This window comes from Rhodococcus sp. 06-418-5, from assembly GCF_002258285.1.
Lineage (GTDB): Bacteria > Actinomycetota > Actinomycetes > Mycobacteriales > Mycobacteriaceae > Rhodococcoides.
Genome location: NZ_NOYE01000024.1, coordinates 1 through 57,671, shown reverse-complemented (window position 1 = coordinate 57,671; position 57,671 = coordinate 1). Strand labels below are relative to the sequence as shown.

Annotated in this window: 48 protein-coding genes, 1 tRNA gene, 1 rRNA gene and 1 pseudogene (1 of these 51 running past the window's edge); 30 read left to right on the top strand and 21 right to left on the bottom strand. The window is 64.9% G+C overall.

The window, feature by feature from the left end:
* The 3 genes from CH274_RS18445 to CH274_RS18435 form a co-directional block, all read right to left on the bottom strand.
* Positions 1-307: the start of an AAA family ATPase gene (locus CH274_RS18445; RefSeq protein ID WP_094658423.1), read on the bottom strand. 425 nt of this gene lie to the left of the window's left edge; only the first 307 of its 732 coding nucleotides appear in the window; it begins with the start codon at positions 305-307; its stop codon lies beyond the left edge, outside the window.
* A gap of 3 nt (positions 308-310) precedes the next feature.
* A complete protein-coding gene (locus CH274_RS29325) occupies positions 311-487 on the bottom strand; it encodes a hypothetical protein (protein ID WP_176460594.1) in 177 nt (58 codons plus the stop codon).
* A 64-nt stretch (positions 488-551) separates the two neighbouring features.
* Positions 552-628: transfer RNA gene (locus CH274_RS18435), tRNA-Leu, on the bottom strand.
* Positions 629-748: 120 nt separating this feature from the next.
* On the opposite strand from CH274_RS18435, the gene CH274_RS18430 reads away from it, so the two are divergent.
* Complete coding sequence (locus CH274_RS18430; protein WP_032394317.1) at positions 749-1,381, top strand: ANTAR domain-containing response regulator; 633 nt, start codon at positions 749-751, stop codon at positions 1,379-1,381.
* Positions 1,382-1,554: 173 nt separating this feature from the next.
* Complete coding sequence (locus tag CH274_RS18425) at positions 1,555-2,889, top strand: ABC transporter substrate-binding protein (protein ID WP_032394316.1); 1,335 nt, start codon at positions 1,555-1,557, stop codon at positions 2,887-2,889.
* A gap of 144 nt (positions 2,890-3,033) precedes the next feature.
* Here the strand turns inward: CH274_RS18425 and CH274_RS18420 are convergent, their stop codons facing one another.
* From CH274_RS18420 to CH274_RS18405, 4 genes are read right to left on the bottom strand one after another with little or no spacing between them, the layout of a single operon-like run.
* A complete protein-coding gene (locus tag CH274_RS18420; protein WP_032394315.1) occupies positions 3,034-3,834 on the bottom strand; it encodes an ABC transporter ATP-binding protein in 801 nt (266 codons plus the stop codon).
* Positions 3,831-4,928: an ABC transporter ATP-binding protein gene (locus CH274_RS18415; RefSeq protein WP_094629258.1), complete on the bottom strand. Its 1,098-nt coding sequence runs from the start codon at positions 4,926-4,928 to the stop codon at positions 3,831-3,833. The genes CH274_RS18420 and CH274_RS18415 overlap by 4 nt, the downstream gene beginning before the upstream one ends.
* Positions 4,921-5,910, bottom strand: coding sequence for a branched-chain amino acid ABC transporter permease (locus CH274_RS18410; RefSeq protein WP_032394313.1), 990 nt, complete (start codon positions 5,908-5,910; stop codon positions 4,921-4,923). The genes CH274_RS18415 and CH274_RS18410 overlap by 8 nt, the downstream gene beginning before the upstream one ends.
* A 7-nt stretch (positions 5,911-5,917) precedes the next feature.
* Entirely contained in the window at positions 5,918-7,258 is a 1,341-nt protein-coding gene (locus tag CH274_RS18405; RefSeq protein WP_052049316.1) for a branched-chain amino acid ABC transporter permease, read from the bottom strand.
* A 261-nt stretch (positions 7,259-7,519) separates the two neighbouring features.
* Between CH274_RS18405 and polA the strand changes: the two genes are divergently transcribed.
* Positions 7,520-10,261: a DNA polymerase I gene (gene polA, locus CH274_RS18400; protein WP_094658422.1), complete on the top strand. Its 2,742-nt coding sequence runs from the start codon at positions 7,520-7,522 to the stop codon at positions 10,259-10,261.
* 77 nt (positions 10,262-10,338) lie between these two features.
* Here the strand turns inward: polA and trxA are convergent, their stop codons facing one another.
* The 3 genes from trxA to CH274_RS18385 form a co-directional block, all read right to left on the bottom strand.
* Positions 10,339-10,710 (bottom strand): thioredoxin, encoded by a 372-nt coding sequence (gene trxA / locus CH274_RS18395; RefSeq protein ID WP_032394311.1) that lies wholly within the window; start codon positions 10,708-10,710, stop codon positions 10,339-10,341.
* Between the two features lie 87 nt (positions 10,711-10,797).
* Complete coding sequence (locus CH274_RS18390) at positions 10,798-11,796, bottom strand: helix-turn-helix domain-containing protein (protein WP_094658421.1); 999 nt, start codon at positions 11,794-11,796, stop codon at positions 10,798-10,800.
* A 209-nt stretch (positions 11,797-12,005) separates the two neighbouring features.
* Positions 12,006-12,512 carry a 2'-5' RNA ligase family protein gene (locus CH274_RS18385; protein ID WP_094658420.1) on the bottom strand — a complete coding sequence of 169 codons (507 nt, stop codon included), beginning with the start codon at positions 12,510-12,512 and terminating at the stop codon, positions 12,006-12,008.
* A gap of 10 nt (positions 12,513-12,522) precedes the next feature.
* Here CH274_RS18385 and CH274_RS18380 point away from each other — a divergent pair, with 10 nt between their 5' ends.
* Complete coding sequence (locus CH274_RS18380) at positions 12,523-13,620, top strand: isocitrate/isopropylmalate dehydrogenase family protein (RefSeq protein ID WP_094647850.1); 1,098 nt, start codon at positions 12,523-12,525, stop codon at positions 13,618-13,620.
* A 12-nt stretch (positions 13,621-13,632) separates the two neighbouring features.
* Here CH274_RS18380 and CH274_RS18375 read toward each other — a convergent pair whose 3' ends face one another.
* The gene (locus tag CH274_RS18375; protein ID WP_094629260.1) at positions 13,633-14,463 is read right to left on the bottom strand and encodes a class I SAM-dependent methyltransferase; all 831 of its coding nucleotides are present in this window, start codon (positions 14,461-14,463) and stop codon (positions 13,633-13,635) included.
* Positions 14,464-14,678: 215 nt separating this feature from the next.
* Here CH274_RS18375 and rpsA point away from each other — a divergent pair, with 215 nt between their 5' ends.
* Entirely contained in the window at positions 14,679-16,157 is a 1,479-nt protein-coding gene (gene rpsA, locus CH274_RS18370; RefSeq protein ID WP_027497255.1) for a 30S ribosomal protein S1, read from the top strand.
* A gap of 156 nt (positions 16,158-16,313) precedes the next feature.
* Here rpsA and CH274_RS18365 read toward each other — a convergent pair whose 3' ends face one another.
* Positions 16,314-16,523, bottom strand: coding sequence for a hypothetical protein (locus CH274_RS18365; RefSeq protein WP_032394307.1), 210 nt, complete (start codon positions 16,521-16,523; stop codon positions 16,314-16,316).
* Between the two features lie 129 nt (positions 16,524-16,652).
* On the opposite strand from CH274_RS18365, the gene coaE reads away from it, so the two are divergent.
* Positions 16,653-17,870, top strand: a complete 1,218-nt coding sequence (coaE, locus tag CH274_RS18360) for a dephospho-CoA kinase (protein WP_094658419.1) — start codon at positions 16,653-16,655, stop codon at positions 17,868-17,870.
* A gap of 31 nt (positions 17,871-17,901) precedes the next feature.
* Here the strand turns inward: coaE and CH274_RS18355 are convergent, their stop codons facing one another.
* Positions 17,902-18,447, bottom strand: coding sequence for a DUF402 domain-containing protein (locus tag CH274_RS18355; RefSeq protein ID WP_032394305.1), 546 nt, complete (start codon positions 18,445-18,447; stop codon positions 17,902-17,904).
* 77 nt (positions 18,448-18,524) lie between these two features.
* Between CH274_RS18355 and uvrB the strand changes: the two genes are divergently transcribed.
* Both uvrB and CH274_RS18345 read left to right on the top strand, forming a co-directional pair.
* Positions 18,525-20,687 carry an excinuclease ABC subunit UvrB gene (gene uvrB / locus CH274_RS18350; protein WP_094629263.1) on the top strand — a complete coding sequence of 721 codons (2,163 nt, stop codon included), beginning with the start codon at positions 18,525-18,527 and terminating at the stop codon, positions 20,685-20,687.
* A 96-nt stretch (positions 20,688-20,783) separates the two neighbouring features.
* Entirely contained in the window at positions 20,784-21,650 is an 867-nt protein-coding gene (locus CH274_RS18345) for an SCO6745 family protein (protein WP_032394303.1), read from the top strand.
* Positions 21,651-21,656: 6 nt separating this feature from the next.
* Here CH274_RS18345 and CH274_RS18340 read toward each other — a convergent pair whose 3' ends face one another.
* Both CH274_RS18340 and CH274_RS18335 read right to left on the bottom strand, forming a co-directional pair.
* The gene (locus CH274_RS18340) at positions 21,657-22,514 is read right to left on the bottom strand and encodes an ABC transporter permease (protein ID WP_094658418.1); all 858 of its coding nucleotides are present in this window, start codon (positions 22,512-22,514) and stop codon (positions 21,657-21,659) included.
* Positions 22,511-25,366: an alpha/beta fold hydrolase gene (locus CH274_RS18335; RefSeq protein ID WP_094658417.1), complete on the bottom strand. Its 2,856-nt coding sequence runs from the start codon at positions 25,364-25,366 to the stop codon at positions 22,511-22,513. Before CH274_RS18335 ends, CH274_RS18340 begins: the two co-directional genes overlap by 4 nt.
* A 182-nt stretch (positions 25,367-25,548) precedes the next feature.
* Here CH274_RS18335 and CH274_RS18330 point away from each other — a divergent pair, with 182 nt between their 5' ends.
* Complete coding sequence (locus tag CH274_RS18330; RefSeq protein WP_032378962.1) at positions 25,549-26,001, top strand: universal stress protein; 453 nt, start codon at positions 25,549-25,551, stop codon at positions 25,999-26,001.
* A 69-nt stretch (positions 26,002-26,070) separates the two neighbouring features.
* Here CH274_RS18330 and CH274_RS18325 read toward each other — a convergent pair whose 3' ends face one another.
* The 3 genes from CH274_RS18325 to CH274_RS18315 all read right to left on the bottom strand — a co-directional run bounded on the left by CH274_RS18325 (position 26,071) and on the right by CH274_RS18315 (position 30,549).
* Positions 26,071-28,392, bottom strand: coding sequence for a HelD family protein (locus CH274_RS18325; protein WP_032394300.1), 2,322 nt, complete (start codon positions 28,390-28,392; stop codon positions 26,071-26,073).
* 140 nt (positions 28,393-28,532) lie between these two features.
* On the bottom strand, positions 28,533-29,723 hold the full coding sequence (locus tag CH274_RS18320) for a DoxX family protein (RefSeq protein WP_094658416.1): 1,191 nt from the start codon (positions 29,721-29,723) through the stop codon (positions 28,533-28,535).
* 136 nt (positions 29,724-29,859) lie between these two features.
* Positions 29,860-30,549 carry an MBL fold metallo-hydrolase gene (locus CH274_RS18315; protein WP_032394298.1) on the bottom strand — a complete coding sequence of 230 codons (690 nt, stop codon included), beginning with the start codon at positions 30,547-30,549 and terminating at the stop codon, positions 29,860-29,862.
* Between the two features lie 258 nt (positions 30,550-30,807).
* Here CH274_RS18315 and uvrA point away from each other — a divergent pair, with 258 nt between their 5' ends.
* Positions 30,808-33,738, top strand: a complete 2,931-nt coding sequence (gene uvrA, locus CH274_RS18310) for an excinuclease ABC subunit UvrA (RefSeq protein WP_045199677.1) — start codon at positions 30,808-30,810, stop codon at positions 33,736-33,738.
* A gap of 114 nt (positions 33,739-33,852) precedes the next feature.
* Here the strand turns inward: uvrA and CH274_RS18305 are convergent, their stop codons facing one another.
* The gene (locus CH274_RS18305; protein WP_256993632.1) at positions 33,853-34,233 is read right to left on the bottom strand and encodes a DUF1844 domain-containing protein; all 381 of its coding nucleotides are present in this window, start codon (positions 34,231-34,233) and stop codon (positions 33,853-33,855) included.
* Between the two features lie 381 nt (positions 34,234-34,614).
* Between CH274_RS18305 and infC the strand changes: the two genes are divergently transcribed.
* The 17 genes from infC to CH274_RS18220 all read left to right on the top strand — a co-directional run bounded on the left by infC (position 34,615) and on the right by CH274_RS18220 (position 53,431).
* Positions 34,615-35,355: a translation initiation factor IF-3 gene (gene infC / locus CH274_RS18300; RefSeq protein WP_045199680.1), complete on the top strand. Its 741-nt coding sequence runs from the start codon at positions 34,615-34,617 to the stop codon at positions 35,353-35,355.
* Positions 35,356-35,472: 117 nt separating this feature from the next.
* Positions 35,473-35,667, top strand: coding sequence for a 50S ribosomal protein L35 (gene rpmI, locus CH274_RS18295; RefSeq protein ID WP_032394297.1), 195 nt, complete (start codon positions 35,473-35,475; stop codon positions 35,665-35,667).
* An 87-nt stretch (positions 35,668-35,754) separates the two neighbouring features.
* Entirely contained in the window at positions 35,755-36,144 is a 390-nt protein-coding gene (gene rplT / locus CH274_RS18290) for a 50S ribosomal protein L20 (RefSeq protein ID WP_032378959.1), read from the top strand.
* A gap of 38 nt (positions 36,145-36,182) precedes the next feature.
* Positions 36,183-36,989, top strand: coding sequence for a TrmH family RNA methyltransferase (locus tag CH274_RS18285; protein WP_094658415.1), 807 nt, complete (start codon positions 36,183-36,185; stop codon positions 36,987-36,989).
* Positions 36,990-37,095: 106 nt separating this feature from the next.
* Positions 37,096-38,163, top strand: a complete 1,068-nt coding sequence (pheS, locus tag CH274_RS18280; protein WP_045199682.1) for a phenylalanine--tRNA ligase subunit alpha — start codon at positions 37,096-37,098, stop codon at positions 38,161-38,163.
* A gap of 56 nt (positions 38,164-38,219) precedes the next feature.
* A complete protein-coding gene (gene pheT, locus CH274_RS18275; RefSeq protein WP_094647842.1) occupies positions 38,220-40,706 on the top strand; it encodes a phenylalanine--tRNA ligase subunit beta in 2,487 nt (828 codons plus the stop codon).
* 137 nt (positions 40,707-40,843) lie between these two features.
* The gene (locus CH274_RS18270) at positions 40,844-41,401 is read left to right on the top strand and encodes a hypothetical protein (protein WP_094658414.1); all 558 of its coding nucleotides are present in this window, start codon (positions 40,844-40,846) and stop codon (positions 41,399-41,401) included.
* A 52-nt stretch (positions 41,402-41,453) separates the two neighbouring features.
* Positions 41,454-42,509 carry an N-acetyl-gamma-glutamyl-phosphate reductase gene (argC, locus tag CH274_RS18265; RefSeq protein ID WP_032394293.1) on the top strand — a complete coding sequence of 352 codons (1,056 nt, stop codon included), beginning with the start codon at positions 41,454-41,456 and terminating at the stop codon, positions 42,507-42,509.
* Positions 42,506-43,744 carry a bifunctional glutamate N-acetyltransferase/amino-acid acetyltransferase ArgJ gene (gene argJ, locus CH274_RS18260; protein WP_045195009.1) on the top strand — a complete coding sequence of 413 codons (1,239 nt, stop codon included), beginning with the start codon at positions 42,506-42,508 and terminating at the stop codon, positions 43,742-43,744. The genes argC and argJ overlap by 4 nt, the downstream gene beginning before the upstream one ends.
* Entirely contained in the window at positions 43,741-44,655 is a 915-nt protein-coding gene (gene argB / locus CH274_RS18255) for an acetylglutamate kinase (protein WP_094658413.1), read from the top strand. The genes argJ and argB overlap by 4 nt, the downstream gene beginning before the upstream one ends.
* Positions 44,652-45,857, top strand: coding sequence for an acetylornithine transaminase (locus CH274_RS18250; RefSeq protein ID WP_094658412.1), 1,206 nt, complete (start codon positions 44,652-44,654; stop codon positions 45,855-45,857). The genes argB and CH274_RS18250 overlap by 4 nt, the downstream gene beginning before the upstream one ends.
* A complete protein-coding gene (gene argF, locus CH274_RS18245) occupies positions 45,854-46,789 on the top strand; it encodes an ornithine carbamoyltransferase (protein ID WP_094632456.1) in 936 nt (311 codons plus the stop codon). The genes CH274_RS18250 and argF overlap by 4 nt, the downstream gene beginning before the upstream one ends.
* Positions 46,786-47,301 carry an arginine repressor gene (locus CH274_RS18240; RefSeq protein ID WP_037192611.1) on the top strand — a complete coding sequence of 172 codons (516 nt, stop codon included), beginning with the start codon at positions 46,786-46,788 and terminating at the stop codon, positions 47,299-47,301. The genes argF and CH274_RS18240 overlap by 4 nt, the downstream gene beginning before the upstream one ends.
* Positions 47,302-47,352: 51 nt before the next feature.
* Positions 47,353-48,552, top strand: a complete 1,200-nt coding sequence (locus CH274_RS18235) for an argininosuccinate synthase (protein ID WP_094658411.1) — start codon at positions 47,353-47,355, stop codon at positions 48,550-48,552.
* Positions 48,549-49,997: an argininosuccinate lyase gene (gene argH / locus CH274_RS18230; protein ID WP_256993631.1), complete on the top strand. Its 1,449-nt coding sequence runs from the start codon at positions 48,549-48,551 to the stop codon at positions 49,995-49,997. The genes CH274_RS18235 and argH overlap by 4 nt, the downstream gene beginning before the upstream one ends.
* 108 nt (positions 49,998-50,105) lie before the next feature.
* Positions 50,106-53,123, top strand: a complete 3,018-nt coding sequence (locus CH274_RS18225; RefSeq protein ID WP_094632470.1) for an AMP-binding protein — start codon at positions 50,106-50,108, stop codon at positions 53,121-53,123.
* Between the two features lie 101 nt (positions 53,124-53,224).
* The gene (locus CH274_RS18220) at positions 53,225-53,431 is read left to right on the top strand and encodes a Trm112 family protein (RefSeq protein ID WP_032394286.1); all 207 of its coding nucleotides are present in this window, start codon (positions 53,225-53,227) and stop codon (positions 53,429-53,431) included.
* A 63-nt stretch (positions 53,432-53,494) separates the two neighbouring features.
* On the opposite strand, the gene CH274_RS18215 is transcribed toward CH274_RS18220, so the two are convergent.
* Both CH274_RS18215 and CH274_RS18210 read right to left on the bottom strand, forming a co-directional pair.
* Positions 53,495-54,250 carry an ABC transporter permease gene (locus CH274_RS18215; protein WP_032394285.1) on the bottom strand — a complete coding sequence of 252 codons (756 nt, stop codon included), beginning with the start codon at positions 54,248-54,250 and terminating at the stop codon, positions 53,495-53,497.
* Positions 54,247-54,978, bottom strand: a pseudogene (locus tag CH274_RS18210) (ABC transporter ATP-binding protein). The gene CH274_RS18215 and the pseudogene CH274_RS18210 overlap by 4 nt, the downstream one beginning before the upstream one ends.
* 79 nt (positions 54,979-55,057) lie before the next feature.
* Between CH274_RS18210 and CH274_RS18205 the strand changes: the two are divergent.
* The 3 genes from CH274_RS18205 to CH274_RS18195 form a co-directional block, all read left to right on the top strand.
* Positions 55,058-55,702 (top strand): DNA-3-methyladenine glycosylase, encoded by a 645-nt coding sequence (locus CH274_RS18205; RefSeq protein WP_032394283.1) that lies wholly within the window; start codon positions 55,058-55,060, stop codon positions 55,700-55,702.
* A gap of 38 nt (positions 55,703-55,740) precedes the next feature.
* Positions 55,741-57,015 (top strand): tyrosine--tRNA ligase, encoded by a 1,275-nt coding sequence (gene tyrS / locus CH274_RS18200; protein ID WP_032394282.1) that lies wholly within the window; start codon positions 55,741-55,743, stop codon positions 57,013-57,015.
* A 584-nt stretch (positions 57,016-57,599) separates the two neighbouring features.
* Positions 57,600-57,671, top strand: a 16S ribosomal RNA gene (locus tag CH274_RS18195); the annotation flags it as partial.

The following is a 57,671-nucleotide window of genomic DNA, read 5'->3' as shown; positions in this document are numbered from 1 at the left end:
GCGGACCACGAAGCATGCGAGAACCCCGTGGTGTGGTCTCGAGCTCGAGTACCTCACCGAGAGCGCTCGTCACCTCGTCGAGTCGACGCGACTGCTGCGCCGCCCGACCGCCGCGGGCATCGATTCCGAAACCCTCGGCGATCGCCTCGACCAGGGTGGATTTACCGGAACCGTTGTCGCCGACCAGAATTGTGACCGGTGCCAGGAATTCGAGTCCGTCACGGGCGAGGTCGGCGACTGCGGGCACGGTGAAGGGCCAATCCGCTCCGACGTCGTCGGTGTGGACGTACGCGCGCTCTACGAACATGGTTCAGGCAGTGACCAGGCGGTCGACGTAACCGGTCTCGTGGGCGGAGTCCGCGCTGCAGGTGTAGAAGACCCACTGCGCCGACAGGTCCGCCGAATCCCCGAACCGATGGTCGACCTTCGCTGCGCACAAACTGCCCGCACTGGTGTCGTGGCAACGAAGACTGCTGGGTATGTACATCACCCCACTGTAGGCGCGATCGACGAAGACGATTACCGACGTCGCGAACGGGGATGTATCCACGTGGTGCCCTCGGTGAGACTCGAACTCACACTGGACGGGTTTTGAATCCGTTTCCTCTGCCAATTGGGATACGAGGGCTGGCGTCTTTCAAGCAACGATTGACGAGTTTAGAAGATGCGCTTTCGGGGGCGCGCACCGGTACCCTTCAGATGCTCGACGGCCCCGATGGGCGATGACTGTCAAAGGAGACCGATACAGATGAACGCTCCTGGTGCGCACGGTACTGGCAAGCCCCCGCTTCGCGTGGTGGTGGCAGAGGACGAATCCCTGATCCGGCTCGACCTCGTGGAGATGCTCCGCGAAGAGGGCTACGACGTCGTCGGTGAAGCGGCCGACGGTCAGCAGGCGGTGGAGTTGGCCGTCGAACTTCGTCCCGATCTGGTCATCATGGACGTGAAGATGCCGCGTCGGGACGGAATCGATGCGGCGTCGGAGATCGCCGAGAAGCGCATCGCGCCCGTCGTCATTCTCACCGCGTTCAGTCAGCGCGAGCTCGTGGAGAAGGCACGCGATGCCGGAGCGATGGCGTATCTGGTCAAGCCGTTCACCAAAGCCGATCTGATGCCTGCGGTGGAGTTGGCCGCCAGTCGTTTCGGTGAGATCTCCGCGCTGGAATCCGAGATCGTGGATCTGCAGGACCGGCTCGAGACGCGCAAGCTCATCGAGAAGGCCAAGGGCATCCTGATGGAATCGCAATCTCTCACAGAACCGCAGGCGTTCAAGTGGATTCAGCGCGCCGCCATGGATCGCAGGACGACGATGAAGGCCGTGGCGGAGGTCGTGATCGACACGCTCGGTACCCCTGCGAACAAGCCTGTGGCAGAGAGCTGATCGGCCCTCGAAAGCTACGGCCACGTAAAACTTCGACTCCCTAGGTCACAGTCAGGTCACGAGCGTCGTTCTAGGCCTTGCGAATCAGCTCCGAGCATTAGCGTCTGACCCACACGTGAGCGACATGTAACTCAGGTGCGCTTCATCGACGAGCAATTTCAAGGAGAACCTAGATGGCAATTCGGACCTATGTCCGCACGGCTGCGGTGCTGAGCGTTACCTCGCTCGCACTGTTCGGCTGTTCGTCGAGCGACGACTCGGGCTCGACCGACTCCACCAGTGCCAGCGGCGGCACTGCAGCCGCGGAAACGACCGTCTCCACCGACTGCACGCCCGAGCAGGCCACTGCCGGGGCAACCCCGGATACGGCACCGCTGGTGGTGGGCACCCTTCTCCCCGAGACCGGAACCCTGGCCTTCCTCGGCCCGCCCGAAGTTGCCGGCGTCCAGTTGGCCGTCAACGACGTCAACGCCGCCGGTGGCGTCCTCGAGCAGCCCGTCACGCTCATCCCCGGTGACTCGGGCGACACGACGACCGATACCGCCAACACCACGGTCGACCGTCTGCTCGCCGGCGGTGCCGACGTCATCGTCGGTGCGGCGTCGTCCTCGGTCTCGCTCAAGGTCATCGACAAGATCGCCAGCGCAGGCGTCGTGCAGTTCTCGCCGGCCAACACGTCCGACCAGTTCGTCTGCTACCCGGACAAGGGTCAGTACTTCCGTACCGCACCCACCGACGTGCTGCAGGCACAGGCCTTGTCCCAGCTGATCGCCCAGGACGGTGCGCAGCGCGTCGCCATCCTCGCGCTCAACGACCCGTACGGTACGGGCCTGGCCGCGAACACCGCGGACAACCTCGAAGAGGCCGGCATCGCGGCGGACCAGATCCAGACCACGATCTACGACCCGAACGCACAGTCGTTCAACGCAGAGGTCGACGGCGTGAAGAACTTCAACCCGGACGCCGTGGCCATCATCGGCTTCGAGGAGTCCGCGAAGATCATCACCCGTATGCACGAGATCGGCATCGGACCGTCCGACGGCACGCTGGTCTACGGAGTCGACGGCAACATGGGTAACGCCCTCGGAGAGTCGGTGGCAGCAGGTCTGCTGGACACGATGCGTGGCACCACCCCGTTGACCGACGTCGGCACCGGATTCCAGGATCGTCTCAAGAGCGTGGATCCGGCCCTGGTGGACTTCAACTACGCAGGAGAGTCCTACGACGCGGTGGTCATCTCGGCACTCGCGGCCGAGCAGGCCAAGTCGACGGCAGGCACCGACATCGCTGCCAACATCAACAGCGTCACCAAGGACGGCACCAAGTGCACCAGCTACGCCGAGTGCCTTCCGCTCGTCAAGGCCGGAACCGACATCGACTACGACGGAATCACCGGCGCGCTGAACTTCAGTGACGCAGGAGAGCCCGCCACCGGTTCCTACGGCAACCTGGTCTTCGGACCGGACAACACCCTGACGACGGACGGTTACATCGTCGTCGGTGAGTGATCTGTAACTGTCACACAGCCTCTGGGCCCGAGTCCTCGATCAGGACTCGGGCCCAGTGGCTTGCGTATGTGCCGCACGTTCGACGGCAGCGAGAAGGCCCCGGTTCGATGTCGATCGAACCGGGGCCTTCGTCGTTGCGAGGAGCTACTTCTTCTCTTTGCTTCCTGCCAGCGTGCCGAGATACAGCTCGATCACCTTCGGGTCGTTCATCAACGCCGGACCGGTGTCGGTGTAGGCGTTACGGCCCTGATCGAGAACGTAGCCGCGGTCGCAGATCTGGAGGCAACGACGGGCGTTCTGCTCGACCATGATGATCGACACGCCCGCTGCATTGATCTTCTTGCAGCGGATGAACACCTCGTCCTGGAACATCGGTGACAGTCCGGCCGACGGTTCGTCGAGCAGCAGTACCGACGGCTCCATCATCAGTGCGCGTCCCATGGCGACCATCTGTCGCTCGCCGCCGGACAGTGCGCCCGCCTTGACCTTCTTGCGCTCACCGAGCAGCGGGAACAGTTCGCTGACGAACTCGAATCGCTCGCCGAACTTCTTGGGACGCAAATAGATTCCCATTTCGAGGTTCTCTTCGATGGTCAACGACGGAAAGACGTTCTGCGTCTGCGGAACGTAGCCGACTCCCTTGGTGACCAGGACGTGCGCTTCGGCGGAGGTGATGTTGTCACCTCGCAGTTTGACGCTGCCCTCACGGACGGCAACCAGCCCGAACAGGGTCTTGAGGAGGGTCGACTTCCCGGCTCCGTTGGGTCCGATGATGCCGACGATCTCCCCGTCGTTGAGGAAGAAGTTGCATTCACTGAGGATGTTGACGCCCGGGATGTACCCGGCCACCAAGCCGTCGGCGCGCAGCAATGCACCTTCGGCGAGGCGGGCGTGCTCCTCGGGTGTCGCGGCGAACTCTGCCGGCGTCAATGTCTGTTCGCTCATCGTTCGTCCTCCTCGGCCCGGTGCGAGCCGCCTTCGGTCACGTCGGTTACCACCGGGCGTACGAACTCCGGCTCCGAGAGGTCGCCTCCCGCTTCGAGTTCCTCGGCCTCGGCCTTCTTCAGTGCCTCTGCGAGCTCCGCAGTGGCACCGACCGGATTGCCGTCGGCATCGAATTCCAGAGCCTGATCGTGATGGCTACCGAGATACGCATCGACGACGGCTCCGTTGTTGGAGAGCTCCTCGGGGGTGGACTCGGCAATGATGCTGCCCTGTGCCATCACCACCACCCAGTCACTGATGTCGCGGATGACGTCCATGTCGTGCTCGACGAACACCACCGTCATACCGTCGTCGCGAAGCGACTTGATGTGCCCCAGAAGCGATTGCGTCAGAGCAGGATTGACCCCGGCCATCGGCTCGTCGAGCATGACCACCGACGGATCGGTCATCAGCGCACGCGCCATCTCGAGCAGCTTGCGTTGGCCGCCGGACAACGAGCCGGCCAGGTCGTCGGCCTTGGCGTCGAGCTTGAAGCGCCCCAATAGCTCGTAGGCGCGTTCGGTGATCTGACGTTCCTGGGCCTTCCACGTCCACGGCATGAACGTGTTGATCATGCGCTCGCCGCGCTGACCGGTTGCGCCCAGCCGAACGTTGTCCAGCACAGTCAGTTTCGACAGCGCCTTGGTCAACTGGAACGTACGGACGACACCTTTGCGTGCCACCTGGTGCGGATGCATCCGACCCAGTTCCTGGCCGTCCATCGACCAGGTACCGGTGTCGGGTCGATCGAATCCCGTGAGCAGATTGAACAGGGTGGTCTTGCCTGCGCCGTTGGGCCCGATGAGTCCGGTGATGCACCCACGCTGGATCTCCAGGTGCGCGACGTCGACGGCTTTCAGGCCGCCGAAGGTGCGCGAGACGCCGTCGACCACCAGGGTGGCGTCGGGCTTGGGGGATCCGGGCTCGTTGGCGACACCGGCGAACAACGCCGACCGCTGATCACTCGACAGTGCTTTGGCAGCACGTGATTCGAGGGTGCTTGCTTTCTTGCTCGGTGCCGCTGTTGCGGCGGCATCCTTGCTCGGGTCAGGCATTGAGTTGAACCTCTCGCTTGTTGCCGAGAATGCCCTGAGGTCTGAACACCATCAAGACGGCGATCAGAATTCCCAGGAGCACGAACCGCGTGGCACCGACCTGCGCGCCGGTGAGGTTGAGCACTGGGTCGTCGCCGGAGATCAGCTGTCGCAGAATGGCATCGGGAATGGACAGCAGGAACCAGAAGAGCATCGCGCCCAGGACGGGGCCGAACACCGTTGCGGCACCACCGAGAATCAGGGCACCGAAGGCGAAGAACGTCTGCGCCGTCGAGTAGAAGTCCGGGTTGATGGACTGGGTTTGCAGTGCGTTGAACACGCCGCCCATGCCGCCGATGACACCACCGAGAACCAGCGCCTGCATCTTGTAGACGAACACGTTCTTACCCAGCGAGCGGGCCGCGTCCTCGTCTTCACGAACGGCCTTGAGCACACGTCCCCAGGGGCTGTGCGTCAGGAGGTAGACCACCCCGCACAGCAGCAGGACCAGCGTCCAGCCGACGAGCATGGCCCACAGGTCGTTACCCAGGAATCGCACGCCAATGAAGCTGTACGTCTTGCCACCCTCGAACGGACTCATGCTGGTGAACGGGCCGGCGAAGCCGGTGATGCCGTTGGTCGACTTGGTCACCGAATCCGTTGCGGTGGAACGAAACACGAGTCGCAGTATTTCCGACGCGGCGATGGTGACGATCGCGAGGTAGTCGGCTCGCAGTCGCAGAGTCGGGATGCCGAGCACCAGGGCGAGCAGTCCTGCCGCGGCGAGACCGACCAGAATGCCGAGCCAGAGCGGCTGTTCGTAGGTGATCGTGGTGATGCCGACGCCGTAGCCGCCGAGCAGTGCGAAGCCGATCTGGCCGAAGTTGAGCAGTCCGGCGTAGCCGAAGTGCAGGTTCAGGCCGATGGCGAGCAGGGCGTAGAAGATGGCGGACGGGCCGACCAGCTGAGCGAGTGAGATCTGAAGTGCGCCGATGATATCCATGTGAAGGTCACCCGATCCTTTGTCGCGAGCCGAGGATGCCCTGTGGACGGACGACGAGGATGAGAATCAAGACGAGCAACCCTCCGATGTATTTGAGATCGGGATTGATGACCAGCGTCGACCACTGCACGAGCAGACCGACGATGACGCAACCGAGGAATGCGCCGTAGGCCGTTCCCAGGCCACCCAGTGTGATGCCGGCGAACATGAGCAACAGAAGTTTGAAGCCCATCTCCCACTGGACGCGACCGCCGAGTTCGGAGAGCCCGAACAACACGCCGCCGAGGGCAGCCAGGCCGCCGCCGAGGCACCAGACGAACGTGACCACGCGCTCGACGTTGATGCCGGAGGACGCGGCCAGATCCCGGTTGTCGGCCACCGCACGCATGGCCTTGCCGATCTTGGTGCGCTGCAGCATCAGCGCGACGCCGACCAGGACGACGATGCTGATGACGATGCAGGCGAGGTTGACGTTGGTGATCGACAACGGACCCCAGTCGTTCTCGGTCTGCGCCTGGTAATCGTCGAAGGGCTCGGAGCGATCCGAGAAGAAGATCAGGATGAGATAACGCAGTGCGATCGCCAGGCCGATGGTGACCACCAGCTGAGCGATGAGGCCTGTTCGCCGTTTGCGCAACGGCCGCCAGATCAGGGCATTGTTGAGCCAGCCGATCGCGACTCCGACGACTATCGCGAGCAGCGTGGCCGGGATCAGTTGTATGCCGACACTGACGTTGAAGAACCACGCCGCGACGGCACCGAGTGTGACGAGTTCTCCGTGTGCGAAGTTCGTCAGACCGGTGGTGCCGAAGATCAGACTCAGCCCGACCGCGGCGAGCGCGATGACGAGGCCGAAACGGAAGCCGTCGACGGTGGTGCGAACGAACTTCTCGTAGAACGGAATGGTGGTGGCGGTTCTGGCCTCACCGAACGAGAAGATGACGGTGTTGGAACGCCCGGCCTGCACATCGCGCTGGACCTCGCCCTGGACGCTGACGCCGTCGGGGAGCGTTTCCTGAACCACCTGGAACGTGTAGGTGCCGGGAGACAGTTCGAGGGTCCACCGGCCCCCGGTTTCACTGGTGGTACGGGCGACTTCGGAGCCGGACGCGTCGAGCGCCGCGACGTCGACGCCGACGAGTCGTTCGCCACCGTTGTTCAGGGATCCGGCGACGCTGACCGCGTCCGCCGGTGGTGCCTGTTCGGCACTGGTCCCCGGCGCTGCCGGGGGAGTGGGGGTAGGTTCCTGGGCCAATGCCGGCGCACTGAACAGCAGCGCGGCAATGGAACTCAGAACGGCGAGTAGGAGTGTTCGCTGAAGGAGCCGAACGGCAGATCTTGCGCGCAACCTCGGCGGTTGCACCTTTCTGGTCCATCGAACATTTGGAGCCACGCACGTCCTCCGGACGGTTGTCGTTGTGCCACGGGTATGTGGGTTTCCTGCAATTGTCGGACTCTATCCGCTGAAACGACGCAAAATCGGCGACTGAGATTTCCGGAAAGTATCGGTTGTGTTTCGCGGTGCGCGGCGTGCGCATCGAGTGCGATCGCGTCGTGGCGCGTGCATCCGGCTACGAGTTGTCGGACCGTCTCCCTAGACTGGTCAACCGTGAGCCCAGTAACGGAGAAAAGTGCAGCGCCCGCAGCCGAGACCGATGCGAAAGCGGGCGGAGAGCGGCCCACGTTGCTGCTCATCGACGGCCACTCGATGGCGTTCCGTGCCTTCTTCGCGTTGCCCGCGGACAACTTCAAGACCACGAGCGGTCAGTCCACCAATGCGGTGTACGGGTTCACCTCGATGTTGATCAGCCTGCTGCGGGACGAGAAACCGACGCACATCGCGGCGGCGTTCGACGTCTCGCGGCAGACCTTTCGCGCCGAGCGGTACCCCGAGTACAAGGCCAACCGCAGCAAGACGCCCGACGAGTTCGCCGGTCAGGTCGACATCACCAAGGACGTACTCGGGGCCATGGGTATCCCGGTGATGGCCGAGGCGGGCTTCGAGGCCGACGACATCATCGCCACTCTGGTGACCCAGGCAGAGGCACTGGGGTACCGCGTTCTGGTGGTCACCGGCGATCGCGATGCGCTGCAGTTGGTGACGGACAACGTCACGGTGTTGTATCCGCGCAAGGGCGTGTCGGATCTGACTCGGTTCACCCCCGCCGAGGTCGCCACCAAGTACGGTTTGACGCCATCGCAGTACCCGGACTTCGCGGCCCTGCGCGGAGACCCGAGCGACAACCTCCCCGGCATTCCCGGGGTCGGCGAGAAGACGGCGACCAAGTGGATCATCGAATACGGTTCCCTCACCGCTCTTGTCGACAACGTGGACAAGGTCAAGGGCAAAGTGGGAGATGCACTGCGGGCCAACCTGTCGAGTGTGGTGCTCAACCGCGAGCTCACCGAGATGGTCCGCGATGTGCCGTTGCCCTACACCCCCGATCAGCTCGAACTGGCTCCGTGGGATCGCGAGAAGATCCACGCCTTGTTCGACGACCTGGAGTTCCGCATTCTGCGGGACCGATTGTTCGAGACGCTCGCGTCGGTCGAACCCGAAGCAGAAGAAGGTTTCGACGTCCGCGGCGGCATTGTCGCGCCCGGCGATCTGGCCGCATGGCTGGGAGAACACGCGGCCGACGGCCGACGGAGCGGGCTGTCCATCCTCGGCCCGCGTCGGCCTTTCGACAGCGACGCGACGTCGGTGGCGATCGCTGCGGCCGACGGGGAAGGCGCGTTCGTCACGACGACCGCTCTGGACGAATCCGACGAGCAGGCACTTGCTGCCTGGCTCGCCGATCCGGCGCAGCCGAAGGCTCTGCACGAGGCCAAGTGGGCTCTGCATGCAGTTCGTGGCCGCGGCTGGACCCTCGGTGGGTTGACCACCGACACAGCCCTTGCGGCGTACCTGGTGCGGCCCGGGCAGCGGTCGTTCAACCTCGACGACCTGTCGTTGCGCTACCTCAAACGCGAACTCCGGGTGGAGGATGCGGGTGAAGGCCAGATGTCGTTGCTCGATGCCGAGGACACCGCCGATGCGGCGTTCGCGGAGGGCGAGATTCTCAAGGCGCGGGCCGTCATCGACCTGGCCGATGCGTTGGACGCCGAGCTCGCCGCCATCGAGTCGACCACCCTGCTCTCCGAGATGGAGCTGCCGCTGCTGACGGTGTTGGCCGATGTCGAGGCAACGGGTATCGCCGTGAACGGTGATCACCTCCGCGCATTGCAGTCCGGATTCGCTGCGCAGGTGGACGAGGCTGCGAACTCCGCCTACGGCGTGATCGACAAGCAGATCAACCTCGGGTCACCGAAGCAGTTGCAGGTGGTGCTGTTCGAGGAACTCGACATGCCCAAGACCAAGAAGACCAAGACCGGCTACACCACCGACGCCGATGCGCTGCAAGGGTTGTTCGAGAAGACCGAGCATCCGTTCCTGAAGTTCCTGCTCGATCATCGGGACGCGACGCGGATGAAGGTGACGGTCGACGGCCTGCTGAAATCCGTCGCCGACGACGGACGCATTCACACCACGTTCAATCAGACGGTCGCGGCAACCGGGCGACTGTCGTCCACCGAGCCGAACCTGCAGAACATTCCGGTGCGCAACGAGGCGGGACGCCACATCCGTGACGGCTTCGTCGTCGGGGCCGGATACGACACGCTTCTCACCGCCGACTACAGCCAGATCGAAATGCGCATCATGGCGCACGTCTCCGGCGACGAAGGGCTGATCGAGGCATTCAACACCGGCGAGGACCTGCACAGTTTCGTCGGTGCCAGGGCCTTCGGAGTGCCGATCGAGGAGGTCACGCCCGAACTGCGTCGCCGCGTCAAGGCCATGTCGTACGGACTGGCCTACGGATTGAGCGCCTTCGGTCTCGCCGCGCAGCTCAAGATCTCCACCGACGAGGCGAAGCAGCAGATGGAGGCGTACTTCGCGCGGTTCGGAGGCGTCCGTGACTACCTGCGCAACGCCGTCGAGGAAGCGCGCAAAGTGGGATACACCTCCACGCTGTACGGCAGGCGTCGCTACTTGCCCGACCTCAACAGCGACAATCGTCAGCGCCGCGAGGTCGCCGAGCGGGCCGCTCTCAATGCGCCCATCCAGGGCACCGCCGCAGACATCATCAAGGTCGCGATGATCGACGTGCACCGATCGCTGGCGGAGTCGACGCTGAAGTCGCGGATGCTCTTGCAGGTGCACGACGAATTGGTACTCGAAGTCGTCGACTCCGAGCGCGAGGAAGTCGAGGCACTGGTACGCGACAAGATGTCCTCGGCCATCGAACTGTCGGTGCCCCTGGAAGTCTCGGTCGGCACCGGTCGCAGCTGGGACGCCGCTGCACACTGATTCGACCCATGGCCAGGCGAAGGGCCGCTCACCGAATTCGGTGAGCGGCCCTTCGCTCGATGTACGGCTGGGACGAACTACTCCGCCGCGGGAGCCTGCTCGGCGATCTGCTGGCGTACGACGTCCATGTCGAGTGCCTTGATCTGACCGACAAGGTCTTCCAGCGCCGGTGCAGGCAGTGCGCCGGGCTGTGCGTAGACGAGAATTCCTTCGCGGAACGCCATGATCGTCGGGATCGACTGGATCTGCGCTGCCGCAGCAAGACCCTGCTCGGCCTCGGTGTCGACCTTGGCGTGCACGACGTCGGGGTGTGCGTCCGACGACTTCTCGAAGGTGGGCGCGAACTGGCGGCACGGTCCGCACCAGGACGCCCAGAAATCGACCAACACCACGTCGTTGCTCGTCACGATCTCGTCGAAATTCTGCTGGGTCAAAGTCTGAGTGGCCACGCGGTCCCTTTCGTTTGATTGCGCTTCTGGTGTGTCTCAACGCAGGTGCTCGCCGGAATCATCCCGACTGTGTAGGAGCGCGGCGGGTCAGGCTGGTTGGGGTGCAGCGCGGAACGTGCGGCGGTAGGAATTCGGCGTGGTGCATCGCAATCGCACGAAGTGTTGCCGCAGAGCCGCGGCATTTCCGAAGCCGACCACCTCGGCGATCGAATCCATCGGAAGATCGGAGTTCTCCAACAGTTGCTGCGCTGCCAGTACTCGCTGGTCGTTGAGCCAGCGTGCCGGCGTCGTTCCGGTTTCGGCCGCGAACCTGCGGGCGAAGGTTCGCGCAGACATGTTCACCCGCGCCGCCAGTCGACCGATGGTGAGCTCGGAGTCGAGATTCTCGGTCATCCAATCCAGCAGCGGAGCCAGTGTCTCGGTGCGAGTGGCGGGCAGCGGACTGGTGACGAATTGAGCCTGCCCGCCGTCGCGATGCGGAGGAACGACCATCCGGCGGGCGATCCCGTTGGCCACGACGCTGCCCTGGTACTTGCGCACGATGTGCAGGCACAGGTCGATGCCGGCTGCCGTGCCGGCGCTGGTGAGCACGTTGCCGGCATCCACGTAGAGGACGTTCGGATCCACCTGTGCCAGGGGATATTTCGCGGCCAGCGAGTCGGAGTGCCGCCAATGCGTCGTGCAGGGTCTGCCGTCGAGGAGACCCGCTTTGCCGAGTACGAAGGCACCGTTGCACAGGCTCGCGACCATCGCGCCTCGTTCCACCGCCGCGCGCAGTTTGGCCAGCAGGGGTTCGATGGACGCGTCGTATTCGGTGCCGCACACGAAGCTGCCGTCGACCGCCGCCTCGGTGCCTCCCGCCGGAATGATGATCAGATCGGCGCTGTCGAGGCTGTCGAGATCGTGTGGCACGTCGATGGTGTAGCCGACGCGGGTGCGGATCGGTTGTGGGACACCTGCGATCAGGGAGAAGTCGTAGGTGGGCAGTCCTTCGTCCGAGCGATCGAATCCGAACACCTCGCAGGCGACGCCAAGCTCGAACTGTTCTGTCAACGGCATCAGCGCGACGACCACTCGTTTCAGCATGTACAGAAGTATGGCAGAAAGTCGTCGATATATGGCGTTACTGCCACTCGTGCACCGTCTCCGCAGGTTGGAAGCTAGCGACATGACAATTGTATTGGTAGTTGTGCTGCTGTTCCTGGCCCTCGACGCCCTCGTGGTCGCAGGCGTCGCTCCCGATACCCACGCGGAGGTGACTCAGTTCGGCGATTACCGGTTCTAGGGTGCCCGTGTCAGCCGATCCGCCATTCGCGCTTGGCCTCGCCGTCCCATCGGCGCAGCGCAACAGCAGCTCCGACCAGATCGTCGACGTCTACCGAGAGCAGGCGCACCGCCGCTCCTGCCTCCTCGGGCGTCAACCGTCGGGCCACCGTGACGTGCGGTGTCCATCGGCCGGGTTCGAGGTGATCGAGCGAACGTTCGCCCACGGCCTCGTACAGCCGGGCGTGCAGATCGAGCAACTCGCTCGACGGAACCACCAGTCTCGCCAGGGTGATCGATCGACCACCGAACACGACGAGCCCGCCGAGACGCACATCGAACGGATCGAAGCGGACCGCATCGCCGTCGTCCACCGCGTCCGGCATCGACGACGCCACCGCGACGGTGACGTGCGGGCGGTTCGACTCACCGCGGTGCCGGTTCTGGCTCGGGAGGCCGGCGTCGGACAGTGCCGCCCACTCGCGGCGAACCGCAGCGTCGAGGCCGGGGTCGAGGAGAAGTTCTGCGGACTGCACCATGGAGGCCATGATGTCGCAGACGAACGGTCGCAATGCAACGGCACTACGGATCGGGGCCATGACCGGCGACGGGATAGGCCACGAGATCGTGCCTGCAACCATCCGGGTGGTCGATGCGGCCCTCGCGGCGGCCCGTGGACCGGCTGCGGACTGGGTGCACCTGCCGCTGGGCCTCGGTGCCATGGACGAGCACGGAACGCCCATGCCCGATTCCACGCTCGCGAAGTTGGGCGAGCTCGAATGCTGGATTCTCGGTCCGCACGACAGCGCCTCCTACCCGCAGCCGTTCCGATCGCAGCTGACCCCGGGCGGACGGATTCGTAAGAACTTCGGTCTGTTCGCCAACATTCGGCCGGCGAAGGCACTGCCCGGCGTACGCGCAGTGTCCCCGCGAATGGATCTGGTGGTCGTGCGGGAGAACACCGAGGGGTTCTACGCCGATCGCAACATGTTCGTCGGCAGCGGAGAGTTCATGCCCACTCCCGATGTGGCTCTCGCGGTCGGAGTGTTCACCCGCGCGGCCTGCGAACGCATTGCACGCGAAGCGTTCTCGTTGGCCGAGCGACGCAATCGACAACTGACGATCGTGCACAAGACCAACGTGCTGTCGATGACGACGGGGTTGTTCCGCGATGCGTGCCGCGCAGTGGGAGAACAGTTTCCGCACGTCGAGGTCACCGAGGAGCACGTCGACGCCCTTGCCGCGCACCTGGTTCGACGGGGCGAGGACTACGACGTCATCGTGGCCGAGAACATGTTCGGCGACATTCTCTCGGATCTGACGGGTGAGCTGTCCGGGTCGCTGGGCACCGCGCCGTCGATCAACTCCTCGGAAACCCAGGCGATGGCGCAGGCCTCGCACGGATCGGCCCCGGACATCGCGGGCAAGAACCGAGCCAATCCGACCGCGCTCTTCCTGTCGGCCGCGATGTTGCTCGAATGGCTTGCCCCGCGGCATCGGGACGAACGGTTGGCCGCAGCCGCCGGCAGGATCCGACACGCCGTCGACGCCACGGTCGAATCCGGGGTCGCGACAGCCGACCTCGGCGGACAGGCGTCGACCAGTGCCTTCACCGAGGCCGTCGAAGCCCGGGTGCATCGGCGTTGAGCAGTGCGGTGTCTATCGGAGTGGTTTGCGGCTGCTGAAGATCGCGGTGCCGGGAAAGAGTTGCCCGCGCAATGGGCTCCACTGACCCCACTCGCGGTCGAGCCACTCCGGCCAGTCGGGTTCGACGATGTCGCGTACCTCGAGGCCTGCGGCGACCAGTTCGCGCACCCGATCGCCGATCGTGCGGTGATGCTCGACGTAGTTGGGGGTTCCGTCCGCGTCGTACTCGACGTACGGGGTTCGGTCGAAGTACGGAATCGTCGCGGTCAGCCCGGCCACGCCGGGATCGTCGGGGAACACCCAACGCATCGGATGATTGACGGCGAACACCCAGATGCCACCCGGTCGAAGAACCCGCGCCACTTCCTTCATCACATTGGCGGAGTCCGCGACGAACGGCACCGCACCGAATGCCGAGCAGACGATGTCGAAGCGCTCGTCGGCGAACGGCAAGGACTCGGCACTGGCCTGCACCAGCGGAACCGTCGAGCCACCCGCGGCCATGGCATCGACGCCGCGCTGCAACATGCCCATCGAGATGTCGAGACCGATCGCGCGCGCACCCTGTGTCCCGAGCCAGCGGGCGCACGGTGCGCTTCCGCAGCCCACCTCGAGCACGTCCTTGCCCACGACGTCGCCCAGCAGATGCACGTCGCCCTCGTGCAGTCCCTCCGGGCACCAGACGAACTCTCCGGATTCGGTCGTCACCCCCAGGAACGCGCCATGGGTACGGTGGTAGGCCTCGGCGTCGGAATCCCACCAGAGGCGACTCGCGCGGTCGCTCGTGACCGAGTCGATTCGGCCGCGGCCGGGAGTGGACGACGGTGGGGAAAGATCGGTCACACGCCGACTCTAACCGGGTTTGTGCTGGTACTGCGGCATCGCGTACCCTGTTCAACGCGAGTGTGTTCATGCTGCGTCCAGGTCGGGTCCGCCCGGCGTCGGCGCATGCGGATCCGGCAACGGTTCCGCCGAATGTGCTCGTGTTGCACACGTTTCACCAAGTCCGACCGAACATCCATCAACCGATACCCAACCCGTCCGGAGCAACTCAACACATGCCCTCAACCACAACCTCACCGCAGGTAGCCGTCAACGATATCGGCTCCGCAGAGGATTTTCTCGCCGCCATCGACGCCACGATCAAGTACTTCAACGATGGTGACATCGTCGAGGGCACCATCGTCAAGGTCGATCGTGACGAGGTTCTACTCGACATCGGTTACAAGACCGAAGGCGTCATCCCCTCCCGCGAGCTCTCCATCAAGCACGACGTCGACCCCAACGAGGTCGTCTCCGTGGGAGATGAGATCGAAGCACTCGTCCTCACCAAGGAGGACAAGGAAGGCCGTCTGATCCTGTCCAAGAAGCGAGCTCAGTACGAGCGCGCTTGGGGCACGATCGAGGAGCTCAAGGAGAAGGACGAGGCCGTCAAGGGCACCGTCATCGAGGTCGTCAAGGGTGGACTCATCCTCGACATCGGTCTTCGTGGCTTCCTCCCCGCTTCGCTCGTCGAGATGCGTCGCGTCCGCGATCTCCAGCCGTACGTCGGCAAGGAGATCGAGGCCAAGATCATCGAGCTCGACAAGAACCGCAACAATGTGGTCCTGTCGCGCCGCGCATGGCTCGAGCAGACCCAGTCCGAGGTCCGCAGCGAATTCCTGCACCAGCTCCAGAAGGGCCAGGTCCGCAAGGGCGTCGTGTCCTCCATCGTCAACTTCGGTGCCTTCGTGGACCTGGGTGGCGTCGACGGACTCGTGCACGTCTCCGAGCTGTCCTGGAAGCACATCGATCACCCGTCCGAGGTTGTCGAGGTCGGCACCGAGGTCACCGTCGAGGTTCTCGACGTCGACCTGGACCGCGAGCGTGTTTCCCTGTCGCTGAAGGCAACTCAGGAAGATCCGTGGCGCCAGTTCGCTCGCACCCACGCGATCGGCCAGATCGTGCCCGGCAAGGTCACCAAGCTGGTTCCCTTCGGTGCATTCGTGCGCGTCGAAGAGGGCATCGAGGGCCTCGTGCACATCTCCGAGCTGGCCGAGCGCCACGTGGAGGTTCCGGACCAGGTCGTGGGTGTCGGCGACGACGCACTCGTCAAGGTCATCGACATCGATCTCGAGCGTCGCCGGATTTCGTTGAGCCTCAAGCAGGCCAACGAGGACTACGCAGAAGAGTTCGATCCGTCCAAGTACGGCATGGCCGACTCGTACGACGAGGGTGGCAACTACATCTTCCCCGAGGGCTTCGACTCCGAGACCAACGAATGGCTCGAAGGTTACGAGAAGCAGCGTGAAGAGTGGGAAGGTCGCTACGCCGAGGCAGAGCGTCGCCACAAGATGCACACCGCTCAGATGGAGAAGACGGCCAAGGACGAAGCTGCCGAAGCCGCCAACACCAACTACTCCTCCGAGTCGGGTCAGGCTCCCGCCGATGCAGAAGGCGACGCTCCCGCAGCGTCGGCTCCGGCCTCGACCGGTGGATCGCTGGCCAGCGATGCGCAGCTCGCTGCACTTCGCGAGAAGCTGTCGGGCAACGCCTGATAGATGTGGTCCACCCGTGAGGGTGTGACGCCGAGCCCCGGTTCTCTCCACGAGAACCGGGGCTTTCTCGTTCGAATCGGGTGATCGAAAACTCTGCGGAAACGACGATGGACCCGGTTCGGATGAACCGGGCCCATGGTGGAGGGGGAGTGCGAACTACGCGGCGGTGGCTGGACTCCACTGGCCGACGCTCTCCGTGCGCTTGCGCATGGTCGCGAAGCTGTGGCGGGCGGGGGTCAGGAGGTTGGTGAACCAGTTGCGCCGATGGTCGGCCAACGCCGAGGCTACTTCCGGGATCAGAATGCAATGAACGCCTGCATCCATGCCAAGGCGGTGCCGACCCGGTTGGATCTGATTGCTTCGCATGGGTGTCCTTTTCAATTGCTGTGGGTCGGCACATCGAGGTCGCGCTCGTCGAAGATAACCGACGGATCTGTGAAACCGGTGCATTTGAGGCTGGTGTGCTTCGGCGTGTTCGAGTGTCAGACTGGGTGCATGCTGAGACTGGGACTGACCGGTGGAATAGGTGCCGGAAAATCGACCGTTGCGAAGGTGCTGACCGAACTCGGGGGAGTGCTCGTCGACTCCGACGTGCTTGCCCGTGAAGTCGTGGAGCCGGGAACACCTGGGCTGCAACAACTGACCGATACCTTCGGAACCGACATTCTCGCACCCGATGGCTCGCTCGACCGTCCGGCATTGGCGGCCAAGGCATTCGGCGACGAGGAATCCCGCAAGAAGCTCAACGCCATCGTTCACCCGTTGGTCGGTGCGCGTACTGCCGAGATCATCGACGGAGCAGCGTCGGATGCCTTAGTGGTGCAGGACATTCCGCTCCTCGTCGAAGGATCGATGGGCCCGTTCTTTCACCTCGTGGTCATCGTGTGGGTCGACGCCGAGGAACGGGTGCGTCGTCTGACGGGACAGCGAGGCATGCCCGAGGCCGACGCCCGGGCGCGGATCGCAGCGCAGGCAACCGATGATGCGCGCCGAGCCGCGGCCGACGTGTGGATCGACAACACCGGTGCGCCGGGAAGCGTCGACGACGACGTCCGAGCCCTGTGGAACGACCGACTGATTCCCTTCGAGCGCAACATCAGGGAGGGGGTCATCGCGCGTGTTCATCCGGAACAGGTGACGGCCGACCCCGCGTGGGAATTGCAGGCCCGACGGATCGTCTCGCGCCTGGCTCTTGCCTGTTCCGACAAGGCGGTCCGTATCGATCACATCGGATCCACCGCAGTGCCCGGCCTCGACGCCAAGGACGTCATAGACATCCAGATCACCGTGCGCGGGCTCGACGACGCCGATTCCGTAGCCGAACAGTTGCGCGTGGCAGGGTTCCCGCGGCGAGAGGACGCCGACTTCGACCATCCCAAGCCCGCGTACGGAATCGGCGGCGAAGCCGATCCGGCCGTGTGGTCCAAGCGTTTTCACGGCAGTGCAGACCCCGGCCGACCGGCGAACGTCCACATCCGGGTGGACGGCTGGCCCAATCAGACGTTCGCCCTGCTGTTCCGGGACTGGTTGCGGGCGGACGACAGCATCAGGACCGAATATTCCGGAATCAAGCGACGCGCCTCCGAGGCCGCTGCCGGAATCACGGACTTCGCATCGGCGATCGAGGCCTACGAGAACGCAAAAGCACCGTGGTTCGATGTGGCATACCGCCGGGCATGGCAGTGGGCCGAGGAGACGAACTGGACTGCGTGAATCGGGTCGGGGTGAATCGGATCGGGCTCGATCAGGACGGTTTGCCGTTCCACTCGGTCGGCATTCCGACGGACGCGAGCCACGCGTTCAGGTCGTAATCGTGTCGCGTCAGACCTTCGATGGCCGTGATCGACCTGGCCAGTGCCAGCTCGGCCGTCGGGGTGTCGACGTGTTGCGCCACCCGAGCGTCGAACAACTCGTCGACGTCGAGCAGGTCGTAATCGCGGCCGGTACGGACACTGAGGTCGAGATAGTGGTCGACGGATGTCCAACGGGTGGTGCCGGCGGTGTACTCGCCGATGTCGACGTAGTAGTCCTGATCGCGGGCGTGCGCAGGCAGGTAGTGGAACACCGAGGCTCGGAGCCCGAGAGCGGGCAGCAACCAGGACTCCAGGTAGTCGAAATGGGCGTGATCCGACGGGCGGGCCATGTACAGCCCCCACGGCTCGACGCGGTATTCGTCGACGACACGAACGAACCCCTTGGGATCCACGTTCGTCTTGGCGACGAGGTCGAACGTCTCGTGCTTGGGGGCATGAACGACGGCGTGCGCACCGGCTGACGTGTGAGCGACCATGCCTGTAGAAGCTACCGGCAACCAGCGTGTGGGTCTGTCCGACGGAACTTGTCGGTGGTCGCGTCTACGCTTGTGAAATGGCGTTTGCATCCGAACATCCCGTTGTCGCGCACTCCGAACACCGTCCGGTGGGCGCAATCGAGCGCACCGGACCGGCGTTCGAGGTCGTCAGCGAACACATACCGGCAGGCGATCAGCCGACCGCCATCGCCGAGCTCGAACGGCGGATCAAGGCGGACGAGAAGGACGTCGTCCTGCTCGGTGCCACCGGTACCGGCAAATCGGCCACCACCGCCTGGCTCATCGAGAAGCTGCAGCGCCCGACCCTGGTGATGGCACCGAACAAGACGCTGGCGGCGCAGTTGGCGAACGAGCTGCGAGACATGTTGCCCAACAACGCAGTCGAGTACTTCGTCTCGTACTACGACTACTACCAGCCCGAGGCGTACATCGCGCAGACCGACACCTACATCGAGAAGGACTCGTCCATCAACGACGATGTCGAACGTCTGCGGCACTCGGCGACGGCATCGCTGCTCTCACGCCGAGACGTGGTCGTGGTGGCGTCGGTGTCGTGCATCTACGGTCTCGGCACCCCGCAGTCGTACGTCGATCGGTCGATCGAGCTGGAGGTCAACGTCGAAGTGCAGCGTGACGCGCTGCTCCGGCTGCTGGTGGACGTGCAGTACACCCGCAACGACATGGCCTTCACCCGCGGATCGTTCCGGGTCCGCGGCGACACCGTCGAGATTATTCCGTCCTACGAGGAACTCGCGATTCGAATCGAGTTCTTCGGTGACGAGATCGAAGCGCTGTACTACCTGCATCCGCTCACCGGCGACATCGTTCGGCAGGTGGATTCGGTGCGCATCTTCCCGGCCACGCACTACGTCGCCGGTCCGGAGCGAATGGAACGAGCCGTCAAGGACATCGAGGCCGAACTCGAAGATCGGCTCGCCGAGCTGGAGAGCAAAGGAAAACTGCTCGAGGCTCAGCGGCTGCGGATGCGGACGCAATACGACCTGGAGATGATCAAGCAGGTCGGGTTCTGCTCTGGTATCGAGAACTACTCGCGGCACATCGACGGCCGTGGTGCAGGCACCGCGCCCGCGACACTGATCGACTACTTTCCCGAGGACTTCCTACTGGTCATCGACGAGTCCCACGTGACGGTGCCGCAGATCGGAGCCATGTACGAGGGCGATATGTCGCGCAAGCGCAATCTCGTCGACTTCGGGTTCCGCTTGCCGTCCGCGACCGACAACCGACCGTTGACGTGGGAGGAGTTCACCCAGCGCATCGGTCAGACGGTCTACCTCTCGGCAACTCCGGGAAAGTACGAGCTGGGCCAGACCGGGGGAGAGTTCGTCGAGCAGGTGATTCGTCCCACCGGACTCGTCGACCCCAAGGTCGTCATCAAACCGACCAAGGGGCAGATCGACGACCTGGTCCATCAGATCCGGGAACGCGCGGAGAAGGACGAGCGTGTGCTGGTGACCACGCTGACCAAGAAGATGTCGGAGGATCTGACCGACTACTTGCTCGAGCTGGGCATTCGTGTCCGCTACCTGCACTCCGACATCGACACGCTGCGCCGCGTCGAACTGCTTCGGCAACTCAGGTTGGGCGAGTACGACGTACTGGTGGGCATCAACCTGCTCCGTGAGGGTCTCGACCTACCCGAAGTCTCGTTGGTGGCAATTCTCGACGCCGACAAGGAAGGCTTCCTTCGCAGCGGCACCAGTCTCATTCAGACCATCGGCCGTGCCGCGCGAAACGTCTCCGGTGAAGTCCATATGTACGCCGACAAGATGACCGATTCGATGACCTACGCCATCGAGGAAACCGAGCGTCGACGCGAGAAGCAGATCGCGTACAACAAGGAGCGAGGCGTCGATCCGCAGCCGCTGCGCAAGAAGATCGCCGACATCCTCGACCAGGTGTATCAGGAGGCCGAGGACACCGAGTCCGTCGTCGAGGTCGGTGGATCCGGTCGCAACGCCAGCCGCGGACGGCGAGCACAGGGCGAGGCGGGCAGGTCGGTCAGCACCGGTGTGTACGAGGGTCAGGACGTGTCGTCGATGCCCCGCGCCGAGCTGGCCGATCTGATCAAGAACATGACCGATCAGATGATGAACGCGGCACGTGAGCTCAAGTTCGAGCTCGCCGGCCGGCTGCGCGACGAGATCCAGGATCTGAAGAAGGAGCTCCGAGGCATGGACGCGGCCGGCCTCAAGTAGGTCGGGCGGGTGGCGCGAGTGGAGCCTGCGGAATGAGCCAGGTGACGCGAGTGGAGCCAGCGGAGTGGTTCGAGATGGTTCGGTTACGGTTCAGTGATGGACGCAACCACCGCCGGCCGCACCTCTCGCGCGCTCGAATTGATCCACTCGATGACCTATTTCCTTCCGGAGACGCAGGATGCTCTGGTCGCAACCGGGTTGGCGCCGCGGGCCTGCTATTTCGCGGGTCGAGCTGCACCACTGGGGCGCGTCGGCGCGGGCGTCGTGACCGCCACTTTCTACAACTTCAATCGGGAGCTGGTGGCACCGCTCATCCCGGCGGCCTGGGACGTCACGTCACCCGACGAGATCATGGCCATCCGTTACGCCACTCTCGATGCCGCCTTCGGTCGACTGCTGGGCCCCGAGGTTCTCGAATCCGCGGACATGGCCGAGGCCGCGGACCTGGCATCGATCGCGGCCCGGGGGATTCCCGGTGACGACGGTCGACCCCTGTACGCGGCGTATGCAGAGCTCGACTGGCCGACAGCTCCGCATCTCGTGCTGTGGCACGCCCTCACTCTGATCCGTGAATACCGCGGTGACGGTCACATCGCGGCGTTGCAGACGGCGGGCCTGAGCGGTCTCGAAGCGCTGATCACCCATACCGCCACCGGATACGGGTTCGAGAAGGAGTTCGCCCGCAAGCGTCGAGGGTGGTCGACCGAGCAGTGGGACGCGGCGGTCGCGTCTCTGGCCGATCGAGAGCTGCTCTCGTCCGACGGTGCACTGACCCAGGACGGCAAGGATCTCCGAACGTTGGTCGAGGACATCACCAATGACCTCGCTGTTGCGCCCTGGGCCGCCCTCGGCGAGGACGGTGCTGCTCGGCTGGTCTCGATCGCGACGCCGTGGCGCGAGTCGATCGTCGGCCAGGGCGTCATTCCCGCCGGCGTCTTCGGGCCTGCACTCACGAAGAAGTGATCCGCCTCAGCTGGTGATGTCCTTGGTGCCGAAACGTCGCCACGCGATCAACCCGAACACTGCCGCGTACGTGATGGCGGAGAACGATCCGACCACCATGTCGTTCCAGTCGATGGTCGTTCCGAATGCGTCGATCCACGAGTTCGCGTAGTGCCCGGGAAGGTAGTTGCGGAGCGATCCCAGCGCTGTGATCTGATCGAGGATCTGCATCAGAATCGACGTCATCACGGCACCACCGACGGCCCCGAGCGGGGCGTCGGTGAGTACCGACAGCAGCATCGCCAGGCCGGCCACCCACAGCAGGTTGATGCCGATGTACGCGACTGCGATCAGCAGCCGCACCAGCGAGGTGCCGTAGGGCAGTCCCTCACCCAGCGGGGTGATGAGTGATTCGGCTCCGTAGAGCACGGTTCCGATCAACAGCGACACCCCGACGAGCACGGCGATCGCCACGCCGGACAGCGTCGCCGACACCAGAGCCTTCTGCGTCAGCAGTCGACTCCTGGGCACGGGAATGGCCAGCAGGTACCGCAGACTCGACCACGACGCTTCGCTTGCCACCGAGTCGCCGAAGAACAGGGCCACCACCACGATCAGCAGAAATCCGACCGACATGAACAGAGCGAAGACCGTGAAGTTCATACCGCCGCGAGTGCCGAGCTCGATGAGCCCGTCGGCATCGGAATCCGCATTCGAGCTGCCGACGGTGAAGGCGATGGCCAGGATCACCGGAAGCAGGGCCAGAAAGCCGATTGCCAGCTGAGTGCGGCGACGTCCCAGTTGCCTGCGCAACTCGGTACGGAACGGCAAGGTGCTGCCGCCGGTGTACCCGACAGCGCGCCCGTCGGCGTGTGTGGTGCTCATGCGCGATCCTTGCTGGTGTCGGACCCCGGGTTGTCTCGGTGGACGAGGTCGAGGAAGACGTCTTCCAGGCGCGTCGATTGCGAGAATCCGCGCACCGAGACCCCCGAGGTGACGAGTTCTCTGATGACTACTGCGGCATCCGCATCGGTCAGGTCGACGGTCACAGTGCCGTCGTCGACGATCACCGCGCCGTCGTGGCCGGAGGCGTCGAGCACCGACTGCGCGCGGGTGGCGTCGTCGACCCTGATCTCCGTCTGTCCGCCGGCCGCGGTCAGTTCGCGGACGGTACCGGAACTGATCACCGATCCGCGATTCATGACGACCACGTGGGTGCAGGTCTGCTCCACCTCGGCGAGCAGATGGCTCGACACCAACACGGTTCGACCGGTTTTCGCGTAGTTGATCAGCACATCGCGCATCGTCCTGATCTGTGGTGGGTCGAGTCCGTTGGTCGGTTCGTCGAGGACCATCAGATCCGGCAGCCCCAACATGGCCTGGGCGATCGCGAGCCGCTGCCGCATACCTTGGCTGTAGGACTTGACCTTGCGTTCGATCGCGGTGCCGAGGTCGGCGATCTCGAGAGCTTCCTCGAGGTGAGCGTCCTCGATCGGGCGACCGGTCGCTTCCCAGTACAGCCGCAGATTCTGTGTTCCGGTCAGGTGCGGCAAGAAGCCGGATCCCTCGACGAAGGAGCCCAACCGGGACAGCACCGGGGCTCCGGGGGTCACCTTGTGGCCGAAGACTCGAATGTCGCCGCCGGTGGGCGTGATCAGGCCCATCAGCATGCGCAGGGTGGTGGTCTTTCCTGCGCCGTTCGGCCCGAGGAGACCCAGAACCTGGCCCTGCTTCACCTCGAAGCTGACGCCGTCGACGGCGCGGAAGCCGTTGGAATACGTTTTGGCCAGATCGGTGATCACCAGGGGAGTGTCGATGAGGTCCTCGTCCACTTCGGCGACTGCGCGACGTCTGGTTCGCACGATTCCGGCGACGATCGCACCGGCGACCGCCAGCAGGACGATTCCGATGCCGACGAGTGGTGCCACCGGAACGGTGCTGTCGGCGCTGGCCTCGGCGGGGACGGTGGGCAACGCGATGGTGTCGTCGGTCATGGCCACACTGAACTGCGCCGGCTCAAGTGGAACGGCGTAGGCCTGATCTGTGGTGGAGATGCTCAGTTCGAGGCGATGACCTTGTTGCACGGTGTAGCTGATGCCAGGAAGCGCAACCGTGACGTCGACGGGATCGATGCCCTCGGTAACGGGCAGTCGGATCGCCGAGACCGCCCCGCCCGGAAGCGTTCTCGTGCCGTTCGGCGCAACGTCGTAGAGCTTCGCGAACAGAACGGCTTGATCGGGTGACGCCAGCGACGCCACGCGCAGGTTCACCCGCGGGGCACCGGTGATCGTCACGGACGACTCGACGGGATCGCTGGTGAACGTTGCCGACTGGCCCGGCAGGTCCGCGGTCAGGGCTGCTCCGGCCCCGGTCGATCCGAGGGTCGAGAGCACCGAGCCCAAACCGGGTACCGACGAGATCGCCGACGGCGATGCTCCGGGTGGACGAATGATCGACTGGTTCTCGGCGGTGGGAGTGAACGTCACCGATCGGGTTTGCGTGGGATCGGACGCGGGGGTCAGTCCCGGGTAAGCAGGAGCCGTCATTCGGCGGTCACGATCGCCGCCGCGCTCGTCGGCTGCCCGCTGAGTGGAGTAGACGAACGGCTCGGCGTCGGTGCCGGTGGGGGCCTCGGTGCCCCGCAATGTCGTGTCGAAGAAGTCGGCGATGGCTCGATCGCTCGTGCCGTCGGTTCCGCCTGCATCGTGGCCACCGTCGAACCATCGCACGGTGACGTTCCCACCGGCTGCGGCGATCTGACGTGCCGTCGCGTCGGCCTGGTCGAGACCGAACAGTGTGTCCTGGGTGCCCTGAACCAGCAGCGTCGGTGCCGTGATGTTCGACGCCACCGCGACCGGCGAGTGAGCCGTCAGCAGATCGAGCAACTGCTGGCTGGGGATTCCGGTCACGGCGGATTCGGTGTAGGCGTCGCAGAATTCGGGTGCGAATCGTCCGCAGGCCGAGGTGCCCTCGGAGGTGCCGGAATCGGTGCTGTCGTCGCCGTTTCCGCCGGGTGGTGCACTCGCTGCGCCCACTCCGAAGAACACTCCGGCCCAGCCGCGCTTGAGGACGCCGGGTCCGCCGTACTCGGCAGCTGCGGGAGTGGCGATGTCGCCGAGGGCTTCTCGGCCTTCGACCGAGGTGACGCCGTAATTGGGAAACAGGGCCTGACCCAGGTCGTTCCAGGTGATCGCTGCGGCTATCGAATCGATCCGGGGGTCGGTGCCGCCTGCGCTCAGTGCCAGTGCGCCGCCGTAGGATCCGCCGGCGACTCCGACGTGCGGGTCACCGGGAGCGTCCAGTTCCACCTCCGGTTGTTCGGCGAGCCAGTCGATGAGTCCGCGTGCGTCGGCGACCTCGCGATCGGGGTCGTTGAGCGAGATCGAACCCGTGCTGTCGCCGAACCCGCGTGCACTGTAGGCGAGCACCGAGTACCCGCGAGCAGCGAGATCACGTGCCTCCCCGTCGACCGAGTCCTTGCTGCCGCCGAAGCCGTGGGCGAGCAGCACCGTCGGCGCGGGAGTGACGGAGGGTATGTAGAGACGAGCGTCGATGTCGACGGTGCCCGTCGACCCGGGGTCGTCCGGTAGCGTGATGCGCGCTTCACGCGTGGATGTGTCGGCGCTCGAATCCTGGGGGAGGAAGACGAATGCGAGGGCGACCAGCGCCAGAACCGCAATCACGGCGGCACCGACAGTCATGGCCCGTCTCGACAGTGGCGGGCGGGGAATCGGCATGGAAACCAATGTATGTGAGTGGCGCGGATCGTGTTGTTCCCCAAGTTCACGTGCCGATCGGCCGGTTCCGGCTAATGTCAGCGAATCAGTCCCCGGACCACGTCTTTCGGTCCTGTGACTTGCACTAATCGAGTTCGACCAGAAGTGTCACATCTGTGTGTGACCGACAAATGGAGGAATGAATGAGCGCCTACCGCACCGTCGTCGTCGGGACCGATGGCTCCGAATCGTCACTGCGGGCAGTGGAGAAGGCCGCGGCTCTCGCGGGAGACGCCGATGCCACCCTGGTGATCGCTTGCGCGTACTACCCTGCCGATCCGAAGGACACGTCCGCTGCCGCCGACGCATTGCGCGAGGACGCCTATCAGATCACCGGATCGGCACCGACGCGTGAGATTCTGCGCACGGCGCGCGAGCACGCCACCAAGGCCGGTGCGAAGAACATCGAGGAGAAGGCGATCGTCGGTGCTCCCGTCGAGTCGCTGCTGGCACTCGTGGACGAGGTGAAGGGCGACCTGCTCGTCGTCGGCAACCGCGGCCTGAACTCGTTGACCGGCCGCCTGCTGGGCTCGGTTCCGTCGGACGCCGCGCGCAAGTCCACCTGCGATGTTCTGATCGTGCACACCGTCCGCTGATCTCACCCCGCACACACCAACGGCCCGCCCGTCGAATCGACGGAGCGGGCCGTTGGTGTGTGCGGTTCTCTACGCTTCCGGCTCGAACGGCTGCAGCGCCGAGAGTTCACCCGGCAGTGCGTTCACGTGCACCACGCCGAGTCGCTGCGTGGCCCGGGTGAGGGCAACGTACAGATCGTTCATGCCTTTGACCGAATCGTTCACTATGGCACCGGGTTCGACGATCAGCACCGAGTCGAACTCGAGTCCCTTGGCATCCTTGACAGTCGACACGGTGACCAGTTCCGAGGCCAGATGGCGGAATCGGTCGACGTGGTCTGCGGGAACCAGCACCGCGCTGAGGCCAGGGCGCGGGTGATCGGCCACTCGCTTCTCCACCGCGGTGACCAGATCTGCCGCTGCCACCCGTTGAGCCCACGGCCGGGTTCCGGTGCTGCGGATGGACCGCGGCTCGGACTGCTCGGGATCGATGGCAGCCAACACATCGTGTGCCACGGCCATGATCTCGGACGGTGTTCGGTAGTTCACCGTCAGTTCGGTCAGCTTCCAGCGCTTGGCGACATACGGTTCGAGAACCGAACCCCACGACGAGGTTCCGGCGGGATCACCGGTCTGCGCCGTATCGCCCACCAGTGTCATCCACCGATTCGGTATGCGCCGCATCACCATTCGCCACGCCATCGCAGACAGTTCCTGCGCCTCGTCGACGATCACGTGCCCGTAGGTCCACGTTCGGTCACCGGCGGCCCGTTCGGCCGTCGTGAGTCGCTGACCCGAATTCTGCCGTCGTGCAAGCTGATCGGCATCGATGAGGTCGTAGGCCATCAGGATCTCCGGATCGAGCTCGTCCTCTAGGTCCTGAGGTGCCGAACCGGTCAGGATGTCCAGGGCACCCTGAGCGTCGGCGATCTGGCCGCGCCATTGTCGTTGCGCCTGTTCACGTTCGGCTGCGTCGTCGACGCCGAGCAGTTCGGCGAGCTCGTCGAGCAGGGGAGCGTCGGCCGACGAGAAGCCGTTGCCCCGACGGACGAGTGCCTCACGCTCCGCCTCATCGAGCGCAGGCGCGGCCGACGCGATCTTCTCGGGAGATGCGTAGAGGTCGCGGAGAACCTGCTGGGGAGACAGATCCGGCCACAGTTCGTCCACGGCGGCCATGACGTCCTGATCCTCGCGCATCTCGTCGCGCATGTCCGCGATGTCGTCGGCGCTGAGCAGGCTGGACCCGTCGACGAGATTCTGCCCGAGTTTCGCTGCCAGCTGGTTGGCCAACTGGTCGATGACCGAGGACACGAACAGCGGCCGAGCCAGGTTGTGCGGTCGCCGGGACGAGCGAGCGCGACCACGAGCCCTGGTGACGATCTTTCGATCGAGCGTGATGTCGTAGGTGTCGAACTTCAGTCGACGGGGCTGCGCGGGGACCTCCTGACGGTCTCGTACCGCCTGGGTCAGCACCTCGACCATCGACAGTCTGCCCTTGACCTCGGTGGCCAGGGCCGAATCTTCCCGTTGCGCACGAACTCCCGGGTAGAGGTCACCGATCGTGGACAGCAGGACGCCCGTCTCGCCGAGCGACGGCAGCACCTGCCCGATGTAATCGAGGAACGTGGCGTTGGGTCCGATGATCAGCACACCGCTCTTACCGAGCTGCTGGCGGTAGGTGTAGAGCAGGTACGCGGCGCGATGCAGCGCGACGGCTGTCTTACCGGTGCCCGGTCCGCCCTGAACCACCAACACGCTGCGATGCTGCGAACGGATGATCGCGTCCTGCTCGCTCTGGATCGTCTCGACGATGTCGTTCATCTGACCAGTACGTGCGGCATCGAGAGCCGAGAGCAGCGCACCTTCGCTCGCGACACCGCCTGCCACGGCGGCATCGCTCGACGATCGGGCAGAGTTCAGGTCGAGAAATTCGTCGGCGATCGACGTCACTCGACGACCACGGGTGCGAATGTGTCTGCGCCGCAACACGTTTTCGGGTGCGGCGGGTGTGGCCAGGTAGAACGGCCGGGCCATCGGTGCTCGCCAGTCCAACAGCAGAGTCTCGTAGTCGTTCTTGTCGTCGAGAATTCCGACGCGGCCGATGTAGCGCTCGGGCCGATCGTCGACCTTGGGGTCGAGGGACTCGGGATCGAGGTCGATGCGCCCGAAGCACAGTCCGTTCTCGGCCGCGTCGTACTTGGCGATGTCCTCGGTGTACATCTGGTTGAACGATTCGCGTTCGCTCCGGGCCTGCGGGGTGCCGCCGGTCTCGAGCAGCACTGCGCGCAATCGGTTCGCGGCGTATTCGCGTAACGCGTCGAGCTGCGTGTAAAGCCGCGTCAGATGCGCTTGCTCGAAGTCTTCTTCGATCGGCACATCGGGGTTCGTCGATGTGTGGCCGTCGTCCGGCAAAGGGTCTCCTCGGGAGTTCGGCCGAGGCGAAGATATCGCCTCGAAATCAGCCAGAGCAGTCTACGTCGCACAACGGCCCTGCCGCAGAACCGCTGGTTCCGGGGCAGGGCCGCATCTGTATTTCGTGCTGTCGCGGGGAACTACTTCGCGTACTGCTGCAGCTTCTTGTCCAAGTTCTTCTGAGCCTTGGCGACTCGCTTCTCGAGCTTGGCGCGAGCCTGCTCGGTCACCTTCTCGAGTTCCTTGCTCTGCTTCTCGGCGCGCTTGCGGGCGCGCTTGCTCAGCGTCTCGACGCGATCGGACGCCAGATCGGCCCACGTGACTCCGCGCTTCTGTGCTTCGTCGGCGAGGACGGAACCCTTCTCGGCGGCCAGATCGGCGAGCTTGGACGCGCGCTTCTGCGCGACATCGGCCAATTCATTGCGACGGTCGGCGGCGACGTCGACGAGCTTGGAGCCGCGCTTCTGCGCGAGCTCCGCCAGGTCGGTTCCGCGGTGCGCTGCCTTGTCGGCGAGCTTGGAGCCGCGCTTCTGCGCCTCGTCGGCCAAGTCGCTGCCGCGATCGGCGGCGAGCTCGGCCAGCTTGGATCCACGCTTCTGTGCTTCCTCGGCGAGCACGGATCCCTTGTCGGCGGCCAGGTGAGCCCAGCGGTTCAGTGCCGGCTGAGCGACGTCGGCCAGCTCCGAGCCCTTGTCGGTGGCGATGTCGGCGAGCTTGGCCAACTTGGGCTGGGCGGCGTCGGCGAACTTGGCCAGCTTCGGCTGTGCTGCCTCGGCGAGATCGGCACTGCGGCTTGCGGCGATCGACGCGATTTCCTTGACACGCTCACCGGTCTCGTGGGTGGAGTGCCCGGGCAGTGCCGAGACGACGCTCTCCTGCGCGCGACGTGCTGCTCGCTTGCTCCGCCATGCCACGGACGGCTTGCCCTCGGTGTCGACGGCTGCGATGAGCAGTCCGCCGAGCAGGCTCAGGTTCTTGAAGAAATGGATACGCTGCGCAGCCTTCGCCTCCGGGTCGGTCTCGTTCCAGAAGGCGTGTCCGGCGAGCGTCGTCGGGACGAGACTTCCGGCGAGGGCGAGAGAGGCGATCCGCGGTGCCTTGCCGGTGGCCAGCAGAATGCCGCCGGCAACCTGGATTCCGCCGTTGATGCGGACCAGCGTCTCCGGGTCGTTCGGCACATTCGCAGTGACGTCGTTGGGGAGGGCGTCCTTGCTCTGCTCGATCAGCGGAGTGGCGACCTGCGCCTTGCCGGTGGGATTACGGAGTGCGTCGACGCCCCCTGCGATGAAGATCGTAGACATCAGCGGACGGGCGATACGGCGGACCAGCATTGACAGCCTCCTGCGTAGTTTCTCGTGTCATCGGCGGTGGAACGTTGGGCGGCACGGCGATCGAAAACCTACCGCTGTGCGTCCTTTTGTCACACTATTCATACCCCGTGGTTCGCGGTCTCAAGCACGCCGATCGTCACCAACCGCGGGCGCGCCATTCGTCCAGGTGAGGGCGCTCGGCCCCGAGCGTCGTGTCCTTTCCGTGGCCCGGGTAGACGACGGTCTCGTCGTCGTAGCGGTCGAACAATTTCGCCGTCACGTCGTCGAGCAAGCGGGTGAAATCCTCGGGGCTGCCGGTCTTGCCCACGCCACCGGGAAAGAGTGAATCTCCGGTGAAGAGGTGGGTTCGAGCGCCGTCGGCATCGGTCAGTGCGAGGGCGATCGAGCCGGGGGTGTGTCCGGTCAGGTGCACCACATCGAACGTGAGCTCGCCCACCGACACGGTGTCCCGATCGGCCAGCAGTCGGTCCGGCGTGACGGGCAGCGGCTCGGCATCGAGTTCGTGGGCTGCCGTCGGGGAGTCGGTACCGCCTGCGATGTCCGCCAGCGCCTGCCAGTGGTCGGCGTGCTGGTGAGTCGTCACGATGAGCGAGAGCGTCGGCGCGTTCTCGTCGATGAGCGACGAGATGCGGTCGGCCTCGTTGGCGGCGTCGATCAGAACCGACTGACCTGTCGCGGAACAGACGACGAGGTAGGTGTTGTTGTCCATGGGGCCGACCGACATCTTGGTGATCGTCGCTCCGGGAATCGTTCGCCGCTGCGGCTGCGAACCCTGCGAGACGACGCCGGTGTAGTTGTCATCGATGACCATGAGGTGCTCGTCCATTTCGAGGACGCTACCGTCGTCGACGGCACGATGGGCGGCGGGGTCGCGGACGTGGAAAAGTCTGTCGGTGCCTGGATCTACCATTGCAACCGGGTGAGGTTCGTCCCTCACCGCAACAGGTTTTCGACGTGGGGTCCACGGTTACACGACGTGTGACCGATGCGTCGGCATCACACGTCATCACGCGACTCGAAGGTCATGCAGTGCTGCGACGCAGCAACTCGGCTGGACGTGCTCGTTCGGAAAGAAGGGAACACAGTGGCGGATCGCCTGATAGTGCGAGGTGCGCGGGAGCACAATCTGCGAGGAGTCGACATAGACCTGCCTCGGGATGCGCTGATCGTGTTCACGGGTCTGTCCGGATCGGGCAAATCCTCTCTCGCCTTCGACACGATCTTCGCCGAAGGGCAGCGTCGCTACGTGGAGTCGCTGTCCGCATACGCGCGGCAGTTCCTCGGACAGATGGACAAGCCGGACGTCGACTTCATCGAGGGCCTGTCGCCTGCGGTCTCCATCGATCAGAAGTCGACCAACCGCAACCCGCGTTCGACGGTGGGCACCATCACCGAGGTCTACGACTACCTCCGTCTGTTGTACGCGCGTGCGGGAACGGCTCACTGCCCCGTGTGTGGCGAACAGATAGCGAAGCAGACTCCCCAGCAGATCGTCGATCAGGTGCTGGACATGGAGGAGGGCCTGAAGTTCCAGGTGCTCGCCCCGGTGGTGCGCACCCGCAAGGGCGAGTTCGTCGACCTGTTCGATTCGCTGAACACTCAGGGCTACTCACGTGTTCGCGTCGACGGCGTCGTGCATCAGCTCACGAGCCCGCCGGTGCTCAAGAAGCAGGAAAAGCACGACATCGAGGTCGTCGTCGACCGCCTGACCGTCAAGTCGAGTTCGAAGCAGCGCCTGACCGACTCGGTGGAAACCGCCCTGCGATTGGCCGACGGCATCGTGGTCCTCGATTTCGTCGACCGTGACGAGAACGCATCGGACCGTGAGCGCCGGTTCTCCGAGAAGCTCGCGTGCCCCAACGGTCACCCGTTGTCCATCGACGATCTCGAACCGCGGTCGTTCTCCTTCAACTCGCCGTACGGTGCGTGCCCGGATTGCGTCGGCCTCGGCGTGCGCAAGGAGGTCGACCCGGAACTGGTCGTTCCCGACGGCGATCTCAGCCTCGCGGACGGTGCCATCGCACCGTGGTCGATGGGCCAGACGTCGGAGTACTTCGGCCGCCTGCTGTCCGGGCTCGCCGACGCCATGGGGTTCGATCTGAACGCGCCGTGGAACAAGTTGCCCGCCAAGGTCAAGCGTGCCGTCCTCGAGGGCAGCGACCACCAGGTGCACGTGAAGTACAAGAACCGCTACGGCCGCACGCGGTCGTACTACGCCGAGTTCGAGGGTGTGATGCCGTTCCTGCACCGTCGGTTGGAGCAGACCGAGTCCGAGCAGATGAAGGAACGCTACGACGGCTACATGCGCGACGTGCCGTGTCCCACCTGCAACGGTGCCAGGCTGCGGCCCGAAATCCTGTCGGTGACGATCTCCGCGGGCGACTTCGGGCCGAAGTCGATCGCCGAGGTGTGCGAGTTGTCGATCGCCGACACCGCAGATTTCCTGAACAGCCTCACCCTGGGTCGCCGCGAGGAGGCAATCGCAGGTCAGGTTCTCAAGGAGGTGCAAGCTCGTCTCGGTTTCCTGCTGGACGTCGGTCTGGAGTATCTGTCACTGGCCAGGACCGCCGGCTCGCTGTCCGGTGGCGAGGCCCAGCGCATTCGACTCGCCACCCAGATCGGATCGGGACTCGTCGGCGTTCTCTACGTCCTCGACGAGCCGTCGATCGGGCTGCATCAGCGTGACAACCGCCGGCTCATCGACACGCTGACCCGGCTGCGTGACCTCGGGAACACGTTGATCGTCGTCGAGCACGACGAGGACACCATCCGCACCTCGGATTGGATAGTCGACATCGGTCCGTTGGCGGGTGAGCACGGCGGACGCGTCGTGCACAGCGGTTCGTACGAGGACCTGCTGACCAACGACGAATCGCTGACCGGTGCGTACCTGTCCGGGCGGATGGAGATTCCGCTGCCCGACACCCGCCGGGTCGTGGACAAGAAGCGTCAGGTCACCGTGGTCGGAGCCCGCGAACACAACCTCCGCGGCATAGACGTCAGCTTTCCGCTCGGCGTACTGACCTCGGTCACAGGGGTGTCGGGTTCGGGCAAGTCCACCCTCGTCAACGACATCCTCGCGACGGTAATGGCGAACAAGCTCAACGGTGCCCGTCAGGTTCCAGGGAGGCACACGCGCATCAACGGCCTCGATCAGCTCGACAAGCTCGTGCGGGTGGATCAGTCGCCGATCGGACGCACGCCACGCTCGAACGCCGCAACGTACACCGGGGTGTTCGACAAGATCCGCACGCTGTTCGCGGCGACCACCGAGGCCAAGGTGCGCGGCTACCAGCCCGGCCGATTCTCGTTCAACGTCAAGGGCGGCCGGTGCGAGGCGTGCTCGGGAGACGGCACACTCAAGATCGAGATGAACTTCCTGCCGGACGTCTACGTTCCGTGCGAGGTCTGTGAGGGTGCGCGGTACAACCGCGAGACACTCGAGGTGCATTACAAGGGCAAGACCATCGCCGAGGTCCTGGACATGCCGATCGAGGAGGCTGCCGACTTCTTCGAGGCGATCACTTCGATTCACCGCTACCTCAAGACGCTCGTCGAGGTCGGTCTCGGGTACGTCCGCCTCGGCCAACCGGCAACGACGCTGTCCGGCGGCGAAGCTCAACGCGTCAAACTGGCCGCGGAACTGCAGAAGCGCTCGACCGGCCGCACGGTCTACATTCTCGACGAACCGACCACCGGCCTGCACTTCGAGGACATCCGCAAGCTGCTCGGCGTCGTGAACGGCCTGGTGGACAAGGGCAACACGGTGATCGTGATCGAGCACAATCTGGACGTCATCAAGGTCTCGGACTGGGTCATCGACATGGGCCCCGAAGGTGGTTCCGGAGGCGGAATGGTTGTGGCGCAAGGTGATCCGGAGGCCGTGGCGGCGGTTTCCGAGAGCTACACCGGCAAATTCCTACAGGAGGCGCTCACCCGCGAGTCGGTGGTCGCTCCTCCGGTGAAGGCGGCTCCGAAGAAGCGCAGGCCTCGCAAGGTCGCCGCCGTCCGATGAGCGGCGAAGCCCGATAGAGGCAGCCGCCGGATTCACACCCCGGCAACGACGAAGCCGCATCCGGTACTCACCGGATGCGGCTTCGTGCTTCTGTCGACTTCGCAGGCGTTCTGCTCAGTGCACCGGGCCGGTGTACTTCTCGCCCGGGCCCTTTCCCGGCTCGTCCGGGTGGGCCGAAGCTTCCCGGAATGCGCGCTGCAGTGCCTGCAATCCGTCGCGAATGGGCCCGGCATGGGGGCCGAGGTATTCCACCGATGCGGTGACCAGGCCGGCCAGTGCGGTGATGACGCGTCGTGCCTCGTCGAGGTCCAGGTAGGGGCTCTCCGCAGGATCCGGCTCGGAGAGTCCCAGCTTCTCGGCCGCAGAACTCATGAGCATCACCGCAGCGCGGCTGATCACCTCCACAGCGGGAACCTCGGCGAGTTCACGGACTTCGGGCTCGGCACCCATTGGATCGGCACCTGCGGCATCGTCGGGATTGAGGGAGCTGGTCATGCCTACGAGAATCCCACGCCTCCCGCTGGGGAGAGCATCGGGTATCCGCAGAGAAGGGGCCGACACCGCTCGATTGTTCGATTCGGGAATCTGCTGGTAGTGTGACTCGACGACCGTCTTCGGCGTGCGCTCCTCGATGGAGTTCACCGCACGGAGGCAGCAAGTGGAGCCCGACTCCCACCGGCACGTAGCCTTCAACAAGTTACTTCCGGTCCGGTCGCACGACGGAGATCCTCACAGGTTTCCTGCGTGCTTCCTCCCAGTGAGGAGACTGTACGACGACAGTTGTCGTGCTGGTCGACCGGTCGACATCGGGCCCTGCTATCGGATCACACCGAGAGCAGGGTTTTTTCGTTGCAGTGGAATGCATCGCTGCAGGGAATGTCGAGGATCGACGGCGACGGGCTGTGCCAGTGGCAGGCGGTCGGGTTACACACCACACCGCACTACCTAGGAGGCCCCATCAGCACTGAGACCCGCATCAACGATCGCATCCGAGTTCCCGAGGTCCGGCTTGTCGGACCGGGCGGTGAACAGGTGGGGATCGTGCGTGTTGAAGATGCACTCCGCTTGGCTCTCGAAGCCGACCTCGATCTTGTAGAAGTAGCTCCCGACGCACGTCCGCCGGTCTGCAAGATCATGGACTACGGGAAGTTCAAGTACGAGGCTGCGCAGAAGGCGCGCGAATCGCGCAAGAACCAGACGCTCACCGTCATCAAGGAGCAGAAGCTCCGTCCCAAGATCGACGCGCACGACTACGAGACGAAGAAGCGCAACGTCGTTCGCTTCCTCGAAGCCGGCTCGAAGGTCAAGGTCACCATCATGTTCCGTGGCCGCGAGCAGTCGCGTCCCGAACTCGGCTTCCGGCTGCTGCAGCGCCTGGGCGCGGACGTCGCGGAGCTCGGCTTCGTGGAGACCTCGGCCAAGCAGGACGGCCGCAACATGACGATGGTGCTGGCACCGCACAAGGGTGCCAAGACTCGCGTCAAGGCACAGGAGAGCGCAGCGGCTCCGCCCGCCCAGCGCGCACCGGCCCCCGCGCCGGAACAGCCCGCCGACGCAGCCCCGGCTGCCGAGGCACCGGCCGCAGCAGCTCCGGCTACTCCGGCGCAGACCAACTGAGCCTCGCGCTCTACCAGTAAGACAGCCCTACATCTGCTTCGGTGCACAGCTTTTCCGTGGCGATGTACGGCTGTGCCATGCAACACCGAAGAGCTATCAGAAGAAGAAGAGGATTTCATGCCCAAGCAGAAGACCCACAGTGGTGCCAAGAAGCGATTCAAGGTGTCCGGCAGCGGCAAGATCCTGCGCCAGAAGGCCGGCCGTCGCCACCTGCTCGAGCACAAGCCCACCAAGGTGACTCGTCGCCTCGATGGTGTTGCCGTCGTCAAGAAGCCCGACGTACCGCGGATCAAGCGCCTGCTCGGCATCTGATCTGGACCGGCCGCCGACCGATAGCGGTCGGCTTCATCCCATTACCATTCGGGGTTTCACAAGCCCCCAGATCGACAGGATTTACCAGTGGCACGCGTAAAAAGGGCCGTCAACGCCCAGAAGAAGCGCCGTTCGATTCTCGAAGCGTCCAAGGGCTACCGCGGACAGCGCTCACGTCTGTACACCAAGGCCAAGGAGCAGCAGCTCCACTCGCTGACCTACGCCTACCGGGACCGCCGCGCGCGCAAGGGTGACTTCCGCAAGCTGTGGATCACGCGTATCAACGCTGCAGCTCGGGCCAACGACATCACGTACAACCGCTTCGTCCAGGGCCTCAAGGCCGCGGGCGTCGAGGTCGATCGCAAGATCCTCGCCGAGCTCGCCGTGTCGGATGCTGCGGCGTTCGCAAGCCTGGTCGCCATCGCCAAGGCTGCACTGCCTGCCGATGTCAACGCTCCGGCCGGAGAAGCAGCCTGAGCGAGTCGACGTACGACGACTCACTACCGAAACGGCCCGTGGATTCGCTGACCGAGCGAACTCCGCGGGTCGTTTCGGCCGTCAAGCTCGCTCGAGCCGCGGAACGCAAGAAGACCGGGCTGTTTCTCGCCGAAGGCTTCAATGCGGTGTCCGAGGCGGCGCAGTCCCGGTTGATTCGTGAGCTCTTCTACACCGCCGATGCCCGCGAGCGCCACAACGACCTCATCGCGTCCGTCGAGGCCGGTGGCGCACGAGTTCATCCGATCACCGACCGTGCTGCAAAGGCGCTGTCCGACACCGTCACCCCGCAGGGCCTGATCGCGGTCACCGAGTTGGTCGACGTCCCGATCGACCGCGCGTTGGCCGGAACACCGCGGCTGGTGGCCGTACCGGTGGAGATGGCCGAGCCGGGCAATGCCGGGACGGTCATTCGCGTCGCCGACGCAGCCGGAGCGGATTCGGTCGTTCTGTTGGGCGACTCGGTGGACCCCCACAACGGCAAATGCGTCCGCGCATCGGCCGGCAGCGTGTTCCATCTCCCCATCGCTCGGGAGCGGTCGATCGAGTCCGGAATCGATGCGTTGCGCGGAGCGGGTCTGACCATCGTCGCCACGGCCGCCGACGGCGAAGTGGACTTGGACGACGCCGATGAGCTCCTCGTGCAACCGACCGCGTGGTTGTTCGGCAACGAGGCGCACGGGCTGCCCGAGTTCGTGACGCGCAATGCCGATCACCGCATTCGAATCCCGATCCACGGCCGTGCCGAGAGCCTCAACCTGGCCACCGCCGCGGCGATCTGCCTGTACGCGAGTGCCCGAGTGCAGCGACGCTCCGAAACTTCGTGAGCGCGTCTCGCCTAGGATCGATACCTGTCTGCTCCGCGCAGGAGTGAAGCCTGCGCAACGACCCTTCGTGGCAGACACCGACTATTACTCGAGGAGTGCAGCTGTCGTGGCGAAGAAAGATGTCGGAACCGAGCCGGTGGATCCGAGCGTTCTCGAGGAGTCCGCGCTCGGATCCGCAGTGGACTCGGCCGAGCAGGCGTTCGCCGACGCGTCGGACCTCGATGCTCTGACCAAGGTCAAGATCGACCATGTGGGCGGCAAGGCACCGTTGGCACTGGCACAGCGCGCACTCGGGGCGATCCCGGGGGACCAGAAGGCGGACGCGGGCAAACGCGTCAAGGCAGCGCGTGACCGAGTGCAGAAGGCCTTCGACGAGCGCCGCGCCGTGCTGTCGGCCGAGCGTGATGCCGCCATCCTGGTCGCGGAAACCATCGACGTCACCCTGCCGACCGACCGAGCTCCCGTCGGTGCCAGGCACCCCATCACGATCATTTCCGAACAGGTAGCCGACGTCTTCGTCGCTATGGGCTGGGAAGTCGAAGAAGGACCCGAGGTCGAGACCGAGCACTTCAATTTCGATGCGCTCAACTTCCTGCCCGACCACCCGGCACGCACGATGCAGGACACGTTTCACATCGCACCGGAAGGTTCGCGGCAGGTACTGCGCACCCATACCTCACCGGTGCAGGTCCGGTCGATGCTCTCGCGCGAGGTTCCGATCTACGTCGTGTGCCCGGGACGGACGTTTCGCACGGATGAACTCGATACGACGCACACTCCGGTCTTCCACCAGGTCGAGGGTCTTGCCATCGACAAGGGCCTGACCATGGCGCACCTGCGCGGCACACTCGATGCGTTCGCCAAGGCGTTGTTCGGCAACGACACCCGTACTCGCATGCGACCCAACTACTTCCCGTTCACCGAGCCGTCCGCCGAGGTCGACGTGTGGTTCCCGAAGAAGAAGGGCGGGGCCGGTTGGGTCGAGTGGGGTGGCTGCGGAATGGTCAACCCGAAGGTGTTGCAGGCCAGCGGCATCGACCCCGAGGTCTACACCGGATTCGCGTTCGGAATGGGTCTCGAGCGGACGCTGCAGTTCCGCAACGACATCCCGGACATGCGTGACATCGTCGAGGGCGACATCAGGTTCACGTTGCCCTTCGGTGTTCAGGCCTGACGGAAGTTTCCCACCCGCCCCACTTCTTCACGGATACAAGAAAGAGCTGAGCACACGTGCGAGTCCCACAATCCTGGCTGACCGAGGTCCTGCACGCGGGGACTCCCGACTGGGCCGTCTCGCCCGAGGAGCTCGATGCCGGTTTCGTGCGGGTCGGGTTCGAGGTCGAGGAACTCGACTCGCTGGACAACGTGACCGGCCCATTGGTGGTGGGTCGGGTGAGTTCGATCGAGGAGCTGACCGAGTTCAAGAAGCCGATTCGCTTCTGCCTGGTGGACGTCGGCGGTGCCGAGCCGCAGGAAATCGTGTGCGGTGCCAGGAACTTCGCCGAGGGTGACCTGATCGTGGCGGCTCTGCCGGGCAGCGTTCTGCCCGGGGGATTCGCCATCGCGTCGCGCAAGACCTACGGCCGCAACTCCAACGGCATGATCTGCTCGACGCTCGAACTGGGGTTGGGTAAGGATCACTCCGGAATCCTGGTGCTGCCCGAGGGCACGGCCGCTCCTGGCGACGACGCCAAAGCTGTTCTCGGCCTGCAGGACTCGGTCATCGAGCTCAACGTGACCCCCGATCGCGGGTACGCCTTCTCGGTCCGTGGCCTCGCCCGTGAGCTGGCCTGCAGTTTCGATCTCCCCTTCGTGGATCCGGCGCGGACGGTTCCCACCGAGGTCACCGGTGACGCGTGGCCGGTCACCGTCGAACCGAACTCGGGCGCATCGCGATTCGCGCTGCGCAAGATCGTCGGCATCGATCCGACCGCGACCACGCCTTGGTGGATGCAGCGTCGACTTCTGCTGGCCGGTGTGCGCCCGATCTCGGCTGCCGTCGATGTCACCAACTACGTGCTGCACGAGCTCGGGCAGCCGCTGCACGCGTTCGATGCGTCCAAGCTCGACGGCGACCTCGTCGTCCGCCGCGCGAATGCGGGGGAGAAGCTGACCACCCTGGACGGCGTCGAGCGGGCTCTCGATCCCGAGGATGTCGTCATCGCCGACGGATCGGGAGCGATCTCGTTGGCGGGCGTCATGGGCGGCGCGTCCACCGAAGTCGACGATTCGACCACCGAGGTCGTGCTCGAAGCGGCGTCGTTCGATCCGCTCGCGGTGTTCCGCACCGGTCGTCGTCACAAACTCTCCAGCGAGGCCAGCAAGCGTTTCGAGCGGACCGTGGATTCGGCACTGCCGGTGGCGGCGCTCGATCGGGCCGCGCAGTTGCTGGTCGAGATCGCCGGTGGCCGGATCGAGCCCGTGTTGACCGATATCGGCGAGGCCGCCCAGTACCCCACGATCACGATGGACTTCGACCTCCCTGATCGAATCGCCGGAGTGCAGTACCCGAACGGCACCGCTGCCCGTCGGTTGACGCAGATCGGGTGCGGGGTCGAGGTGTCGGTCGACGACGGCGGACACGGCCAGCTCATCGTCACCCCGCCGTCCTGGCGACCGGATCTGGTGCAGCGCGCCGACCTGGTGGAAGAGGTGTTGCGCCTCGAAGGGCTCGAACAGATCCCGTCGGTACTGCCGTCGGCCCCGGGCGGTCGTGGCCTCACCGCCGAACAGAAGCGCAGGCGAGCCGTCGGCAAGGCACTCGCGTTCTCCGGGTACGTCGAGGTGCTGCCTCCGGTGTTCTTGCCCAAGGGTGTGTTCGACACGTGGGGACTCGATGCAGACGATCCGCGGCGCGCGACCACCTCGGTGCTCAATCCGCTCGAGGCCGATCGTCCCGAGCTCGCGACCACAGTGCTTCCGGGTTTGCTCGAGATGCTGAGCAGGAACATCGCCCGCGGCCAGCGAGACGTCTCGCTGTTCGGCATTGCTCAGGTGGTGCTTCGACACGATGCCACCGCTGCGGTGGACGCGTTGCCGGTCGATCGTCGTCCGACCGACGACCAGATCGCCATGCTTCGCGGTTCGTTGCCGGCGCAGCCGGTGCATGTGGGCATGGTGCTCACCGGGCAGCGTGAATTGTCGGGTCCCTGGGGTCCCGGTCGCGCGGCCGAGGCCGCCGATGCCTTCGCAGCGGTGCGTACCGTTGCCGAGGCGTCCGGGGTGCACGTCGATCTTCGTGCAGCACAGCATCTTCCGTGGCATCCGGGTCGGTGCGCGGAGGTCTTGCTCGACGGCGAGGTCGTCGGGTACGCGGGCGAGTTGCATCCGGCGGTGCTGGAGCGGGCGGGCTTGCCGCCGCGCACGTGTGCCGCCGAGTTGAGTCTGAGCGCTCTTCCCGTCGTCGAATCGCTCCCTGCCCCCGAGGTGTCGCCGTATCCGGCGGTGTTGCAGGACGTGGCCGTGGTGGTCGACGCGTCCGTACCTGCGGCGTCGGTGCAAGCTGCACTCACGATCGGCGGTGGCGACCTGCTCGAGTCGATTCGTTTGTTCGACGTCTACGAGGGCGAACAGGTCGGTGAGGGTCGTAAGTCCCTGGCGTTCGCGTTGCGATTCCGCGGAGCCGACGGCACCTTGACCGAGGATCAGGCGACGGCTGCCCGCGATGCGGCGGTCGAAGCGGCATCGAAGGCCGTCGGAGCTCAGTTGCGCAGTTGACTCAGCGCAGTTGCGCAGTTGACTCAGCGCAGTTGCGCAGCGGACTCGGCGCCGCTGCGCAGTTGGATCCGTGCACGCCCGGGCTCGGGTGTCCGTAGCGTGGAGTCACGAGTGGCCACAGGTGACGGGAGCAGCGCATGAGTGAATTCGGGACAGACGGTACGGCGACGGATATGCAGGTGATCGAGCAGATCCTCGCTGCAGTGTCGGGTCGTCCGCGGTTGGCCCCGGTGGCGGCTGCCGCGGCGGCTCTGGCGGCCGAGCTGGGTACTGCAGATCCGGAGCCGGTCACCCCCGATCGTGGAGCCCCACCCGGAACGGTTCCCGATGTCGACGTCCCGCAGGTGACCAAGCCGCGGATCGACCAGCCGCTCGGTGATCCACCGCCGGGGGCTCCGCTCGGTGGCACGGTACCGGGAATCATCGACGCGGAATTGGTCGAGGACCTGCCCGGCGGTACCGGATACGGTTCCGGTGCGGTGAGCGCACCGATCGGTGACTTCACCGATTCGGGGGTGCCGACGTGGGACGGTGTGCGAGACAGGGTCGAACAGCGCGCGGGCACAGCCGTCGGCGCAGAGGAGTTGGACCGTGAGTCGAGGGCGGGCCGTGACCTCGACGAGCAGTGGAACGAACGGCAGGAAGCGGGCCGCAGGAAGCTCGACGAGATCCGCAAGTCCATGGGTGGACGCTGACACAGCGGACCCGTTCATGAATGAGCTTGCATGATGCTGCATAATAAACCGTATGATTACTTCGGAGGCGACGCCGCGGCGCGTCGCGGTCGCGGGTGCCAGCGGATACGCCGGCGGTGAGATTCTCAGGCTGCTGCTCGGGCACCCGGGAGTGCGCGACGGTTCGTTGATCATCGGCTCTCTGACTGCGGGCGGCAATGCAGGCGCGACGCTGGGTGAATTCCATCCCCACCTGTTGCCACTGGCAGATCGCGTTCTCGGTCCCACCACTGTCGACGAACTCGCAGGGCACGATGTCGTGTTCCTCGGCCTCCCACACGGTAAGTCCGCCGAGCTCGCACTGCAGCTGCCCGATTCCGTGCTGATCATCGATTGCGGTGCCGACTTTCGTCTCACCGACGGTGCGGCCTGGGAGAAGTACTACAAGAGTCCTCACGCGGGCAGTTGGCCGTACGGCCTGCCGGAGCTGCCGGGTGGCCGCGAGCGGCTCGTCGGTGCCACCCGCATCGCCGTTCCCGGGTGCTACCCGACGGTGTCGTCTCTCGCGCTCGCACCCGCGGTCGCCGCAGGCATCATCGAGCCTCGCGTCAATATCGTCGCCGTGAGCGGTACCTCGGGTGCCGGTCGCGCTCCCAAGGCCGATCTTCTGGGTTCGGAGGTGATGGGTTCGGTTCGGGCGTACGCGGTTGCGGGCGCGCATCGCCACACTCCCGAGATCGTGCAGAACCTCTCGGCCGTCGCCGGTAGCGCTGTCGCGGTGTCCTTCACGCCGGTTCTCGCCCCGATGCCGCGCGGGATCCTCGCCACCTGTACCGCGGTCACCACCGCCACGCAGGCACAGGCCGTCGAGGTGTACGAAAAGGCATACGCCGCAGAGCCGTTCGTGCACGTGCTTCCGGCCGGCCGGCTTCCGCAGACCGGTTCGGTCATCGGATCGAATGCCGTGCAGATGAGCGTGTCGGTCGATGCAGACGCCGGCTTGCTCGTCGTGATCGCGGCCATCGACAATCTGGCCAAGGGCACGGCGGGAGCAGCAGTCCAATCCATGAATCTCGCACTGGGAATCACCGAGACCGAGGGTCTCTCTACCGTAGGAGTAGCACCATGAGCAGCGTCGGGAGCCAGGCGGAGGCCGTCGGCACGGTTGCGGGCAAGCTCGTGCGCACACAGGGTGTCACCGCTCCCGCGGGTTTCCGTGCCGCCGGTATTCCGGCCGGTATCAAGGCAAGTGGTAAGTCCGATCTGGCCCTGGTGTTCAACGAGGGTCCCGACTTCGCGGCAGCGGGTGTGTTCACCCGCAACAAGGTCAAGGCAGCGCCGGTGTTGTGGTCTCGGCAGGTGCTGTCCACCGGTCGACTGCGTGCGGTGATCCTCAACTCCGGTGGTGCCAACGCCTGCACGGGTGCGCCCGGGTTCCAGGACGCGCACCGCACGGCCGAGGAAGTGGCGTCGGCACTGAGCAATTGGGGTTCCGAGACCGGCGCTGTCGAGGTTGCCGTCTGCTCGACGGGGCTCATCGGTGACCGGCTCCCGATGGACAAGCTGCTGCCCGGCGTGACCGAGGTCGTGCACGAACTCGCAGGCGGCATTTCCGGTGGTACCGATGCGGCGTACGCGATCATGACCACCGACACCGTGCCCAAGCAGGCGGCTGTTCATCATGCCGACAAATGGAACGTCGGCGGCATGGCCAAGGGGGCAGGCATGCTGGCGCCGTCGTTGGCCACGATGCTCAGTGTCATCACCACCGATGCCGTTGCCACCGCAGACCAGCTCGACAAGGCACTGCGCGCGGCGACCCGATTGTCCTACGACCGGCTCGACGTCGACGGCGCATCGTCGACCAACGACACGGTGCTGTTGCTCTCCTCCGGGGCCAGCGGAGTGGCACCGTCACAGGAAGAACTCGACGCCGCGGTCCTGGCGGTGTGCGACGACCTGGCCGACCAGATGATGGCCGACGCCGAGGGCGTGACCAAGCGAGTGCGGATCACCGTGTCGGGCGCGGTGTCCGAGGACGAAGCCCTGATCGGTGCACGCACGGTCGCCAGGGACTCTCTGACCAAGACGGCACTGTTCGGTTCCGATCCCAACTGGGGCCGCGTTCTCGCGGCAATCGGCATCGCCCCTATCGAGCTCGACCCGGATCGAATTGCCGTGTCCTTCAACGGCAGTCCGGTGTGCATCGACGGCGTGGGAGCGCCGGGCGCTCGCGAGGTCGACCTGTCCGGTGTCGACATCGAGGTGACCATCGATCTGGGTCTGGGCGCGGGGTCGGCCACCATCCGAACGACCGACCTCTCGCACGCGTACGTCGAAGAGAACTCGGCGTACTCGTCATGACATCCGCCGCACTGGATTTGACGGCCGCGCAGAAGGCGTTCACCCTCGCCGAGGCACTGCCGTGGCTGCAGCGATTCTCGGGCAAGATCGTCGTGGTGAAATACGGCGGAAACGCCATGATCGACGACGATCTGAAGCGGGCGTTCGCGGCCGACATGGTGTTTCTGCGCACCGTCGGAATTCATCCGGTCGTCGTGCACGGCGGAGGGCCGCAGATCTCGGCCATGCTGACCAGACTCGGCCTGGCAGGTGAATTCCGCGGCGGATTCCGCGTCACCACGCCCGAGGTCATGGACGTTGCGCGGATGGTGCTGTTCGGACAGGTCGGGCGCGAGCTGGTCGGCCTGATCAACGGTCACGGTCCGTATGCCGTGGGGATCTCCGGTGAGGATGCGCACCTGTTCACCGCAACGCGTCGGACCGTGCTGGTCGACGGCATCGACACCGACATCGGCCTCGTCGGCGACGTCACGTCGGTGAACCCCGCTGCGGTGTTCGATCTCATTGCAGCAGGACGCATTCCGGTGGTGTCCACCATCGCTCCCGACCGCGACGGCGTCGTGCACAACATCAACGCCGACACTGCGGCCGCGGCGCTGGCCAGTGCCATCGGTGCCGAGAAGATGGTGGTGCTCACCGATGTCGAAGGCCTGTACACCGATTGGCCCGATCGCAGCTCGTTGACCTCCGAGATCGACGCGTCCGCGCTCGAGGCGTTGCTGCCCTCGCTCGACGCCGGGATGGTGCCGAAGATGGAAGCGTGTCTGCGTGCGGTTCGAGCGGGTGTGCCGTCGGCGCATGTCATCGACGGTCGCGTCGAACATTCCGTGCTGGTGGAGCTGTTCACCGGTGAGGGGATCGGCACCATGGTCACCCCCGATCATTCTTCTACGTCAGGAGTCACGCCATGACCGGCACCGAGTCCACCCTCGATCTGCAACAGCGGTGGTCGAATTCGTTGATGGACAATTACGGTGCTCCGCGCGTGGCGCTCGTGCGCGGCGAAGGTGCGGTGGTGACGGACGCCGACGGAAAGCAGTATCTGGACCTGCTCGCTGGTATCGCCGTGAACATCCTCGGACATGGCCATCCGGCGGTGATCGAGGCGGTCACCACTCAGCTGTCCACTCTCGGGCACACCTCGAATCTCTATGCGACAGAACCAGGTATTGCGCTGGCCGAGCAATTGCTCGCGCACCTCGGTGCCGGGACCACCGGCCGGGTGTTCCTGTGCAACTCCGGAACCGAGGCCAACGAGGCGGCCTTCAAGATTGCTCGCCTCACCGGCCGCCCCAACATCGTGGCCGCCGAGAAGTCCTTTCACGGACGGACGATGGGTGCTCTCGCACTGACCGGTCAGCCGGACAAGCGGATCCCGTTCGAGCCGATGCCTGCAGGCGTGCACCATGTTCCGTACGGCGATGTCGCCGCGCTGGAAGCCGCCGTCGATTCCGACACCGCCGCAGTGTTTCTCGAACCGATCATGGGCGAGGGCGGGGTGGTGGTTCCGCCCGAGGGATACCTCCTCGCTGCGCGTGAGATCACCGCGAAGCACGGGGCACTGCTGGTCCTCGACGAGGTGCAGACCGGTATCGGCCGAACGGGATGGTTCTACGCTCACCAGTCGGTCGGCATCGTGCCCGACGTGATCACGCTCGCCAAGGGCCTGGGCGGTGGCCTGCCCATCGGTGCATGCATCGGCATCGGAGCGGCGGGGGAGTTGCTGCATCCGGGCAAGCACGGCACCACGTTCGGTGGTAACCCCGTATGCGCTGCGGCGGCTCTGGCCGTCCTGCGCACCGTTGCCGACGAGGATCTGATCTCGCACGCGGACAGCATCGGCAAGACGATCGCGCACTCCATCGAGAGTCTCGATCACCCTCTGGTGAGCCATGTTCGGGGTTCGGGACTACTCCTCGGCGTGGTCCTCACCGCCGCCGTCGCACCGGCGGCCGAAGCGGCCGCGCGCGAGGCGGGCTTCCTCCTCAATGCGGCACAGCCCGACGTGCTCCGGCTCGCACCACCGTTGATCATCACCGAAGAGCAAGCCGCGTCGTTCGTGACGGCGTTACCGGCCATTCTCGACGCAGCACAGGAGGCTCATCAGCCATGACCGTTCAGCACTTCCTCCGGGACGACGACATCACGCCGCAGCAGCAGGGTGAAATCCTCGCTCTGGCAGCAGAGCTCAAGCGTGCACCGTTCTCGAAGCGTCCTCTCGAAGGCCCCAAGGGGATCGGTGTCATCTTCGAGAAGAACTCGACGCGTACTCGCTTCTCGTTCGAGATGGGCATCGCTCAGTTGGGTGGCCATGCGGTCGTCGTGACAGGTCGCGACACACAGCTCGGTCGTGAGGAGACTCTGCAGGACACCGGCCGAGTTCTCTCGCGCTACGTCGAGGCGGTCGTGTGGCGCACGTTCGGACAGAAGCGGCTCGAGCAGATGGCCACCGGCGCAACCATTCCGATCGTCAACGCCCTCTCCAACGAGTTCCACCCCTGCCAGGTTCTGGCGGATCTGCAGACCCTGATCGAGCACAAGGGAAATCTGCAGGGCCGCACCTTGGCCTACTTCGGTGACGGTGCCAACAACATGGCGCACTCGCTGCTGATCGGCGGTGTCACGGCCGGGCTGAACGTGCGGATTGCCGCGCCAAAGGATTTCGCGCCGCTCGGCTACGTACTCGACGCGGCGCAGGCTCGCGCCGAGGAAACCGGGGCCACCATCACCATCACCGAGGATCCGGTCGAGGCAGCCACCGGTGCCGACGCGCTCGTCACCGACACCTGGACGTCGATGGGCCAGGAGAACGACGGTCTCGATCGCGTCGCCCCGTTCCGGCCCTATCGAATCGACTCCGATCTGCTCTCTAAGGCCCAGTCGGATGCCGTTGTGCTGCACTGCCTGCCCGCACATCGCGGCGAGGAGATCACCGACGAGGTGCTCGACGGTCCGCAGAGCGTCGTCTGGGACGAGGCCGAGAATCGCCTGCACGCGCAGAAGGCTCTGCTGGTGTGGCTTCTCGAACAGGCCAGTCGACCATGAGCGAGGACGTCACTGCGGTGCCGTTGACGGCGTCGACCCGCGCGGGCAGGCAGGCGCGGATCATCGCGTTGCTGGCCACGCATCAGGTACGTAGTCAACCGCAGCTGGCGTCGTTGCTCGCCGCCGAGGGAATCGACACCACTCAGGCGACGCTTTCGCGGGACCTGGAGGAACTGGGTGCGGTGAAGCTGCGCGCACCCGACGGTGGAGTGGGGGTGTACGTCGTGCCCGAGGACGGCAGCCCGGTTCGCGGAGTGTCCGGAGGCACCGATCGGCTCCTGAAGTTGCTGGGTGAGTTGTTGGTGTCCACCGATCACAGCGGAAACCAGGCCGTGCTCCGAACACCACCCGGCGCGGCGCACTACCTGGCCAGCGCTCTCGATCGCGCTGCGATGCCCGAGATCGTCGGGACCATCGCAGGAGACGACACGATTCTGTTGATAGCCCGCGAGCCACATACCGGTGGCGAGGTCGCGGACAAGATCGAAAAGCTTGCTCGACGCGGTAACTGAGATCCGGTTACCCATCATGCGCAACAAGAACAACGAAGGAGCTTGAACACCATGGCCGAACGCGTCATCCTCGCCTATTCCGGCGGACTCGACACCTCCGTCGCCATCAGCTGGATCGGGAGGGAGACCGGCAAGGAGGTCGTTGCCGTCGCCATCGATCTGGGGCAGGGCGGCGAGGACATGGACGTCGTGCGTCAGCGCGCACTCGATTGCGGCGCAGTCGAATCCGTCGTCGTCGATGCCAGGGACGAGTTCGCCGACGAGTACTGCCTGCCGACGATCCAGTCCAACGCGCTGTACATGGATCGGTACCCGCTCGTGTCGGCCATCAGCCGTCCGTTGATCGTCAAGCACCTCGTCGAGAACGCGCGGGCGCACGGCGGAACCGTTGTCGCACACGGGTGCACGGGCAAGGGCAACGACCAGGTTCGGTTCGAGGTCGGCTTCAACACCCTCGCCCCCGAGCTCGAGGTGTTGGCACCGGTTCGCGACTACGCGTGGACGCGCGAGAAGGCGATCAAGTTCGCCGAAGAGAACGACATCCCGATCAACGTGACCACCAAGTCGCCGTTCTCGATCGACCAGAACGTCTGGGGACGCGCGGTGGAGACCGGTTTCCTCGAGGACCTGTGGAACGCGCCGACCAAGGACGTCTACGACTACACCGAGGATCCGACGGTCAACTTCCAGGCTCCCGACGAGCTCATCGTCTCGTTCGACAAGGGTCGCCCCGTCGCGATCGACGGCCGTCCGGTCTCGGTACTCGAAGCGATCCAGGAGCTCAACACTCGTGCCGGACCGCAGGGTGTCGGCCGCTTGGACGTCGTCGAGGATCGGCTCGTCGGCATAAAGAGTCGCGAGATCTACGAGGCACCCGGTGCCATGGTGCTCATCCGGGCCCACGAGGAGCTCGAGCACGTGACCCTCGAGCGCGAGCTCGGTCGCTACAAGCGCCACACCGACCAGAAGTGGGCCGAGCTGGTGTACGACGGCCTGTGGTACTCCCCGCTCAAGGGCGCTCTCGACACGTTCGTGCAGCACACGCAGGAGCACGTTTCCGGCGACATCCGCCTGGTCCTCCACGCGGGCGGGATCATCGTCAACGGACGCCGCAGTGGTGAGTCGTTGTACGACTTCAACCTCGCCACCTACGACGAGGGCGACACGTTCGACCAGTCCGCGGCCAAGGGATTCGTTCAGCTGCACGGACTCTCGTCGAAGATCGCCGCGAAGCGGGACCTGGGCCTGTGACGAATTCGGAGATCTCACACGGAACCAACGAGGGTTCGCTCTGGGGTGGCAGATTCGCATCCGGACCGGCCGCCGCCATGGCGGCGTTGAGCAAGTCGACGCACTTCGACTGGGTACTCGCGCCGTACGACATCCGCGCATCCATGGCGCACGCCCGGGTGCTGAACGGTGCCGGACTGCTCACCCCGCAGGACCTCAAGACCATGCTCGACGGTTTGCAGCGTCTCGCCGACGACGTCGCCTCCGGTGCGTTCGTGGCAGCCGATTCCGACGAGGACGTGCACGGCGCTCTCGAACGCGGTCTGATCGATCGTGTCGGACCCGAGGTCGGGGGCCGGCTGCGCGCGGGCCGGTCGCGTAACGACCAGGTCGCCACGCTGTTCCGGATGTGGCTGCGCGACGCCGTCCGTCGGGTGTCGGTCGGCGTTCTCGATGTGGTCGACGCGTTGGCCACCCAGGCAGCGGCGCATCCGACGGCCGTCATGCCGGGCAAGACGCATTCGCAGGCCGCGCAGCCGGTGTTGCTGGCGCATCATCTGCTCGCGCACACCCATCCGTTGCTGCGCGACGTGCAGCGCTTCGCGGACTTCGACACGCGAGCAGCGGTGTCGCCGTACGGTTCCGGGGCTCTCGCCGGTTCGTCACTGGGTCTGAGTCCGGAGAAGATCGCAGCCGAGCTCGGATTCGACTCATCCGCTGAGAACTCGATCGACGCCACGTCCTCGCGCGACTTCGCGGCCGAGGCTGCGTTCGTGTTGGCGATGACGGCGGTCGATCTGTCTCGGTTCGCCGAGGAGGTCATATCGTGGAGCACGCCCGAGTACGGCTACGTCACATTGGCCGACGCATGGTCCACGGGCAGTTCGATCATGCCGCAGAAGAAGAATCCGGATGTCGCGGAGCTGACCCGCGGAAAGACCGGTCGACTGATCGGAAACCTTACTGGTCTACTGGCCACGCTCAAGGCGCAACCGTTGGCCTACAACCGTGATCTCCAGGAGGACAAGGAGCCGGTGTTCGACTCGGTGGCGCAGCTCGAGCTGTTGCTGCCTGCACTCACGGGATTGACGGCAACGCTCGAATTCCACACCGAGCGCATGGCCGAACTCGCACCGGCCGGGTTCACGCTCGCCACCGACATCGCCGAGTGGATGGTGCGGCAGGGGATTGCGTTCCGCGTAGCTCACGAGGCCGCGGGTGCCTGTGTCCGAGCGGCCGAGGCGCGAGGCGTCGGGCTGGCGGATCTGACCGACGACGAGCTCGCCGCGATCGATCCTTCCCTCACGCCGGCCGTTCGTGAGGTGCTCACGGTGGAGGGTTCCATCTCGTCGCGGGACGCCCGCGGTGGCACTGCCGCGGTGCAGGTGGCGCATCAGCTCGGGGGCGTGCGAGCCACGGCGTCGATGCTGCGTACGTGGGCCGAGGAACCGGTGTTGCGGCACTGAGTGCGCAATCGACATCCCTGCCGGTTCGTCGAGTGTGATGTGAGAAGCTTTCGTCACGCGAAGACCGATGCCGGTCGTTCCGTCGGGGCCGAACGCAGGAGTGTACTTGTGGGACTGAATGCAGACGCCGTACGCGGCCCACTGCGCCGTGCCATCGCCACGGCGCAGAACGGTCTCGAGGTCATCCGTCTCGGTGGGCTCGAGACCGAGGTGGACCCGTCACCGTTTCGGGTGATGGACCGCGAGCCGATGTATCGGCTTCGTCGTTACTTCCCCGACGATGTTCCTGCGGACAGTCCTCCGGTGGTGCTGATTCCTCCGATGATGGTCTCCGCGGACGTCTACGACGTGACGACCGACCAAGGGGCGGCGGGAATCCTGCACGGCATGGGGTTGGATCCGTGGGTCGTCGACTTCGGTTCGCCCGATACCGAGGAAGGCGGATGGGGCCGCACGCTCGCCGATCACGTGGTGGCGATCAGCGAGGTCGTCGACAAGGTGCACGAGCACACCGGTCGCGATGTACACCTGGGTGGCTATTCCCAGGGCGGAATGTTCTGCTACCAGGCGGCCGCCTACCGAGGCGGCCGAAATCTGGCCAGTCTCATCACCTTCGGGGCTCCGGTCGATACACTCGCCGGTTTGCCTCTCGGGATCCCGGCCGGAGTGGCGACGCGAGGTGCGGAGTTCCTGGCCGACCATGTGTTCACCCGGCTCGCCGTGTCGGGGTGGATGGCGCGGACGGGATTCCAATTGCTCGATCCGGCGAAGACCGTGCGGTCGCGCTTGGATTTCCTACGCCAGTTGCACGACCGTGAGGCACTGTTGCCACGCGAGCCGCAGCGACGCTTTCTGGCGATGGACGGGTGGGTGGCCTGGTCCGGCCCGGCCGTTGCCGAGTTGTTGAAGCAGTTCGTCGTGCACAACCGCATGATGACCGGCGGGTTCGTCATCAAGGACAGACTGTTGACTCTGGCAGAACTGACGGTGCCGGTGTTGGCCTTCGTCGGCGAGGTGGACGACATCGGTCAACCGCTCGCCGTTCGCGGCATCCAGCGCGCTGCCCCGCGTGCGCAGGTCTTCGAAACAACCTTGCGCGCAGGCCATTTCGGCTTGGTTGTCGGCAGTACCGCGGCTGCGCAGACGTGGCCGACGACGGGAAACTGGATTCGGTGGCGGGAAGATCTCGGACCCAGGCCCGAGGCGGTCCGCGTCATGGAACGCGAGGATCACGGTGACAGCGACAGCGGAGTGTCGATCACCAATCGACTGATTCATACCGCTGCCTCCATCGCCGAAGTCGGCGTCGGTGTCGGCCGCGGGCTGGCGTCGGCCGCGACGGGGGCGGTGCGCGGTACCCGGGAGATCTCGTCCGAAGCCGTGCGTACCTTGCCGAGGCTCGCCCGCCTGGGGCAGATGCAGCCCCACAGCCGAGTCTCGTTGGGCCGCTTGATCGCCGAACAGGGACGTAAATCTCCCAACGGCGAGTGCTTCCTGTTCGACGATCGAGTGCACACCTACGATGCCGTGAACGTTCGCATCGACAACGTGGTGCGCGGTCTGATCAGCGTCGGCGTGCGGCCCGCGTCGCGCATCGGAGTGCTGATGGAGACCCGCCCCAGCGCGTTGGCTGCCATGGCGGCGCTCTCGCGGATCGGGGCGGTGCCTGTTCTGCTGCAGCCTGGCAGCGACCTGACTGCAGCCTTGCGGACCGTCGACGTCGACACGGTGATCGCGGATCCGGAGAACGTGGCAGCTGCAGTGTCGGTGACACCGAACGTCCTGGTGCTCGGCGGCGGAGACACGCGGACGCTCGACGTCCCGTCCGGATACGAGGTCACAGATCTCGAGGCCATCGATCCCGACACGGTGCGTTTGCCCCAGTGGTACGAGCCGGACCCGGGTCGTGCCCGCGAACTGGCGATGATCCTGTTCACGACTACCGATCACGGTCTCGAACCGCGATACATCACCAACCACCGCTGGGCCTTGTCCGCTTTCGGTACGGCCACCACTGCTGCTCTCGGTCCCGGCGATACTGTGTATTGCCTTGCACCGCTGCATCATTCGGCAGGAATCCTCGTCACGATCGGTGGTGCACTCGCGGGCGGATCGCGGATCGCACTGTCGCGTGGTCTCGAGCCCGAGAGGTTCAGCGAAGAGGTCTACCGCTACGGCGTCACGGTCGTGAGCTACACCTGGACGATGATGCGTCAGATCCTCGACGACGGCCGATTCCCCGTCGACTCCGGTCACCCGGTGCGGCTGTTCATCGGATCCGGCATGCCGGTGGGGCTGTGGCGACGCACTCTCGCAAGATTCAGCCCGGCTCGGGTACTCGAGTTCTACGCCTCCACCGAGAACGACGTGATTCTTGCCAACGTCGCAGGCTCGAAGATCGGATCCAAGGGCCGCCCGTTGCCCGGTAGCGCACGGGTTGCATTGGCGGCCTACGACCCGATCACCGGGCGTCTCGAAGAGGACGACGAGGGCTTCGTCCGACAGTGCCGCGACGACGAGATCGGACTACTCCTCGGCCGACCGAGCGGAGACGGCGAAGCGACCAGTCACGTCATGCGGGGAGTATTCGAACCCGCGGACGCGTGGATCCCCACCGAGAACCTGTTCCGTCGCGATTCCGACGGCGACTACTGGCTCGTCGACCGCAAGGACACCGTCGTGCGATCGGCCTGCGGGCCGGTGTACACCCAACCGATCGTCGACGCGGTGGGTGACCTGGACCAGGTCGATTCGGCTGTGGTGTACGGAGTGCGGGTGACGTCCGATCGGCCACGATCGGTGCGCGTCGAGGCATCGGCCACCGAGGTGGCCGTCTGCGCCATATCGCTGCAACCGGAAGCGGTGATCACCGCTCGTGCGTTGACGGACACTCTCGGCGTGCTCCTGCCGGCGGAGCGCCCGGCGATCGTGCACGTGGTGCCCGAAATTCCGGTGGGTCGCGCGTACCGACCGACCGCGACGGCGTTGAAGCAGGTCGGCATTCCGACGCCGAGTGCGCGTTCGTGGTACTACGACTCCGAGTCGAACAGCTATCGTCGAATGACGAAAGCTGTTGTGGCCGAGCGGTTCGTCGGACGAGAAGCCGCCGCCGAACAATCGTCGTAGCAATGACGTCATAGCAATGACTCAGGGCAGAACGGAACGTGTTCGGTAGCGTAAGCGAGTACACCACTTCCGGTTCGACCGGATCAGAACGAAGGACACCCGTGGCAATCGATTCGACACTGCTTTCCATTCTTGCGTGCCCAGTGGACAAGGGACCGCTGTTGTTGATCGAAGGGGAACTGCTCTACAACCCGCGACTTCGGCGTGCATATCCCATCGAGAACGGAATCCCGGTGTTGCTCGCGGACGACGCCCGCGATGTCGACGACGCCGAGCACGAGTCGATCCTGTCGCGCGCCACGTCCTAGTACTTTCCGTCGGTCACCCCGCGTTCGTCGACCACTGGGTTCGTCGACTACGGCGTTCTACGACTACGGGGTTCTACGACGCAATGTCGCGGCGGCTCCGATCAGCGCGGCGACGGTGAAAGCCATGACCAAGGCGAGGTCGGTCCACATACGGCCGGTGGCCGCGGGGTACCGGGCTATCTCCTGGAGCGCGTCGACCAGGTAGCTCAGCGGCAGAACATCGCTGATCGCGCTCAGCCAGTTCGGCATCTGGTCTCGTGGCACCAGTAGTCCGCACAGGAACAACTGCGGAATCACGACGACCGGCATGAACTGAACGGCTTGGAACTCGGTGCGAGCGAACGCGCTGCACAGCAGTCCGATGGCGACGCCGAGCATCGCTCCCAGGACTGCGATCACCAGAACCCATCCGACCGAGCCCTCGATGTCGAGCCCGAGAAATCCGAACGCGACGGTGCACGCGAGCAGCGCTTGACCGACAGCGGCGAGCGAGAAGGCGGACCCGTAGCTTGCAAGCAGGTCCAATTTGGACATCGGCGTCGTCAGCAGGCGCTCGAGCGTTCCGGAGGTGCGTTCACGCTGCATCGAGATCGACGTGATCAGGAACATGACGACGAACGGCAGGATGCCGAGCATCGTGATGGCGATCCGATCGAACAACGACTGCTGGTTCGGCTGGGTCGGCACGTCTTGGTAGAGGTAGTACAGCAACACCATCAGCAGGGACGGAACGAGCAGCACCATGGCGACCGATCGATGGTCGGCTCTGAGCTGGCGCAGGATGCGGCCGGTGCCGGCTGCATAGATCCGCGCGTTCACGATGTCTGTTCCATGGATCTGACGAGAGACAGGAATGCGCGATCGAGGGTCGTTTCGTTCGTGCATGCGAGTAGGGCGTCAGGGCTCGATTGGGCCAGCACGGTGCCGTCGCGCATCAGAACGAGACGGCTGCAGTGCTCGGCCTCTTCCATCACGTGGCTCGAGACCAGCACCGTTGTGCCTCGTGCTGCGATATCGGCGAAACGTGACCACAGCTCGGAGCGCAGCACGGGATCCAAGCCGACGGTCGGTTCGTCGAGCACGATCAGCTCGGGCTCGGCAATGAGCGCACTGGCCAGGGATACCCGCCCCAGTTGACCACCCGAGAGTTCGCCCGCCCGTGACGATGCGTGGTCGGCCAGGCCGACCGACTCGATGGCGGACGCCACGTCCGCGCGGCGGCGACCGTACAGCGACCCGAAGTACTGCACGTTCTCCAGAACGGTGAGATCTCGATAGACACTCGGTGCCTGGGTCACTTAGCCGACCGTGCGGCGCAATGGTGCCGAGCCAGCCGGAGATCCGAGGACTGTCACGGTTCCGCTGTCCACGATCTGAGTGCCGACGATCGCACGCATCAGAGTCGTCTTGCCGCAGCCCGACGGACCGAGAAGTCCCGTGATGGCTCCACGAGGGATCGTCAGGGACAAACTGCGCAGCACCGTTCGTTTGCCGCGGCGAACCGTCAGCCCTGTGATGTCGACGGCGTGTTCACCGGTGAACGCCATGTCGGCCTCCAGACTCGTCGGATGTTGCAGTAGTAGCCCCGTCGCGCTCGGTGGTCAAGGGCGAAGCATCATGGGAGGGATGAATGCCGTTGAGTTGGAGACCGGGGAGCCCGACGACGCAGCGCGACGCATCCTCGGTGGAACCATCACCGTGGGCGACGTGTCCGTGCGCATCGTCGAAGTCGAGGCCTATGGTGGTCCGCTCGACGGTCCGTGGCCCGATCCGGCCGCGCATTCCTTCCGGGGGCCGACCGCTCGCAACGAGGTGATGTTCGGTCCTGCCGGTCGTCTCTACGTCTACCTGAGTTACGGAATGCATCTCTGTGTGAACGTGAGCTGCGGCCCAGACGGTACGGCCGCTGCTGTGTTGCTTCGTGCGGGTGAGGTGGTGGCGGGCCACCACGTCGTCGAGAGCAGGCGTGCCGGCCGCGGCCCACGATCGGCGCGGGTCGAGGCCGGTTGGGCCCGCGGGCCGGGCAATCTCGGTCGAGCAATGGGCGTCTCGCTGGAAGACAACGGAAAGGACGTGTTCGACGCGTCGTCGCCCGTCACCCTCGACCTTCTCGAACGCCCGCTGCACGAGAAGGTAGTTGGATCCGGCCCACGGGTGGGGGTGAGTGTCGCGGCCGATCGTCCGTGGCGCTTCTGGGTGCTCGGGTCACCGTCGGTATCGAGCTACAAACGCAGTCCTCGCGCCGCCGCTCCCGGTGGCTCGGAGGCCTGACCGACGTGTGGATGCGTCCATGCAGGAGAATCGACGTCGTGAGTGAGAACATCATCGACGAAATGACCTGGCGTGGACTGATCGCGCAGTCCACCGATGTGGACGCGCTGAAGAAGGCCACATCCGAGGGCCCGATCACGCTGTACTCCGGCTTCGATCCGACCGGTCCTTCGCTGCACGCAGGGCACCTCGTGCCGTTGCTGGCGCTCAAGCGTTTTCAGCGGGCAGGCCACCGTCCGATCGTTCTCGCCGGTGGTGCCACAGGACTCATCGGTGACCCGCGCGATGTGGGGGAGCGGACCATGAATTCCCGCGAGGTCGTCACCGACTGGGCGTCGCGTATCCGTGGACAGCTCGAGCGGTTCGTCGATATGGACGAGAGCCCGACGGGCGCAGTGGTGGTGAACAACCTGGCCTGGACGGGGGAGTTGTCCGCGATCGACTTTCTCCGCGACATCGGCAAGCACTTCTCGATCAACGTGATGCTTGCTCGCGAGACGGTCAAGAACAGGCTCGAGAGCGACGGAATGTCGTACACCGAGTTCAGCTACATGCTGCTGCAGGCGAACGACTACGTGCAGCTTCGCCGCCAGTACGGCTGCAGCCTCCAGATCGGTGGCTCCGATCAGTGGGGAAACATCATCGCCGGGGTGGAACTCAACCGGCGTCAAGACGCCGAGTCGGTCCATGCAATGACGGTTCCGCTGGTCACGTCCGCCGATGGGAAGAAGTTCGGTAAATCCACCGGAGGCGGCAGCCTGTGGCTCGACCCGGAGATGACGAGCCCGTACGCCTGGTACCAGTACTTCGTGAATACCGGTGACGCGGATGTGGTGAAGTACCTGCGCTGGTTCACCTTCCTGTCCAAGGACGAGTTGGCAGAACTCGAGTCGGCGACCACCGAGCGTCCGCACGCGCGCGAAGCGCAGAAGCGCTTGGCCGCAGAGATGACCACGCTTGTCCACGGTGAAGCGGCGACGCGATCGGTCGAACTCGCCAGCCAGGCGCTCTTCGGGCGGGCCGAACTGACGGAACTCGACGAGAAGACGCTCGCCGCCGCGCTACAGGAAGCGTCTGTGGCGGATATCGAAGCGGGTGCGCCGAACACCATCATCGATCTGCTCGTCGCTACCGGGTTGAGCGAAAGCAAGGGCGCTGCCCGACGCGCGGTCAAGGAGGGTGGCGCATCGGTCAACAACGTCAAGATCTCCGACGAGGAGTGGACGCCCGGCGCGGACGATCTCCTGCACGGCCGGTGGTTGGTGGTGCGACGCGGGAAGCGGAACTTCGCCGGAGCCCGAATCCTCGGCTAGATTTTCGATGGCTGCCAGTGGCCGGAGTCACATCCGTGTAATTTGGTTACGACGCCCGTCGGGTGGGTAAGTGACGCGGTGCGACCAGGCTGTTCACGCGAACCATCCGTGAACGACCTGGGGATTTGACGCGTTGTTATCCGGGGCGTAACTTTGTCCAGGTCAGAGCGACACGGACGCCAGCCCAGACCGCAAGGCCTGAGCAACGCGGAGTTCGCCTTCGACAAGATGAAGTTGATCGGATCGCAAGATTTCGACCCCTTCACGGATGAAAAGCCAGTTTGACTGTGCTCGATCATCTGATCTAAGCTGGAACAGTTGCCCCAGACACCCACGAGCTTCAGCTCGACGGTGAATGGTGTGTGCGTGTTCTTTGAGAACTCAACAGTGTGTCGATGAATGTCAGTGCCGAATGTTTTTGGCGCTCATGCCTTTTGGGGTGTGGGTGTGACATCTTCTTGCTTCATTCTTCCCGTCTGAGGTGAGAGGGTTTTGTTTGTTTTGCTAGTTGAGTTTTTTTTGCTAGTGATTTGACTCTTTATGTTTATGACTGATTCGCAGTTTCGGCTGTTGATCGAGAGTCTTTTACGGAGAGTTTGATCCTGGCTCAGGACGAACGCTGGCGGCGTGCTTAACACATGCAAGTCGAGCGGTAA

What these genes read in the sequence shown, in the direction of transcription:
- CH274_RS29325 (WP_176460594.1), bottom strand. Translation starts at nt 487, where the DNA reads ATGTACATACCCAGCAGTCTTCGTTGCCACGACACCAGTGCGGGCAGT.
- CH274_RS18430 (WP_032394317.1), top strand. Translation starts at nt 749, where the DNA reads ATGAACGCTCCTGGTGCGCACGGTACTGGCAAGCCCCCGCTTCGCGTG.
- CH274_RS18425 (WP_032394316.1), top strand. Translation starts at nt 1,555, where the DNA reads ATGGCAATTCGGACCTATGTCCGCACGGCTGCGGTGCTGAGCGTTACC.
- CH274_RS18420 (WP_032394315.1), bottom strand. Translation starts at nt 3,834, where the DNA reads ATGAGCGAACAGACATTGACGCCGGCAGAGTTCGCCGCGACACCCGAG.
- CH274_RS18415 (WP_094629258.1), bottom strand. Translation starts at nt 4,928, where the DNA reads ATGCCTGACCCGAGCAAGGATGCCGCCGCAACAGCGGCACCGAGCAAG.
- CH274_RS18410 (WP_032394313.1), bottom strand. Translation starts at nt 5,910, where the DNA reads ATGGATATCATCGGCGCACTTCAGATCTCACTCGCTCAGCTGGTCGGC.
- CH274_RS18390 (WP_094658421.1), bottom strand. Translation starts at nt 11,796, where the DNA reads ATGCTGAAACGAGTGGTCGTCGCGCTGATGCCGTTGACAGAACAGTTC.
- CH274_RS18385 (WP_094658420.1), bottom strand. Translation starts at nt 12,512, where the DNA reads ATGGTGCAGTCCGCAGAACTTCTCCTCGACCCCGGCCTCGACGCTGCG.
- CH274_RS18380 (WP_094647850.1), top strand. Translation starts at nt 12,523, where the DNA reads ATGTCGCAGACGAACGGTCGCAATGCAACGGCACTACGGATCGGGGCC.
- rpsA (WP_027497255.1), top strand. Translation starts at nt 14,679, where the DNA reads ATGCCCTCAACCACAACCTCACCGCAGGTAGCCGTCAACGATATCGGC.
- CH274_RS18365 (WP_032394307.1), bottom strand. Translation starts at nt 16,523, where the DNA reads ATGCGAAGCAATCAGATCCAACCGGGTCGGCACCGCCTTGGCATGGAT.
- coaE (WP_094658419.1), top strand. Translation starts at nt 16,653, where the DNA reads ATGCTGAGACTGGGACTGACCGGTGGAATAGGTGCCGGAAAATCGACC.
- CH274_RS18355 (WP_032394305.1), bottom strand. Translation starts at nt 18,447, where the DNA reads ATGGTCGCTCACACGTCAGCCGGTGCGCACGCCGTCGTTCATGCCCCC.
- uvrB (WP_094629263.1), top strand. Translation starts at nt 18,525, where the DNA reads ATGGCGTTTGCATCCGAACATCCCGTTGTCGCGCACTCCGAACACCGT.
- CH274_RS18345 (WP_032394303.1), top strand. Translation starts at nt 20,784, where the DNA reads ATGGACGCAACCACCGCCGGCCGCACCTCTCGCGCGCTCGAATTGATC.
- CH274_RS18340 (WP_094658418.1), bottom strand. Translation starts at nt 22,514, where the DNA reads ATGAGCACCACACACGCCGACGGGCGCGCTGTCGGGTACACCGGCGGC.
- CH274_RS18335 (WP_094658417.1), bottom strand. Translation starts at nt 25,366, where the DNA reads ATGCCGATTCCCCGCCCGCCACTGTCGAGACGGGCCATGACTGTCGGT.
- CH274_RS18330 (WP_032378962.1), top strand. Translation starts at nt 25,549, where the DNA reads ATGAGCGCCTACCGCACCGTCGTCGTCGGGACCGATGGCTCCGAATCG.
- CH274_RS18320 (WP_094658416.1), bottom strand. Translation starts at nt 29,723, where the DNA reads ATGCTGGTCCGCCGTATCGCCCGTCCGCTGATGTCTACGATCTTCATC.
- CH274_RS18315 (WP_032394298.1), bottom strand. Translation starts at nt 30,549, where the DNA reads ATGGACGAGCACCTCATGGTCATCGATGACAACTACACCGGCGTCGTC.
- CH274_RS18305 (WP_256993632.1), bottom strand. Translation starts at nt 34,233, where the DNA reads ATGACCAGCTCCCTCAATCCCGACGATGCCGCAGGTGCCGATCCAATG.
- infC (WP_045199680.1), top strand. Translation starts at nt 34,615, where the DNA reads ATGTCGAGGATCGACGGCGACGGGCTGTGCCAGTGGCAGGCGGTCGGG.
- rpmI (WP_032394297.1), top strand. Translation starts at nt 35,473, where the DNA reads ATGCCCAAGCAGAAGACCCACAGTGGTGCCAAGAAGCGATTCAAGGTG.
- CH274_RS18270 (WP_094658414.1), top strand. Translation starts at nt 40,844, where the DNA reads ATGAGTGAATTCGGGACAGACGGTACGGCGACGGATATGCAGGTGATC.
- argC (WP_032394293.1), top strand. Translation starts at nt 41,454, where the DNA reads ATGATTACTTCGGAGGCGACGCCGCGGCGCGTCGCGGTCGCGGGTGCC.
- argJ (WP_045195009.1), top strand. Translation starts at nt 42,506, where the DNA reads ATGAGCAGCGTCGGGAGCCAGGCGGAGGCCGTCGGCACGGTTGCGGGC.
- argB (WP_094658413.1), top strand. Translation starts at nt 43,741, where the DNA reads ATGACATCCGCCGCACTGGATTTGACGGCCGCGCAGAAGGCGTTCACC.
- CH274_RS18250 (WP_094658412.1), top strand. Translation starts at nt 44,652, where the DNA reads ATGACCGGCACCGAGTCCACCCTCGATCTGCAACAGCGGTGGTCGAAT.
- argF (WP_094632456.1), top strand. Translation starts at nt 45,854, where the DNA reads ATGACCGTTCAGCACTTCCTCCGGGACGACGACATCACGCCGCAGCAG.
- CH274_RS18240 (WP_037192611.1), top strand. Translation starts at nt 46,786, where the DNA reads ATGAGCGAGGACGTCACTGCGGTGCCGTTGACGGCGTCGACCCGCGCG.
- CH274_RS18235 (WP_094658411.1), top strand. Translation starts at nt 47,353, where the DNA reads ATGGCCGAACGCGTCATCCTCGCCTATTCCGGCGGACTCGACACCTCC.
- CH274_RS18205 (WP_032394283.1), top strand. Translation starts at nt 55,058, where the DNA reads ATGAATGCCGTTGAGTTGGAGACCGGGGAGCCCGACGACGCAGCGCGA.